The 41,291-nt window shown below is 69.4% G+C and carries 41 protein-coding genes and 5 pseudogenes; 23 read left to right on the top strand and 23 right to left on the bottom strand.

The window, feature by feature from the left end:
* The 7 genes from ACWD10_RS35325 to ACWD10_RS35295 form a co-directional block, all read right to left on the bottom strand.
* The coding region (locus tag ACWD10_RS35325) for an aromatic amino acid lyase (RefSeq protein WP_451097780.1) at nt 1-1,146 on the bottom strand (1,146 nt) is incomplete at its 3' end.
* Between the two features lie 10 nt (nt 1,147-1,156).
* Nucleotides 1,157-2,479 (bottom strand): MFS transporter, encoded by a 1,323-nt coding sequence (locus ACWD10_RS35320; protein WP_451097779.1) that lies wholly within the window; start codon nt 2,477-2,479, stop codon nt 1,157-1,159.
* Nucleotides 2,480-2,514: 35 nt separating this feature from the next.
* A complete protein-coding gene (locus tag ACWD10_RS35315) occupies nt 2,515-3,786 on the bottom strand; it encodes a M20 family metallo-hydrolase (RefSeq protein ID WP_451097778.1) in 1,272 nt (423 codons plus the stop codon).
* On the bottom strand, nt 3,783-4,889 hold the full coding sequence (locus ACWD10_RS35310) for an S-methyl thiohydantoin desulfurase domain-containing protein (RefSeq protein WP_451097777.1): 1,107 nt from the start codon (nt 4,887-4,889) through the stop codon (nt 3,783-3,785). Before ACWD10_RS35310 ends, ACWD10_RS35315 begins: the two co-directional genes overlap by 4 nt.
* Complete coding sequence (locus ACWD10_RS35305; RefSeq protein WP_451097776.1) at nt 4,889-6,610, bottom strand: urocanate hydratase; 1,722 nt, start codon at nt 6,608-6,610, stop codon at nt 4,889-4,891. The genes ACWD10_RS35310 and ACWD10_RS35305 overlap by 1 nt, the downstream gene beginning before the upstream one ends.
* Nucleotides 6,607-7,434, bottom strand: a complete 828-nt coding sequence (locus tag ACWD10_RS35300; RefSeq protein ID WP_451097775.1) for an IclR family transcriptional regulator — start codon at nt 7,432-7,434, stop codon at nt 6,607-6,609. The genes ACWD10_RS35305 and ACWD10_RS35300 overlap by 4 nt, the downstream gene beginning before the upstream one ends.
* The gene (locus tag ACWD10_RS35295) at nt 7,431-8,714 is read right to left on the bottom strand and encodes a dihydroorotase (protein ID WP_451097783.1); all 1,284 of its coding nucleotides are present in this window, start codon (nt 8,712-8,714) and stop codon (nt 7,431-7,433) included. Before ACWD10_RS35295 ends, ACWD10_RS35300 begins: the two co-directional genes overlap by 4 nt.
* Before the next feature lie 917 nt (nt 8,715-9,631).
* Here ACWD10_RS35295 and ACWD10_RS35290 point away from each other — a divergent pair.
* From ACWD10_RS35290 to ACWD10_RS35265, 6 genes and pseudogenes are all read left to right on the top strand, one after another.
* Nucleotides 9,632-9,745: pseudogene (locus tag ACWD10_RS35290) on the top strand (hypothetical protein); the annotation flags it as partial.
* A gap of 35 nt (nt 9,746-9,780) precedes the next feature.
* Nucleotides 9,781-9,975 (top strand): hypothetical protein, encoded by a 195-nt coding sequence (locus tag ACWD10_RS35285; protein ID WP_451097784.1) that lies wholly within the window; start codon nt 9,781-9,783, stop codon nt 9,973-9,975.
* A gap of 703 nt (nt 9,976-10,678) precedes the next feature.
* Nucleotides 10,679-10,834 (top strand): annotated as a pseudogene (locus tag ACWD10_RS35280) (MFS transporter); the annotation flags it as partial.
* Nucleotides 10,835-11,112: 278 nt separating this feature from the next.
* Nucleotides 11,113-12,591 carry an alkaline phosphatase family protein gene (locus ACWD10_RS35275; protein WP_451097782.1) on the top strand — a complete coding sequence of 493 codons (1,479 nt, stop codon included), beginning with the start codon at nt 11,113-11,115 and terminating at the stop codon, nt 12,589-12,591.
* Nucleotides 12,592-12,892: 301 nt separating this feature from the next.
* Entirely contained in the window at nt 12,893-13,309 is a 417-nt protein-coding gene (locus ACWD10_RS35270) for a hypothetical protein (protein WP_451097774.1), read from the top strand.
* 112 nt (nt 13,310-13,421) lie between these two features.
* The gene (locus ACWD10_RS35265) at nt 13,422-14,777 is read left to right on the top strand and encodes an FGGY family carbohydrate kinase (RefSeq protein ID WP_451097773.1); all 1,356 of its coding nucleotides are present in this window, start codon (nt 13,422-13,424) and stop codon (nt 14,775-14,777) included.
* On the opposite strand, the gene ACWD10_RS35260 is transcribed toward ACWD10_RS35265, so the two are convergent.
* From ACWD10_RS35260 to ACWD10_RS35250, 3 genes are all read right to left on the bottom strand, one after another.
* Nucleotides 14,708-15,061, bottom strand: a complete 354-nt coding sequence (locus ACWD10_RS35260) for a helix-turn-helix domain-containing protein (protein WP_451097772.1) — start codon at nt 15,059-15,061, stop codon at nt 14,708-14,710. The genes ACWD10_RS35265 and ACWD10_RS35260 overlap by 70 nt on opposite strands.
* Nucleotides 15,062-15,933: 872 nt before the next feature.
* On the bottom strand, nt 15,934-16,497 hold the full coding sequence (locus tag ACWD10_RS35255) for a S1 RNA-binding domain-containing protein (protein WP_451097771.1): 564 nt from the start codon (nt 16,495-16,497) through the stop codon (nt 15,934-15,936).
* A 51-nt stretch (nt 16,498-16,548) separates the two neighbouring features.
* Entirely contained in the window at nt 16,549-17,628 is a 1,080-nt protein-coding gene (locus ACWD10_RS35250; protein WP_451097770.1) for an IS630 family transposase, read from the bottom strand.
* Nucleotides 17,629-17,715: 87 nt separating this feature from the next.
* On the opposite strand from ACWD10_RS35250, the gene ACWD10_RS35245 reads away from it, so the two are divergent.
* Nucleotides 17,716-18,102: a hypothetical protein gene (locus ACWD10_RS35245; RefSeq protein WP_451097769.1), complete on the top strand. Its 387-nt coding sequence runs from the start codon at nt 17,716-17,718 to the stop codon at nt 18,100-18,102.
* 623 nt (nt 18,103-18,725) lie between these two features.
* Nucleotides 18,726-19,103 (top strand): hypothetical protein, encoded by a 378-nt coding sequence (locus ACWD10_RS35240; RefSeq protein ID WP_451097768.1) that lies wholly within the window; start codon nt 18,726-18,728, stop codon nt 19,101-19,103.
* 61 nt (nt 19,104-19,164) lie between these two features.
* Here ACWD10_RS35240 and ACWD10_RS35235 read toward each other — a convergent pair whose 3' ends face one another.
* Nucleotides 19,165-19,704, bottom strand: a complete 540-nt coding sequence (locus ACWD10_RS35235) for an N-acetyltransferase family protein (RefSeq protein WP_451097767.1) — start codon at nt 19,702-19,704, stop codon at nt 19,165-19,167.
* A complete protein-coding gene (locus ACWD10_RS35230; RefSeq protein WP_451097766.1) occupies nt 19,701-20,984 on the bottom strand; it encodes an XRE family transcriptional regulator in 1,284 nt (427 codons plus the stop codon). The genes ACWD10_RS35235 and ACWD10_RS35230 overlap by 4 nt, the downstream gene beginning before the upstream one ends.
* 189 nt (nt 20,985-21,173) lie before the next feature.
* On the opposite strand from ACWD10_RS35230, the gene ACWD10_RS35225 reads away from it, so the two are divergent.
* The 5 genes from ACWD10_RS35225 to ACWD10_RS35205 all read left to right on the top strand — a co-directional run bounded on the left by ACWD10_RS35225 (nt 21,174) and on the right by ACWD10_RS35205 (nt 24,371).
* Nucleotides 21,174-21,416 carry a hypothetical protein gene (locus tag ACWD10_RS35225; RefSeq protein WP_451097765.1) on the top strand — a complete coding sequence of 81 codons (243 nt, stop codon included), beginning with the start codon at nt 21,174-21,176 and terminating at the stop codon, nt 21,414-21,416.
* Complete coding sequence (locus tag ACWD10_RS35220; RefSeq protein ID WP_451097764.1) at nt 21,413-21,628, top strand: hypothetical protein; 216 nt, start codon at nt 21,413-21,415, stop codon at nt 21,626-21,628. Before ACWD10_RS35225 ends, ACWD10_RS35220 begins: the two co-directional genes overlap by 4 nt.
* Entirely contained in the window at nt 21,625-21,837 is a 213-nt protein-coding gene (locus ACWD10_RS35215; RefSeq protein ID WP_451097763.1) for a hypothetical protein, read from the top strand. Before ACWD10_RS35220 ends, ACWD10_RS35215 begins: the two co-directional genes overlap by 4 nt.
* Nucleotides 21,838-22,237: 400 nt before the next feature.
* Nucleotides 22,238-23,248 (top strand): radical SAM protein, encoded by a 1,011-nt coding sequence (locus tag ACWD10_RS35210; protein ID WP_451097762.1) that lies wholly within the window; start codon nt 22,238-22,240, stop codon nt 23,246-23,248.
* Nucleotides 23,211-24,371: a methyltransferase domain-containing protein gene (locus tag ACWD10_RS35205; RefSeq protein WP_451097761.1), complete on the top strand. Its 1,161-nt coding sequence runs from the start codon at nt 23,211-23,213 to the stop codon at nt 24,369-24,371. The genes ACWD10_RS35210 and ACWD10_RS35205 overlap by 38 nt, the downstream gene beginning before the upstream one ends.
* 446 nt (nt 24,372-24,817) lie before the next feature.
* Here ACWD10_RS35205 and ACWD10_RS35200 read toward each other — a convergent pair whose 3' ends face one another.
* Nucleotides 24,818-25,120: a hypothetical protein gene (locus ACWD10_RS35200; RefSeq protein ID WP_451097760.1), complete on the bottom strand. Its 303-nt coding sequence runs from the start codon at nt 25,118-25,120 to the stop codon at nt 24,818-24,820.
* 109 nt (nt 25,121-25,229) lie between these two features.
* Between ACWD10_RS35200 and ACWD10_RS35195 the strand changes: the two are divergent.
* The 3 genes and pseudogenes from ACWD10_RS35195 to ACWD10_RS35185 form a co-directional block, all read left to right on the top strand.
* Nucleotides 25,230-25,340, top strand: a pseudogene (locus ACWD10_RS35195) (IS630 family transposase); the annotation flags it as partial.
* 1,088 nt (nt 25,341-26,428) lie between these two features.
* Entirely contained in the window at nt 26,429-27,097 is a 669-nt protein-coding gene (locus tag ACWD10_RS35190) for a recombinase family protein (RefSeq protein ID WP_451097759.1), read from the top strand.
* A 155-nt stretch (nt 27,098-27,252) separates the two neighbouring features.
* Nucleotides 27,253-27,675 (top strand): endonuclease domain-containing protein, encoded by a 423-nt coding sequence (locus ACWD10_RS35185; RefSeq protein ID WP_451097758.1) that lies wholly within the window; start codon nt 27,253-27,255, stop codon nt 27,673-27,675.
* 137 nt (nt 27,676-27,812) lie between these two features.
* Here the strand turns inward: ACWD10_RS35185 and ACWD10_RS35180 are convergent, their stop codons facing one another.
* The 6 genes from ACWD10_RS35180 to ACWD10_RS35155 form a co-directional block, all read right to left on the bottom strand.
* Nucleotides 27,813-28,136, bottom strand: a complete 324-nt coding sequence (locus ACWD10_RS35180; RefSeq protein ID WP_451097757.1) for a hypothetical protein — start codon at nt 28,134-28,136, stop codon at nt 27,813-27,815.
* Between the two features lie 34 nt (nt 28,137-28,170).
* Nucleotides 28,171-29,046 carry a hypothetical protein gene (locus ACWD10_RS35175; protein WP_451097756.1) on the bottom strand — a complete coding sequence of 292 codons (876 nt, stop codon included), beginning with the start codon at nt 29,044-29,046 and terminating at the stop codon, nt 28,171-28,173.
* 1 nt (nt 29,047) lies between these two features.
* Nucleotides 29,048-29,491: a hypothetical protein gene (locus ACWD10_RS35170; RefSeq protein WP_451097755.1), complete on the bottom strand. Its 444-nt coding sequence runs from the start codon at nt 29,489-29,491 to the stop codon at nt 29,048-29,050.
* 2 nt (nt 29,492-29,493) lie between these two features.
* The gene (locus tag ACWD10_RS35165) at nt 29,494-29,811 is read right to left on the bottom strand and encodes a hypothetical protein (protein WP_451097754.1); all 318 of its coding nucleotides are present in this window, start codon (nt 29,809-29,811) and stop codon (nt 29,494-29,496) included.
* 516 nt (nt 29,812-30,327) lie between these two features.
* Complete coding sequence (locus ACWD10_RS35160) at nt 30,328-31,065, bottom strand: hypothetical protein (protein WP_451097753.1); 738 nt, start codon at nt 31,063-31,065, stop codon at nt 30,328-30,330.
* Nucleotides 31,066-31,466: 401 nt separating this feature from the next.
* Nucleotides 31,467-32,114 carry a hypothetical protein gene (locus tag ACWD10_RS35155; RefSeq protein WP_451097752.1) on the bottom strand — a complete coding sequence of 216 codons (648 nt, stop codon included), beginning with the start codon at nt 32,112-32,114 and terminating at the stop codon, nt 31,467-31,469.
* 921 nt (nt 32,115-33,035) lie between these two features.
* On the opposite strand from ACWD10_RS35155, the gene ACWD10_RS35150 reads away from it, so the two are divergent.
* Complete coding sequence (locus ACWD10_RS35150) at nt 33,036-33,296, top strand: FGGY-family carbohydrate kinase (protein ID WP_451097781.1); 261 nt, start codon at nt 33,036-33,038, stop codon at nt 33,294-33,296.
* 105 nt (nt 33,297-33,401) lie between these two features.
* On the opposite strand, the gene ACWD10_RS35145 is transcribed toward ACWD10_RS35150, so the two are convergent.
* Nucleotides 33,402-33,623, bottom strand: coding sequence for a hypothetical protein (locus ACWD10_RS35145; protein WP_451097751.1), 222 nt, complete (start codon nt 33,621-33,623; stop codon nt 33,402-33,404).
* On the opposite strand from ACWD10_RS35145, the pseudogene ACWD10_RS35140 reads away from it, so the two are divergent.
* The 3 genes and pseudogenes from ACWD10_RS35140 to ACWD10_RS35130 all read left to right on the top strand — a co-directional run.
* Nucleotides 33,566-34,120, top strand: a pseudogene (locus tag ACWD10_RS35140) (serine/threonine-protein kinase); the annotation flags it as partial. The gene ACWD10_RS35145 and the pseudogene ACWD10_RS35140 overlap by 58 nt on opposite strands.
* A gap of 380 nt (nt 34,121-34,500) precedes the next feature.
* The gene (locus ACWD10_RS35135; protein ID WP_451097750.1) at nt 34,501-35,025 is read left to right on the top strand and encodes a hypothetical protein; all 525 of its coding nucleotides are present in this window, start codon (nt 34,501-34,503) and stop codon (nt 35,023-35,025) included.
* A gap of 111 nt (nt 35,026-35,136) precedes the next feature.
* A complete protein-coding gene (locus tag ACWD10_RS35130; protein WP_451097749.1) occupies nt 35,137-35,337 on the top strand; it encodes a hypothetical protein in 201 nt (66 codons plus the stop codon).
* A 223-nt stretch (nt 35,338-35,560) separates the two neighbouring features.
* On the opposite strand, the gene ACWD10_RS35125 is transcribed toward ACWD10_RS35130, so the two are convergent.
* Nucleotides 35,561-35,974, bottom strand: coding sequence for an ATP-binding protein (locus ACWD10_RS35125; protein ID WP_451097748.1), 414 nt, complete (start codon nt 35,972-35,974; stop codon nt 35,561-35,563).
* Nucleotides 35,975-36,074: 100 nt separating this feature from the next.
* Nucleotides 36,075-37,370 (bottom strand): DUF2254 domain-containing protein, encoded by a 1,296-nt coding sequence (locus ACWD10_RS35120; RefSeq protein ID WP_451097747.1) that lies wholly within the window; start codon nt 37,368-37,370, stop codon nt 36,075-36,077.
* Nucleotides 37,371-37,999: 629 nt separating this feature from the next.
* Between ACWD10_RS35120 and ACWD10_RS35115 the strand changes: the two genes are divergently transcribed.
* The 3 genes and pseudogenes from ACWD10_RS35115 to ACWD10_RS35105 all read left to right on the top strand — a co-directional run bounded on the left by ACWD10_RS35115 (nt 38,000) and on the right by ACWD10_RS35105 (nt 40,743).
* Nucleotides 38,000-38,842 carry a S1 family serine peptidase gene (locus ACWD10_RS35115; protein WP_451097746.1) on the top strand — a complete coding sequence of 281 codons (843 nt, stop codon included), beginning with the start codon at nt 38,000-38,002 and terminating at the stop codon, nt 38,840-38,842.
* 551 nt (nt 38,843-39,393) lie between these two features.
* Nucleotides 39,394-40,157: pseudogene (locus ACWD10_RS35110) on the top strand (serine/threonine-protein kinase); the annotation flags it as partial.
* Between the two features lie 406 nt (nt 40,158-40,563).
* Entirely contained in the window at nt 40,564-40,743 is a 180-nt protein-coding gene (locus tag ACWD10_RS35105) for a hypothetical protein (RefSeq protein ID WP_451097745.1), read from the top strand.
* A 191-nt stretch (nt 40,744-40,934) separates the two neighbouring features.
* Here the strand turns inward: ACWD10_RS35105 and ACWD10_RS35100 are convergent.
* Nucleotides 40,935-41,291, bottom strand: a 357-nt coding sequence (locus tag ACWD10_RS35100) for a transposase (protein ID WP_451097744.1), incomplete at its 5' end; no start/stop codon positions are given.

Genomic DNA, 41,291 nt, shown 5'->3' with positions numbered 1-41,291 from the left:
CTTGCGGAAGAGCAGCGGGTTGGAGGTGGAGGCGTTGGCTTCCCGCACGACCGTCCTGCGGGCCTTGCCCAGGGTCTGCAGCAGGGCGCCGATGATGTGCGGGGTAGCCCGTACGGACGTCGAATCCTGGATCCTCGGCTCTGCCTCCCCGCTCTGCTTACGCCCCTTGTCGGTCATCCAGCCGGTGCCGCACACCAGCGCGCGGATCTGCCGGGCCGCATCGACCTCTTCGGGGATACCGCGCTCGTCGTGCGTGCGCGCGTCGAAAGCACCCTGCTCGGCCCGGGTGGCCTCAAGGAACAAGGCGAACGCCCCTTGGAAGGTGGCGACTTGGCGCTCGGCCCGGTCGATGGCGTCGATATAGCGTGCGGTGAGGACGCTGCTACCGCTGACCAGGGGCAGTGCTTCACCGGATTCCAGGGTGAAGCGCTCACGCAGCCCTGCCGCGCGCAACGCCACACGTGCGGATGCCGTCTTACCTCGGTAGGTCACCTTGTTGTCCTCACCGGTCATGCTCAGACCTGCCGCGGCCATCGGCTGCAGGTCGCCGGTGCCGAGGGAGCCGATCTCCGGCATCTGCGGGATCACCCCGGCGTTGACCAACGCCAGCATCCGGTCGACGAGTTCAGGGCGTACGCCCATCGCGCCGCGGGCCATGGAGTTGGCCCGCAGGACGAGGGCGAGGCGGGCGATGCGGGGCGGCAGCGGGTCACCGACGCCGGCGGCGTGCGAGCGCAGCACCCGGCGCTGGAATTCCCGCTGTTCGGCAGCGGTGAGCGGTTTGTCTTTGAGCGGGCCGAGCGCCTGGTTCCAGCCGTACACACGCTGGCCGTCGCCGACGGTCTCGAGTGCGCCACGGCGGGTCCTCGCCATCTCCTTGCGGGATCGGTCGGCGAGTTCGATCTTCACCGAGTTGGCGTGCAGCACGCGGGTCAGCGTCGGCCAGTCGAGCGAGTCGCCGTCCAAAGTGACTGACAGAGCACGGGACTTGTGATCTCCGGCCGTCGCGGCAGCGGGGCTGTCGCGTGTTCGGTCGTCGGCGCTGTCGAGAGTCCGGGCACTCGCAGCGGCCGTGGCAAGCGTGACCACCAGCGCGACCACGAGGGTCAGTACGCGCCCCGGTACTGATGTCTGTGTCGTACGCAACTCAGCTCCCCTACAGGCGGGTTGGTGAACAGAGGGCCGTGCTCTCTTGATCGGCGACGTGCTGGATCTGCCGGAACAGTGCGGGCACCGCGCACAGACAGGCCAGTGAGCCGATGGCGACCCACAGCGCCGGGGCGTACACGGTGATGCGGGCGGTCGCCCAGGTCATCAGCGCGGGGGTGAAGCCGGCGAAGAAGATGGCGGCAATGTTGTAGCTGAGCGACAGGCCGGTGGAGCGCACCGCCACCGGGAACGCCCGCGGCAGCGTGGACGGCGCGACCCCGACGAACGCCGCGACGGTGGCGCACAGCAGGGCGTGCACCATCACCAGAACCGGCATGGTCGGCTGTGCGTGCAGCAACATCAGGCACGGCAGCGGCAGGACGAGCAGCGCCAGCGAGCTGCAGGCGATCACGGCTTTCCCACCGAGCCGGTCGGCGACGCGTCCGGCGACCAGGCAGCCGATGACCAGCACGATGTTGCCCACCAGGGAAGCCGTGAAGGACTGCTGCGCGGTGAAGCCGAGCCCGACGGCCCTGTCCTTGTAGTACGTCGGCGCGTAGATGACCAAGGCGTATACGCACACCGTCCAGAGCACGGAGAACAGGAACCCGGTGAGGATCGCCTTGGGGTGCTCGGTGAGGAGCCGTTTCAACGGGTTGCGCTTCGTGGTCTGTTCGGCGCGGTGGCGTTCGAAGGTGTCCGTCTCGGGCAGCCGACGTCTGATGTACACGCCGACCGGAATGATCAACAGCCCGATCAGGAACGGAATGCGCCAGGCCCATGCGTCAAGGGCCGAGTCGGAGAACAGTGTGGTGATGGTGACGCCGACGATTGCGGCGATGAGGTTGGACATCCCCATGGATGCCTGGAGCCACGCGGCGTAGCGGGCACGCCGGTCCGGCGGGGCCTGCTCGATCAGGTAGGCGGCCGCACTGCCGATCTCGCCGCCGGCGGAGAACCCTTGTAGCAGTCGGCCGACAAGCAGCAGGACCGGCGCGGCGATGCCGATGAACGCTGCCGGTGGGGTGAGCGCGAGGACCAGGGTGCCGAGTCCCATGGTGGCCATGGACAGCATCAGCGCTGCCTTGCGGCCGTGCCGGTCGCCGTATATGCCGACCACGACGGCGCCGAGGGGGCGTGCCACGAATCCCGCGCCGAACACCACGAAGGTGCTGATCAACGCCGAGGTCGGGTCATTGTTGCGGAAGAAGTTGTGGGCGATGTAGCTGGCGAAGAACGCGTAGACGGTGAAGTCGTACCACTCAAGGGCGTTGCCGACCGATGCTGCGGCGACCGAGCGCCGGGCCACTGAGTCCGTTGTGGCTGTCATGATTTCCGGGGTGGTTGTTGTCATGGGCCCGCCTTCTATTCGCCGCGCAGTCCCTCGCGCTCGTCCAGAGTGATCAGGGTGCTCGCGAGGACGTGGGCGCCCTGCGCGATGTGTTCGACCGAAGTGAATTCCTCGGGGCAGTGACTACGGCCGCCCACCGAGGGGACGAAGATCATGCCCATCGGGCCGAGCCGTGCCAGGTGTGCGGCGTCGTGCCCGGCCCCGGACGGCACTGCCTGCCAGGACAGGCCGAGCCCGCCGGCTGCTTCGGCGACGACGTCCTGGACCAGGTCCGAAGTAGGCACCGGGTCCTGGTCGGTGAGCCACTCGACGTCGATCTCGACGCCGCGGCTGCGGGTCTCGGCGGCGATCTCGTCGACGATCTGCTTGCGCGCACCGTGCAGCCAGGACGTGTCCACGCTGCGGATCTCCGACCACAGCCGCGCCTGGTTGCTGATCACGCCCATCGACTGGGGGGTGGACTCGATGCAGCCGGGGGTGGCGACGCCGTGCACGGGGGCGCCGCAGCCGACGCGTTCCACGGTCAGAACCGCCGCCGCGGCCGAGACCAGAGCGTCGTGCCGGTCCGTCATCGGTGTGGTGCCCGCATGTCCGGACTGGCCCGCGAAGTGCACCAGGAGCCGGTCGATCCCTGCGATCGCGGTGACCACGCCGATGCCCGTGCCCGAGCGTTCCAGGAGCGGCCCCTGCTCCACATGCAGCTCCACGTAAGCGTGCACGTCCGCGGGCGACCATGCCTGACGCAGCGCTGCCTGCGGGTCGAGGCCGAAGTCGGCCATGGCGTCGCCGAGTCGGAGCCCGGTGCCGTCGACGCGGTCAAGGTGCTCAGGTCGCAAGACTCCGGCGAGGGCTCGCGAGCCCATGCACGAGATGCCGAACTCGTTGGCCTCCTCGCCGAGGAAGTCGACCACCACGAGGTCGTGCTCCAGGCGGGTGCCGGTCTCCCGGAGCCGTTGGGCCACTTCGATGCCGGTCAGCACGCCGACGATGCCGTCGAAGCGGCCGCCCTGGCGCACGGTGTCGGTGTGCGAGCCGGTGACCACGGCCGGTCCGCCACCGCGGCGGCCGGGCAGCCGGCCGACTATGTTGCCCGCGGCGTCGGTCACCGGATGGAGGCCGGCGTCGGCCATCTGCTTACGTATCCAGTCCCGCGATGCGCGATACGGCTCGGAGAACACCTCGCGGCTCCACCCCGGCAGCGTCGAGTCGTGGAACGCGGCGAGTTCATCGAGGCGGGCGGACAGCCGCTCGGCATCCGGGAGCAGAAGATCCAGGTCGATGCTCATGCGGCGGCCGTCCGCGCGGCGGGCAGGTGGCGCAGGAAGTCCAGGCCCATGATCTGTTCACACTCGCCGACGGCGACGGGGTCGACGGCCGAGCTGGACAACGGCAGCGCGGTGCTGTCGGCGACCAGGAGCACGACCTCCTGCCCCTCGTGCGCATCCTCAACGGCGACGGGGAAGCCGTCCTCGGCACGCAGAATGGCGATGGTGTCGGGGTAACTCGCCACCCGCTCCCCGCCGCGCTCCACGGCCATGTACTCGTTGAGGTAGGGCACCGTGCAGTCGCCGATGCGGAACGTGCCGTGGTCCCAGCCGCCCTTGGTAACAAGTTCCACCTCGTGGTGCAGCGGTCCGCGGGCGAGCTCCTCCGCGCCGATCGTGTCGCACACCGCCCGCACCACGGCCTCTCCGCGTGCGCCGTTGCTCGCCTTGTCGGCGGCGCTCTCCATCGCGTGCCCGAGGTCGAGGGCGAGGGAGATCGCGCCGAGTGCGGCGTGCTCCTTGACCCAGGACAGCTCCACCGGGTTACGCGCCGAAGCGATGAAGCCGCCGGTGCGCACCGAGATGTCGCGCAGTACGTCGTCGCAGGTCTGTACGGAGCCCTGGTTGACGGAGAGGAAGTGGCCGTGCAGTTCCCGGTTGCCGCCGGACACGACCTGGGTGGACACATAGCCGGGCCGCCCGGTCAGGCCCAACGAGCCGAGTTTTCCCGTCGGATGGGCGCGTACGTCACCGGACGCGTCAAGGACCGGGATGCCGAGAACCGCGGACTGGATCCAGCCGTTGTGGGTGGTGGAGTAGCCGTTCTGCGCGGTCATCACGGCAGCGATCGGATGCGGGCACACCTCGATGAGCTTCTGCAGCGCGTGCACATAATCGACCGGCCGGATCTCCCAATTCTGGGCGGCGGGCGCGCCGATCGCGGTCACGGTGGCCACCCAGGTGTCGGCGGGCAGTTCGTCGACGCGGGCGAGGACGGGGCGGCCCACCGAGGTGGCGAGCTGTCCCATGAGTTCGCCGTGGTGACGCCAGCCGCCTCCGCCGCAGGCGAAGACTCCTCCGCCGAGTACTCCGCGGCGGGCGTCGTCGGCGTTCAGTTCGCGCATCAGGGTGTCTCCTCGTCTGCTACGTGTGCTTCGTGTGCTACGTCGAGCCAGGTGAGGGCCGGGGCGTCGGCGCCCGGCGCGGCGGAGGCTGTAACCGCTGCGGCGGCCTCCGGATAGCCGGCTTCGGCATGCCGCAGCACGCCGAGACCGGAGTCGAGATTCAGGGCGAGGCGCAGCCGGGAGGCCGCCGCCTCGGTGCCGTCGGCGACCACGGAGACCCCGGCGGACTGCATCCAGCCGGAGTAGCCCCCGCCGCCCGAGTGCACGGCGACCAGGTCGGCGCCGCCCGCGGACAGCAGCATCGCGTCGAGCAGCGGCCAGTCGGTCACGCCGTCCGAGCCGTCGCGCATGCCCTCGGTGCCGATCCGCGGGTGCGTCATCCCGGCGGAGTCCAGGTGGTCGCGGCTGAACAGGACGGGGGCGCTGATCTCTCCGGCGCGTACGGCGTCGTTCACCGCGACGGCCAGGCGGGACCGTTCGCCGTAACCCAGCCAGCAGGACCGGGCGGGCAGCCCCTGCGCGGGAACGTGCTGCCGGGCGAGGCGGATCCATTCGGCGACCTCGGGCCGCTCGGGGAACAGCGTGGCCGCGAGCCGGTCGATCACCGCGAGATCGGCGTCGTACCCGGAGAGTGCCACCCAGCGGAACGGGCCGATGCCGCGGCAGAACAGCGGCCGCAGATAGCCCTCCATGAACCCGGGGATGGTGAACACCTGCTCGGCCTGCGCCGCGTCCAGGACGGACGCGGCCTGCACCCGCAGGTTATTGCCGTTCTCGAAGACGACCGCGCCACGGCGCGCCATCGCCAGCATGGCCAGGACCTGCTTGGCCATGCCGTGCCGCGCCTCCTGCTCGATCCGCTCGGGCTCCGCCGCGCGCCGCGCCTGCCACGTCGCCAGGTCGAGACCTTCGGGTACGTAGCCGTAGCGGGCGTCGTGCGCGGCCGTCTGGTCGGTGACGATGTCCGGCCGAGTGTCATCGGGACGTGCGGCGATCTCGGCGAACACGGTGGCCGCGTTGCCCAACAGGCCGACGGCGACGGGCCGTTGACCGCCCTTGGTGACCAGGCCCAGGGCCTCATCCAGGTCATCGGTGACGTGATCGAGCCCGCCCACCCGGCGCAGCTTCTCGATCTTCTCCGGGTCGATCTCCACGACCAGCGAACTCAGGCCGAGCATCCGCGCGCTGATGGGCTGCGCCGATCCCATGCCGCCCATCCCCGCGGTGAGCAGCCAGCCCGGCCTGCGGTCGGCGAAGTGGCGCAGGAGCACCGCCCGCAGGAGTTCATACGTGCCCTGGAGTACGCCCTGGCGGCCGATGTACTGCCAGGCCGCGGCGGTCAACCCGCCCCAGATGGTGCTGCCTTCGCACATCCGGCGGTAAAAGGTCTCCTCGGTCGCCCAGTTGCCGACAGTGTTGTTCACCGCGGAGACGACCAGCGGCGCCGCGGGGTGCGTACGCATCACGCCCACCGGGCGCCCGGACTGCAGGATCAGAGTCTGGTCCTCGCCAAGCTCCGTCAGCGCCCGGACGATCGCCCGGTACGACGGCCAGTCCCGTGCGGCCTTGCCCAGGGCGGCGTACACGACGAGATCGCGCGGCCGTTCGCCGACCTCCAGGACGTTCTCCAGCATCCGCAGCAACGCCTCCGCCCGCCAGGTGCGGCAACGCAGCGCGGTGCCGCGGGCGGCGGTGACCTTGCGGTCGAGGTCAGTGGTCATGCAGGGGCTCCGTTGGTGTCGTGGCCGGCTGGGTCGGGGAGACCGGGAGGCTCGGAGGGATCGGGTGGGATCCAGGCGGAGGACAGGGCTTGCGGCAGCCGCGCGGTGAGCTCCCCCACCGCGTCGCGCAGCAGCTCCAGCGGTGCGGCGATATCGGTCATCTCCTCGTCGCGGCCCACCAGGGACAGCGCGCACAGGCACGACCCGGCGACGACCACCGGAACGCCGACCGCCGTCATGCCGGGAGCGAGCCAGCCGTGGGAGACGTGGTAGCCCTGGGCGCGGATGGTGGCGAGCTCGGCGCGCAGCGCGGCCGCGCCCGGGGTGGCGGCGGTGAATCGCTGCAACCGGCCCCGCAACACCTGGCGTTGGACGGCTCCCGGCGCCAGGGCGAGCAGCGGGATCGCACTGGCACCGGCGTACAGGGACAGGATCTGGCCGGCGTGGAAGGACACGCTGCCGGTGCCGCTGCGCCGGGTGTCCAGGCACAGCGCCGCGGTGTGCACCCGCACCGCGAGCACCACGTTGAGTCCGGAACGCCGGTACAGGTCGGTAAGGACCAGGCGGGCCAGGTCGACCAGATGCCCGGACCCGTCGGCGGGCCGGTCCGTCAGGCGCTCGCTGGGCAGCAGCCGGCCGTCGATCTCGGCGAGGAACCCGGCGTTCTTCAGCTGCCGCACATAGCGGTAGGTGGCCGAGGACGGGATGCCGAGCCCGGCGATGATCTCGGCGACCTCGGCCTGCCCGCGGTCCTGGATGAACGCGAGGATCCGCAGTCCGCGATCGAGCGAGGACAGCTCGCCCGCGTCCTTCTTCATCATCATGGTTGCCTCCGGCACACCGGCTGTCCGCGCCCCGGCGTGCCGACCAGGCCCTGATCGACGCTCCAAACGACCGCACCGCGGCTGAGGGTCAGGGTGACCCGCGCGCCGGGCACGTACTTGTCGTACGGGCTCCAGCCGGCGTTGGAGTGCAGCGCGCCCTCATCGATCTGCCAGTCGTCGGCCGCTTCAAGGACCATGATGTCCGCGTCGTAGCCGGGCTCCAAGCGGCCCTTGCGATGCCCTATGCCGTAACGATCCGCAGGATTGGCGGTGAGCGCCTCGACGGTCTTGATGAATTCTGGCCCGGCTCCGTGGCGTCTCAGGCACGCGCCAAGGGTGGTGGCCACCAGGGTTTCGGTGCCGGGAACACCAGAGTGGTTGGCCAGAATACGATCGTGTTCTTTCAACCGCACCGGCCAAGGGGCATGGTCGGACGAGATCACCGATGCCAGTCCGGCGCCGACCGCGTTCCACATGGCTGTCCGCTCGGCGTCACCCCTCAGCGGCGGGTTGATCTTCAACCGACCCCGCTGGGCGAGCATGTCGTCCTCGGTGAACAGCAGGTAGTGCGGGCAGGTCTCAAAGGTGATGTCCACACCCTGGCCCTGGTACCAGGACACCAGGTCCGCAGAGCGGCCGAGCGACAGATGGCACAGGTGCAACGCGTTGCCCTGGTGCGCGGCGATCTCCATCGCAGTGAGCACGCCGAGCGTCTCCGTCACCGGCGGCCGGGTACGGCCGTGCACCCGCGGATCCGTCGAGCTCTGACGGGCCTCATCGGCGAGCAACGCCTTGATGATCTCGTTGTTCTCCGCATGCGTGCACAGCGTGGACCCGGCCTCGCCCACCGCCCGCATCACATCGAGCAGCTCGGCGTCGCCGATGCGCGGAAACCGGACCGGATCGGTGTCGAACAGCGAGACCTTGAACCCGACCACACCCGCCTCGACCAGTTCCCAGGCCCGGCGCCACCCTCCGCCGGGCTCCAACGTGCCGAGCAGCGCGACATCCACCAACGCCTCGTCGTCGACCAACTCCAGCTTCGCGTCGACCCGTTCAGCACTGTTGATGGGCCCGGTCGCGTCGAACGGCATCTCCACGATGGTGGTCACGCCACCCGCGGCCGCCGCCGAAGTCGAGGCGCGCAGGCCCTCCCCGGCATGTGAGTACGAGTGCACATGCGCGTCCACCGCACCAGGCAGCACGAAAGCGTCACCGACATCGATGAACCGCACGGCGGTCCCCGGGTCCGGGTCCCCGGTCCTGACCTCCCGGATCACGCCATCCGTGATCGCGACCTGACCTCGTACGAAAGTTCCGTCCGGCGCCTGCACCACACCAGCGATTACGGTGTCCGTTGCCTGCCGGGCATCTGCCGTATCCATGGGCGTCAACGTAAGGAACCGGCCACATGGCTGAACAGAGGATTCCCGTAGAACGGGAATCGGATCGCCTGGTGGCCGAATTCCCACATCGGAGGGTGCCCGAACGGGCACGCCTGGGGCCCCATTCCGGTGGAGCCCGGCACCCTGGACGAGCTGCGGCACGTGAAGGGGTTCTCGTCGGCCGGGGACGTGGTGGCCGCCGTCATCCGAGACAGCCGCCGCGCGCCGGCCAGGTACTTTCCCTCGACGTTTGGCCACTTCTTCCTCAAGTGCTTGCCGCAAGCCTCGGTCGAGAGCTTCGAAGCCGGGGGCCACCATTCCCGGCCCCGTCGGCACCTCGCTCAAGTGGAAGGCCCCGTGCACGATCTGAAGGCTGGCACCTCGCAGGTGGGCCTCGGCCTAGAGGAACATCGGTACAGCCGTTGGCGCTGAGATTGATCATGGTCGGGGGCTGGGTGCCGCAACCCCCGCAGTGGCTTCTCCTCAAGGCCCCGGACTCCCAGCCCTGTCCCCAGGAGCAAAGTGACTGGCGGGTAGCTTTCGGATAGTCAGATGACCCGTTTCCTCGCTCTCAGGCGCCTCGTCGGGCCGTCCGAATGAAGCCCGGGGGCAGGCGAGGGAAGGGGCGGCTGTGCGGCAAGAGTGGTCGCCGGAAGAGCTGTTGGCGAGCTGGACGCTGGTGGACGGCGACTGGGACCTGGTGGCGAACAAGACCGGGGCGACGCGGCTCGGCTTCGGTCTGCTGCTGAAGTTCTTCGAGCTGGAGGGCCGGTTCCCGAAAGGACCTTCTGGAGGAGGTTCCGCAGCCCGCGGTGGAGTACGTCGCTGGGCTGGTGAAGGTGCCGGCAGCCGAGTTCGCGAAGTACGACCTGACGAGCCGGTCGGCGAAGAACCACCGCAAGCAGATCCGCGACGCTGAGTTCCGGCCCGCCACCCGGGCCGACGAGGAGAAGCTGATCGCGTGGCTAGCCGCGGAGGTGGCCCGGTCGAGCTGGTGGAGGACCGGCTGCGCGAGGCCCTGCTGGTGGAGTGCCGGGCCAGGACGATCGAGCCGCCGGGCCGCATCGTCACCGCGGCCCAGACCCGGGCGGAGAAGACGTTCTGCGCACGGTGTGTCGGCATGTACCGCCGAGCGATCGAGGTACCGGAAAGCTAGGCGGCGGTTATTGCGGCACCCCCGCGGGGCTGTAACGGAAACCGTTCAGAAGACGCTCAACGTCCACGGCCCTCGTCCGACGCGTCGACACCCCGCCCCAAGGGCTGGCATGTCTGCTGAACGGAATCTGTTACACACCAGCCGAATGACTGTACGGCCGGGCGCCCCATCGTTCCTGAACCCGGCCTCCGTCGCCCACACAGACGTACCGAGGCCCGAGTCCGCACGAGTTGATCGCAAGCATCGGCGATTGCCCATTTCTTGCCGCCCCATGTCGGCCCCGGAGCAAAGCCCCGAGGAAACGAAGAACCGTAAGACCGCGCTCCTGGGTGCCGGTGGCTTGCTGGCGCTAGCCGATGTCCGTGTGTGCTGGTGGCTTGGGAGGGCGGGTCCAGCCTGCCCGCCCCGGAGCGCGCCGAGTATGGCCAGGGACTTACGAAGCGTGATTATTCTTCTTCGTTTGGCCCACTTGAGGATGTCGCGTCCTCCCGCAGTCGGCGGTTCTCCCACCAGAGCGCGGCCAACTCGCGCTCACTGCCGGTCAGGCCGCCCCTCTCGACCGCGTATTTCGGGAAGCCCTGTTTACGGGCTAGGACGATTTACACCCTGACCCGTTCAACGGTTCGCCGAAGTTGCATGTCACATGCGAATGTTCGGTCATGCGTCTTCCCGACTGGCCCAGGCCTTCCTAGAGCTTGCGGCCATGAGCCCGCCCTTCGCACCTGTCGACTGGAGCCGCTGGCTGGTGCCGCCCGCCGCGCTCTCAGTCCATCTCCCCATCGGCCAACGCCTGGAGCGTCTTCAAAGCCGCCGCCCCATGTCAGTACTTGGGCTCTCCGGTGCGCAGCGCCACCGTCCCCACATCCGTGGTGGCAGCTACGGCAGCAGGCACCCTCCTGGCCGGATACGTGCTGCTCCTCGACCGGTGAGCCCGTGTCAGCAGAGGCCAACTCGACGTACAAGGATTGCCGACTGGCCATGGAGAGTTAACGGCAAGATCCTGGCCGCCCCTCTTCAGTTACGAGAGGGTAACGGGTCTAGTCCTACGGTGGGCGGCATCTCGGCACACCGTGGGGCGTCCTTACCCCCACTCTCTTGGAGGACAAGGTGTCTTCGGGCATATCCAGGCGTGGCCTGATGGTGAGCGCGGCGGCGGGTGCCGCCGGTGCGGTTCTCGCCGGCGGTCCGCTGTCGGCCCTCGCGAGGGCCGCAGGCCGCACTCCCAAAGTCCTGGTCATCGGCCTCGACGGGGCCGGCCTTCTCAGCCGTGTCAAGGAAGCCGACGCGCCGCACCTGCATGCGCTGATGGCTGGCGGCCTGACCGCGCCGAGCAGCCTGTACGCCGCTCCTATGGCGCGTACGGAGTCGGGTCCCGGCTGGTCCACGATCCTCACGGGCGTCTGGCCGGACAAGCACGGTGTACGGGACAACAGCTTCTCCGGCAGCGACTACGCCACGTACCCCGACTTCCTGACCCGCGTCGAAACTGCCAAGCCGGACCTGAACACTTACGCCGTCGCCTCCTGGGCACCGATCACCGACACCATCTGCTCCGCGAAGGTGGACACCCGGGTCTCCACGCCCGGCGCGGAGTATGACGTAGGCACGACCTCGCGGGCCGTCGCGCAGCTCAAGGACCACGAACCCGATGCGCTGTTCGTTCAGCTCGACAACATCGACGGTGCGGGCCACTCCTCAGGGGGCGCGAGCCAGGCGTATCTCGACGCGATCCACACCGCTGACGCCCAGGTCGGCGAGATCCTCGCGGCCGTCAAGTCCCGCCCCTCGTACGACGACGAGGAGTGGCTGGTCCTGGTCACCGCCGATCATGGGCACACCGACGCGGGCGGACACGGCGGCTCCAGCTGGGGCGAGCGGCAGACCTTCATCATCGCCAACGGCGGTGGCATCACCGCAGGTTCAGTACGTCAGGATGTAAAGCTGGTCGACATCGCCGCCTCCGCCCTCGCCCACCTCGGCATCGCCCTCGATCCGACCTGGCGCCTCGACGGGCGCCCTGTGCAGTCTCCCGCCGCCGACGCATTCGACGTGCTGTGGCCCGAGTTGGGTACGGCGGTGGACGAGACCGGCGTCGGCTCCGGCGTCCTCGGCTTCACCCACACCCCGCCGCGGGGCTGGAGCATCGACAATTCCCGCATGGGCAAGGGCGGCGTTACAGAGTGGCGCGGCTGGTCCTTCACCACCGACGAGTTCTGGACCAAGACCCAGCGCGACCAGCACAGGGAGAGCAACGTCCGCGCACGCGGCGTGTTCGCGGTCGCGGACGGCGACGAATGGTCCGACCTCGACCCCACCGGCACCTTTGACTCCACGCTGACCAGCCCTGCCTGGCCGGTCACCGGAGGATCCACCGCGACACTCGCCTACACCTCTCACTACCGTCAGGCAGGGGACCAGAAAGGCGAGGTGCTGGTCTCCTACGATGACGCCGCCCCGGTCGCGGTGCGAACGCACACGGCCGACGCGCTTGCCGCCGAGGAGCGGATCGATCTGCGGGTGCCTCAGGGCGTGCGCACCGTGCGGGTCCACTTCCGCTACACGGGCAGCAACGACTGGTACTGGGCGATCGACGCAGTGAGGATCGTCGGCGCCTGACCCCGGAGGACAGATCCGGCTCCAGTGCCCGGACCGGGCACTGGAGCCGGGTTCGAGCACAGCCCTTGGCGGGCTCCTCCGCCAAGGTCCGGTCCCCTCGCGGACTGGCGGCGGCACCTCCGCTCGAAGCAACTGGCCTGGAACAGGCGGCATCAGCTATCGCACAGGACCCCTCACGTGGGCACGCCCGGACTGCCGGCAGACGCATATTGAACGGTTCACGCAGCCGAAGACGTGGCGTCACAGTGATCGCTAAGAGGCAGCCCCGGCCGCCCAGGAGATCGCCGATAGCTTGCACTTGTTGCACAGCCAGTCCTGCGCCGTGGAGACGACCTGCCATCAGGACCGCTCCTGCCTGCGCAAACAGCGGTTGGACCCGCCAGTGAACTCGCGCGCTTCTGCTCGGTCGGAAGCCAAGGCGACCGGCGGAGAGGAGCGCCCGCAGGGCTGGGAGACGGTCATCGACTGCACCCGTGCGGTCCGCGCCATCGAGGACGGCCTCGCGCGCGTACGACGGGGCGGCGCCTTCCAGCAGTTCGATGTGGCGCCCTCGGATGCGACGGCGTCCTTCTCGCCGTTCCGCGTCTACAACGACGAGATCACCATCGCCGGATCCATGGCCGTGGTCCACAGCTTCGGGCTCGACGAGTTCGCCGACGCGCTCCAGACGTTCCGCGAGGGCTCCGGCCGCAAGATCCAGATCCGTCCGGCTGCCTGAGTCCGACCCGACCAGCACCAGTGAGACCAGGCGGACCCCCGTCGGGCCAGTCAGACCCGGCCGGGCCAGTCAGAGAAGAAGCGCAGGCAGCTCCATGGCGACAGTCGCGGGCGTGGACACTTCCACCCAGTCCTGCAAGGTCATGGCCTGCGACGCGGACACGGGCGAAGTACTCGACCGAGGCCGCGCCGCGCATCCCGAGGGCACCGAAGCACCGCCGCAAGCCTGGTGGGAAGCGCTGTGCGCGGTGGGCGAAGGGCTGCTCGACCAAGTCGACGCTGTCGCCGTCGCGGGCCAGCCGGACGGACTGGTCGCACTCGACGTGAAGGGCCGCCCGGTGCGCGACGCGCTGCTCTGGAACGACACCGGGTCAGCACGGTCGGCCGCGGACCTGATCACCGAACTCGGCGGCGCCAACGCCTGGGCCGAGGCCGCCGGCACCGTGCCACTGGCGGCTGTTACCGCCGCCAAACTGCGCTGGTTGGCCGACCATGAGCCGCACCACGCCGACCGCACCGCCACAGTCCTGCTGCCCCACGACTACCTCACCTGGCGCCTGCGTGGAGGCATCGAGGTCGTCGCCGAAACGTTCACCGACCAGGGCGACGCCTCCGGCACCGCCTACTGGTCACCCGCCGAGGGCCGCTACCGCGAGGACCTGCTGAGCCTCGCCTTGTGCGGCCGTACGCCCCGACTCCCGCGCATCCTGGGCCCGTCCGAGCCCGCCGGACTCACCCCGGGCGGCGCCCTGGTCGCGGCCGGTACCAGCGACAACGCCGACGCGGCGCTGGGGCTCGGCATCGAACCCGGCGATGTCGTCATCTCTCTCGGCACCAGCGGCACCGCCTTCGCCAGTGCCCCGCACCCGAGCGCCGACCCCAGCGGCGCGGTCGCCGGATTCGCCGACGCCACGGGGAGGTTCCTGCCCCTGGTGTGCACCCTGAACGCCGCCCGCGTCCTGAGCTCCACCGCCCGCATGCTCGGCACCGACCTCACCGCCATCGACACAATCGCCCGACAGTCCACCCCCGGAGCCGAAGGCCTCGCCCGCCTGCCCTACCTGGGCGGCGAACGCACCCCCAACCTCCCCGACGCCGCAGGCAGCCTGCACGGAAGGCGCAAAACCAACATGTACCCGCACCACATCGCCCGCGCCGCCGTCGAAGGCATGCTCTGCAGCATGGCCGACGCCCTCGACCGGCTGCGCGACCAGGGCGTCGCAGTCCGCCGGGTACAGCCCACCCAAGGTCACGCCGCGGCTCTGACCTGCGGCGGAGTCCATACCGTCCCAGCGCAGTACACACCGCGTACCCATGGCGGGTGCGGTGTGTACGTGACCGGCGATGCCGGTGGGAAACCCCTTGGACACGCAGAGGACACTAGGGCATTGACGGGGCGTCACGCCACCCGCCGCAGCCTGCCCGACGTCGAACGTCCTGCCTGGTCAGCCTCACGCAGGGCGCAGTGAACGAAGTTGTGACCCTTCCCTATCTGCGCGGCGACCTTCCGAATCGACCGCAGGGACGCATACAGCTCTACGGCGCGGGCCTTCAGGGGGTCCGGCTCGGTGCGCGGCACACTCCGAGGCCGGGCAATCTCAGCCTCATCGATGACGCGGCCCACCCAACCCGTAGAGCGGCCCACCTCTGCGGCCACACTGCGGACCGTTCCCCCGGCGTTGTAGAGCTTGATGGCTCGCTGCTTCTCTTCCTCGGTGGCCGGACCCCGACGCTTCTGCGGCTGCGTGAACATGAATCGGACGTTACCCATCTCGTGCTCCGATCACGAGACCGGCCCCGCGTTCGGCGGCGGGAACGAGCGGCCGGTGGCAGGCCGGGGGGCGTGGGGATGCCGTACAGCTCCTCAAAACTCGCCGGCGCGTTCTCCCAGTCGATCGACCACAGCAAGTACCCGTACGTGTTCATCGTCTCGTCAATGCGGCCATGCCTCATCCGGGCTTGGACCTTGCGGGGCTCCAGCCCGGAGGCCATCAGGATGGCGTCAGCAAAGTGCCGCAGATCCTTGAATGTGGCCTCTTCCGGGACGTCCACGCCGCGGGCGCGTGCCCGTGCCTTCGCCTCGTCGAACGCCTTGCACAGGTTCGATTCCCGGACCGGCGTCCTTGTCCGGCTCAGGGTGACCAGCTCCTCGTACTCCGCGGGCGTCGGCGGGGTGCCGCGCCGCTCGCGCTTGCGCAACGCCGCGTCCGACAGCGGCGCACGCCATGTCGCCAGATGTGCCCGGTACTTGCCCACCATGAAGGACCCCAGAGCCAGCGGGGCCTTGCTCGCGTCCGTCTTCAGCGGTGCGGCCTGCCCCCGTCGGCGCTGCTCTTCTACGAGCTGCTGGGGCTCGCCCAGGTCGCATAGCATGTCGGCTTTCCGCACTCCGGTCGCCTCCATGCTGCGCAGGGCTTGAAGGGCGCCATACCAGATCAGGATTTCGTACCTGGGGGTGATCTCCTCGGCCAGGGCGACGACGTGAGCCCACGTCAGCCGGACTTCGCGGCCCTCGCCCTGGGGCAGGCGCAGGCCCGCAACGGGGTTGCCGTCTAGTGCTGTGACCGCATAAGTTCGCCCGGTTGGGCAGGGCCATGCCTTTCTCCAGCCTGGGGTGCTCGGAGGCTAGAGCTGACTTGGGATCCGTCGGGAGAGGGACAGTCGACGTCCTTCTCGGTCGACTTGGGTGACGATGACTGTGATGTCGTCACCGGCCTGGACGACATCCTCTGGAGCCGCCACGGGCGTCGAGGTGAGATCTCGAAGATGGACCAACCCTTCGATCCCGTCAGCGACTTGGACGAAGACGCCGAACGGAACCAGCTTGGTGACGTGTCCGTGCAGTTCCTGGCCCACGGCAGTGCACTCGGCGAAGGTTTGGAAGGGGTCGGGCTGCGTTGCCCGCAAGGACAGCCTGGCCTCTGCATTCCAGGTGTCGAACTGGAGGAACTCACCTGAAATGCGCTGTCCAACCTGAACGACATCCGAAGCCGCTTCGAAGCGTCGCCAGGACAGTTCGGGGATGGTGATGAACCCGACGCCGGGGAAGAGCGGATGCTCGGGACCTTCGTCCAGGGCTACGAAGACGCCGAACCGCTCAATCGCCGCGACAGTGCCGGAGAGAATCTCGCCGCGCTGCAATGATCCCAGGAACGCCCAGAGTTCCGGGCTCTCGGCCTGCCAGTCCATACTGTCCAGCGTTTCATGACGCGCTGTGAGCTCTCTACTGCCCCGCAGTATTCACGCTGCAGGCTTGAGGGGGCGCCCGCCCCAGCGGATGCCTCTCTCACAGCGGACGCGGGCCCGCTCACGCCGCTCGGCGGCCAGGACGTCACGATGGCGGGCGTTGGCGTTTCGCCAGCGCAGGTAGGCGTGCAGTGCCCGAGTCTGCACGGTGTGGTTGGGGTGGTTGGAGTTGGCGATGGTGAACTGCCGTAGCGGTCCGAAGTGGGCTTCGATGGGGTTGGCCCAGGACGCGTAGGTCGGGGTGAAGCACAGATCGACCTTGTTCTTCTTTGCCCAGCGGCGGATGTCGACGCCTCTGTGGGCGGACAGGTTGTCCAGGATCACGTAGATCGGGGCGCCGTCGGGCAGTGCGGCGCGGATCGACTTCAGCGCGGCCAACGTGTTGGCACAGCCCTTCTTGCGGCGGTTGATGCCCCACAGGGTGTCGTCGCCGATCGAGTAGCAGCCGTGGAAGTACCGCACGCCGTGGGTGCGGTGGTAGGTGGCCGGCAGTCGGTCGGGGCGTGTGCGCCCGGCCCAGCCCGAGCCCGCAGTGGGCCGGATCCCCAGCGGGCCGAACTCGTCGAAGGCGAAGACCCGGTCCGGGAAGCGGTCGAGGACCTCCTCGATCCGGTCCAGTTTCGCCTCGCGGTCGGGGTCCGGGGATTCCTTCCATGTCTTGGTGCGTTGGAAGGTGATGCCGCGGCGGGCGAGCAGGCCACGTAACAGGTAGGCCACGAGCTTGCGGAGGGACCAGCGGGTGAAGGGCTGGCCGAGCTTGGTCGGGCGGGTGGTGGCCGTCTGGATGACGAAGTCCTCGTCGTCAGGACTGAGCAGGCGGGGACGGCCTCCCGCCCACCGAGGGGCCAGGCAGGCCAGACCGATCTCGTTGAACCGGTGGATCACGTCCCGGACGGTGTCCTCATCCGCCTGCACCAGCTGGGCGATCACCGGCACCCGGTTCCCGCCGGCCGAGGCCAGCAGCATCATCGCGCGCCGATAGCGGACGGAGCTGGTGCTGCCACGGCGCACTATCTGCTGCAGCTTCTGCCCCTCCGGGTCGGTCAGTCTGCGCACACGGACAGGATCGGCCACCGCGCCTCCAGCGATCGGATCGGACGTCACCGCACATCCAACCGTCACAACCACCAACCCGGCGAACCTATGCGGTCACGGCACTAGGTGCTCGTCCTCAACGGCCATGCCGTACAGGGCGGATACGGCTTTCTTGATCCCGGACCGCGTGCTGTCCGGCATCCCGCCGCGCTTCAGCCCGGCGAAGTACGCCCGCCATTCGCGGAGTTTGATGCTGTCCAGCGGGCGACGTCCGAAGGTTGGAACGACGTGCGGGCGCAGCCGGTAGGCGTACGTCTCGACCGTGCCGTCACGGCCTTCGTGCGCCGCGAGGAAGGTTTCGACGTAGTCACCGAAAGAGGAACCCCGAGGCTCTTCGTCGCGCGCCCCCTGTGGGTGAAGGGTTCGCGCCCTTCTGCGACCGCGGCGCGCTGGCTGCGCTGGTACGCTGCCGCGGCCTGCTTGCGGTTCTTCGGGAAGTTCTTGTACCGCTGAGTGCCGGTCTCGTCCCTCCAGCGGGCTTGCCACCGTTTCTCGCACCCGTGGTCGGCGGCCGGAAGTAATCCGCCGGGCTTGCATCCGCAGGGTTCCGGTACCGGCTCGCCCTGCGCTCGTAGCTTCTCGGCGTACTTATCCGGCCGCGACGTGCCACCGGTCGTATGGTTCTTCAGACACAGATCACCCCACCTTAATCACTCGGGGGTGAGTGGTTCTTTTCCAGCGAGCGTGTCGCGCACGATGCGGTTGACCTCGTCTTCGTCGTACCGCACCCACCCCTACCAGGGCGAAGACGATACGGGCGCGGGCCGATCCCCCGCAGGTCATCCGTCCACGTCGACACCCAGTTCTGCAAGGTCTTGAGGGGGGTACCTAGCCGGTCGGCGGCCTCTTGAGGGTTGATCAGGCGCAGGGGTCGGGGGCGTCCGCAGCGGCAGCACAGGACGTCGTCGGGTTCCTCGTCGAGGATGACCAGGCGGCGGCCACGCATGACGACGGCACTCCACATCTGCGCCTTGCCCCTGGCGCGTATGGGGTGCCGTGGTCGCGTCCTGCAGGAGAGGTCCGCCGGGCATCCTATCGGGCTGCGTGGTCTCCGACTCCGGTGCATGGTGATACGTATGACGACCATTCAGGCCGAGTCCGTCCCGGCAGCCGCGTCTTCCCGGCCAGTGCTGCGGCTGGTCGACCCCGCGCCGGTCGAGCCGGGCTCCGTGGTCCTGGTGCCGGTCGTGCCCGTGCTGCCGCCACACGCCGGGGCCGGTCCCGCTGTGCCGCTGCGACTGCCCGGCGAGCCGCTGATGACGTGGCGGACGTTCTGCGAGTACGCGCGAGTGCACGCGTGGACGGCCGAGCCTTTCGAGTGGATCGCGGCGCTGCCCCAGTTCGCGGGGGCGGGGGTGACCCCGGCCGCGGTGGCGACGGCGGCCGGGGTCACCGCGGCCGCGGTGGCGACGGCGGCGAGCACCTGGAGGTGGACGGCCCGCGCGGGCGAGTGAACGGCCCCATGCACGCCGACGGCCCACCCCTTGCGAGGGAAGCGGGCCGTGGTGGTGCCGGTCAGTGGTTAGGGCGGATCATCACAGTGAGTACCGGCGAGGCCGCGGACGGCTGGCTCTGCCCGATGTCCTCGTACCCCCACGACTTGTAGAGAGCGTGGACCTTCCCGTCACCGGCCGCGGGGTTGACCATGAGCGTCACGTACGGCTCGTCGCGGGCGGCGAGGAGAGCGTCATGGATACGCCGGGCGGTCCCCGTACCCCGCCATGCCGGGCGTACGCCGATTTCCTTCAGCGCCAGGGCCGACCGCTCGGTGTACTCCTCCGCTGGCGTGGGGCTGGTGCGCTGCCAGTACCGGTCACCGTGTTCGATCCGGTTGCCGTAGGCGTAGCCCACTGGGTGCCCGTCCGCGTACGCGAGGACGGCCACGAACCCCGGCTCGGCGCCGTGCCGGTCCAGGCGCTCGCCGAACGCGGTGACCGCGTAGTTCGGCAGGTGCAGCAGTGGGGCGCGCACCTCCGCGTACACGTCGAGAAGATCGCCGCGGACGGCGTCGAGCGCGGTGAACGTGCGGAGTTCGATGGTGGGTGCCGTGGTCATGCGGTGGCCCTCCAGGCGTCAGTGTGCTCGGTCCAGGTGCGTACGCTGGAGCTACGCGGCGCGGTGGCGCGCAGTGCAGCCCCGAATTCCTGAAGCATGCGGGAGACGCGGGCATGTCGGGTAGCCGCGTCGGCGGGAACCGTCATCGCCGTGAGCGTGGCGGCGTCGGCGTAACCCTGTGCGAGCTGGGCGTGTGCGAGGCGGCTGGTGGTGATCGACCGCGACCGGCGCATGTGCGGCCGCAGGGCGGCTAGGCAGCGGTGCGCGTGATACTCGGCGGCGGGGTAGTCGCCGACGGCGAGGTGGGCCGTGAGCGCGAGGGAATGTAATTCGGCCTGGTCATAGAAGGCGAGCAGCCACACGGGGCGGTAGGCGTCCGGGTCGGCGCGGTCCATGGCGTCCTGTGCCTGGTCGCATGTGCGGCGTAGGCTGCTGCGGTCCTGGGCGACACCGTGAATGGCCATCTGCCGGGCCATGCCGAGAGAGGCGAACATCGGGTCACGCCGGGTGATGTGCAGGTTCCGGGCAACGTCGTTCGCGGCGAAGGCATCGGCGGGGCGCCCCATGTGCCGGTACAGGGTGCCCGCATGCGACCAGATGCGGAACTTGATGGCCTGATCGCCGGACAGCTCGGCAAGGGCCTGGGCCTCGCGCATGTGCCCGGTTGCATCGTTGTAGCGGCGGCCGTCGATGGCGGCCCACATCGCGGAGGAGCGGAACGAGGCGGCGCACGCGTACAGGTGGCTGCGCACCCGCTGGGTCGCGCTGCCGGAGTTCTGAAGGTTCAGGGCCTCGTCGGCGAGGGCGGCAGCGCGCTGCTCGATGGTGACCTGGCCGCCGTGGCGGTGGTCGCTGGCGATGATCTCAGCGAATCGGCGCTGTAGTTGGTCGACGTCGCTCATGCCGATACGGCGGGGTGCTGCGGTGCCGGGGGCGGCTGTGGCTGTGGCTGCCGCGGCGGCGATGCCGCCGACGAGGGTGCGGCGCTTCATGTCGGGGTCCTCCTGCGGTGGGGCCGGGGTGGACGGAGTCCGGCCCCGTGGCACGAACCCTAAAGCGGTCGCGGGCAGGCCGGTGACGTCCTCAAGGGCCTTGCGGGTAGCCGACTTGGGCCACCTGACCCGCCCCGCCTTCCAGTCCCGAACCGACGATCCATCCAGGCCGCCGGTCTTCCCAGTCACCCGCTCAAGGGCCTTATTCACTGCGTCAGCCAGGGTGTTGGAGCTGTGGCCGTGCTCGTCCATCCACGCCGCTAGAGCGGTGTTGCGCGTGGTGTCCATCCACGCACCGTAGCCGCGCGACCGCCGACCGCCAGGTAAACGGAGGGTCAAATCCCCCTAGGACGTTCCATCGGATGCTCACCTGATCGCCCTAACCAGCCCGCTGCGTACGGGAGTTGCCTAGTTACAAGCCGCCCGGTCTCCCCCGGCTGGGCGGCCCCCTACACACGACCACCCGAGGCGATGGCGATGACCGCGACCACGCAGCACCAGGAGCAGCAGCACGAGAAATGGACGCCCGGCACGATCGTCCGGGACATCTGCGCGCAGGCCACGGGCCGGATCGCTGACCCCGAGGCGTACCCGCACGAGCGCCTGGGCGCGGCCGTCGCCCTCGTCGTCCCCCTCACCGGATCCGACCCCGCATGGCAAGCCGAGCCGGACTGCCTGCGCCTGGCGACGGCCGACGAGATCGCGGCGGTCACCCGGTGAGCCGCCAGGTCCGCTCGTACCGGCTGCCGTCGCCGTGGGTCGGCGACCGAGTACGGGACGAGGCGGAGGGCCGGGTCGGGCGCGTGCAGTACGTACAGGGAGAAGCGGGCGGCGCCGTCGAGTACACGCTTACATCACTGCTCGGCGAGGGGGCGTGGACGACAACCGACCCAGCGCAGCTCCGGCTCCTACAGAACGGAGACGCCTGGTGATCGGCCGTCACGCGCTGCGGCGCCCGGAGCCGGACGGCGCGTTCGCTGGGTCCGCGCTGCTCGCCTCGGTGCTGGCCGGTATCGGCCTGGCCGTCTGGTCCGGCACGACCGCCCACGCGCACACCGCCCCGCCACCCGTGTCTGTGTCCCGCCCGGACGTCGCCCTCGACCTTGAGGACACCGACGACCGTGGTGTGCCCCACACCTGACGCTGCGACACCCGCTGATCTCCGGCGGTACGCGGTGAACCCGTGATCCCGCGTACCGGTCACCGTCCCCGTCCCGGTACCGGCCGCCACGCCACCGGGACGGCGCACAACCCCCGCGCGGTGATGTCCCGGCAAGACCGTCCGCGCGGGTTCGGGGCGGCGCCCCACCCCCGAGGGGAGCCGCCCCACCTTGCAGTGCACCACCGATCAGAAGGAACACCATGCCCGCAGTAGGAGCCGCATCGCGGCCGCCTCACCCCGGCCCGCGCCGACCTCTCCACGGTCGCCGTCCGCAGACGCACGCCGTCAACAAACTCGGCTGCCCGCTGTCCGGCTGCCCCTGCAACCGCTACATGAGGGCGGCTGGGTCCACCGAAGAACCGACGAAGGGAATGCAGCAATGACGATCGCTCCAGAGGCGCCCGCAACACCCGCCCCGCCGACGTTTCTTGAGCTGGAGATCACCGGCCGCTGCCAACTCACCTGTACCCACTGCTACGCAGAGTCGGGGCCTGCCAAGGGGCACGGCACCATGACCACCGGAGAGTGGCAGCGCATCATCACCGAAGCCGCCGCCATGGGCGTGCAGACGGTCCAGCTCATCGGCGGCGAACCGACCATGCACCCCGATTTCGCCGCCCTCGTCGAGCACGCCCTCTCGTGCGGGCTGCGCGTGCAGGTTTACTCGAACCTGTACCGGATCGGGTTGAAGGAGTGGGCGGTGCTGGGCCGTCCCGGCGTGGACGTGGCCACCTCGTACTACAGCGACGACGCGGCCGAGCACGACGTCATCACCGGACGGAAGGGCTCCCACGACGCCACCCGCGCGAACATCCCGGAGGCCATCCGGCGGGGCATCGACGTGAAGGTGGGCATCATCCACATGCGCGAGGGGCAGCGCAGCGAACAGGCCCGCACCGAGGTGGAAGCGCTGGGGGTGAAGGAGGTGAGCGTCGACCGGGTCCGGGAAGTCGGCAACGCCGCCACCTCCCTCCCGTCCACCTCCGCGCTGTGCGGCCGGTGCGCCCACGGCATCGCCGCGATCCTCCCGGACGGCACTGTCACCCCCTGCGTGATGGGCCGCTTCCTGCCCGCAGGGAACGTCCAAGGGGCGTCGCTGGAGGGGGTATTCGCCTCCGACCGATGGCAGCATGTCGCCACGAGCATTCCCCAGCCCAGGCCGACGGCTTGCCACCCCGACTGTAATCCCGCGCATAGCGACTCCTGCGCGCCCGACAAGGGGACGCCCTGTCAGCCTATGGGATTCTCCCCGGACCGCCCCCTGCGGCTACGGCGTGCGTTCCACAGGACTCCGCGTGCCAGCCGGGACAGCCCGCTTGCCTGCCCAAGTACCAGTGTAGGGAGACGCGTTCGTGGACTGGAAGCATCATGCCGTCCGGATGGCCGATGAGACCGTACGGCCCGAATCGCGCTGGCACCGTCCCCTGGCCACCGTGCCGCGGCATCTGTTCGTACCCCACTGGTGGGTGCCGGGCGAGCGAGACGGTGGGTGGGTGTACGAGCTGCACGACGGGGCCAGCGACTCCGACGGATGGATGGAGGCCGCCTACGACAGCAGCCGCACACTGATCACCCGCGTCGGCCCGCACCACGCCGACCAGACGGAGCCCGGAACCGTGATTCCGGAAACGTGGCCGACCTCGTCCTCCACGCTGCCGTCCCTGGTCGTGCTCATGTACCGGCACGCACACATCGCCGACGACTCCCGCATCCTGGTCACCACCGGCAGCGGCTACGGCACCGCCCTGGCCTGCAAGCGGCTCGGCGACGAACAGGTCATGAGCGTGGACGTCGACCCGTACCTCGTCCAGGCCGCCCGCGAGCGGCTGGAGACGGCCGGGCACCACCCGAGGATGGAGGTCTGCGATCTGACAGGCGACCTTCCCGACGAGCGTGACCGCATCATCTCCACCGTCTCGCTGAAAACCGTCCCTGTCTCCTGGCTCAAGGCCCTCGCGCCCGGCGGCCGACTGGTGACCACACTGTCCGGTACGGGGCTGATCGTGGTGGCGGACAAGACCGACGACGGCGGCGCCATCGGGAAGGTCGCTCCGGAATCCGCAGGGTTCATGCGCACCCGGCACGGCGACGACTACGAACCCGCGCCGGACGACGCCGCTCTGTGGGAGACCGCGCAGCACGCCGAGGGCGAGAGCGTCACCACAGGCCGCTATCCGGTGATGCGCGTGAACAGCACTTGGGATGTACGCTCCACCCTCGAACTCCGCGTCCCTGGCATCGAGCACCGGATGACCGTGGATGCTGACGGCACCCGGACCGCCTACATGCTGCACGCGGACGGCTCCTGGGCCCGCGCCGCAGCATCTGGAGCCCGGGAGTTGCCCACCGTCCACCAGGGCGGCCCCCGCCGCCTGTGGGATGAACTGGACCGTATTCGCACCTGGCTCGTCATCGACGGCGACCTCCCCGTACACGGCGCCCAGGTCCGCATCACTCCGGACGGTGTACTCACGCTCTCGCGCAGCGGCTGGGAGGCCACCATCCCAGCGTGATCCCGACTTCATCACCGCGGCGCCTCGTCCCCCGAGCTGGGACGAGGCGCCGTCGCGTGCGGGCGGTCAGGATCCGAGAAGGAACACGGCCGCCTGTTCGGAGGCCCCGGAGGCGACACCGCCGAGGATCGCCGCGAGGAGGACCCACAGCAGCGGCGCCCCTCCGGAACCCACGGGTCTCCGCTCATCGCCTCCGAAGGGCCGCTGAAGACGTTGACAGTCACTCTCGGGCGGCGGCCGAGGTAGTGAATCCAGGTATGCATGCGCAATTCCCCCTGAGGGCTTGGTCGTTGACGGTCGGCGTGTCGCACACCGGAACCGTAGACACCATGCGATCCCCTACCGAGAAACCGGCAATACGGACACTTGGGGGCCTTATCTCTCTTGAAGAGAGATACGCGCGCGCCCGCGCGCGAGGAAACCGTGTGGCGTGCTCAACACGAGATCTATCCCCTGTGCCTGCGCCGTGCCCTCTGCCGGGCCTTCTTCGCCCACTTCCGCCGCGCCTTGCGCGCCTTCTTCGCATCCCGCCCCGGCTTTGCCCACTCGTCCCGCCACGGCCCCCGCGCCTCCGGCCACCGCCGCTCACGCTCCCGTATGAAGGCACGCGACCGGACTTCGCCCGCCTTCAACCGGAACTCCGTCAGCTCCGCGTTACGGGCCGCCTGGTGTGCAACCTTCCGCGCCGTGTCGTACCAGCCTTCAACGACGCGCACCGTGTAGCCGGTCGCCGCTGCGAACTCCGCCACCGGAACCTTCCGACGGCGCGCGGTCGCGGCAACGTCCGCGGCGAACTGGGCTACTGAGGTTTTCGGCCTAGGGTGACGGTGATCTGGCTGGTGGGTGTATCCCGGTGTCATGCGGTATCCCGATGGAGGTGGCCTGACCGCGAAGCAGCGGGAGCAAGTACGGTTCAAGGCCGCCGAGTTATTCGCGCAAGGGGTGGTGCCTTCGCAGGTCGCGCGGCGACCCTGGGATCTCCCGCGTGCTCGTCCGTGATCAGGCATCCTGCCACCGCAAGAGAACGGGCGGGAAGTGGGGTCGGCATCCACGGCTCTGGCCTGGGGCTGGTCGGTGCACGCCCACACCGGTCTTACCCGGCCAGCCCAGCCGAAACGGGCCGCCCTCCACCCCACGGCTGACGAACCACCAGGCGAACAACCCCAGACGCCCGTCCCACACCCCACCGAAGATCCGCAACCCGATGGCAGCCCCGGCTGCCCTCCACCCCCAGCCCCGCCTCACGGACCAACGCACACCGCCCCACATGCACTGCCGGCCCCGAACAACGGACTCGAACGGCCTGCCCAACGACAAAATCCCGCCCGATCAGACCGATCGGACGAGAACTCGTCAACCGCTCCCGAGCCAACTTGAGAACAGTCGGTCACCCCGAACTGAAAACCTCAGTAGTCACACCGCGGGACACCGGGAAAGCCAACGGCCCCGCACCGAAGCGCGGGGCCGAAGGGTCGGAGATCAGCGGCGACGTCCGAGACCAGGAAGTCCACCAGGAAGAGCGCGGACACTGCTGGACTTGTCGCCGTCCGGATCACGCTCCTCGGGCGCGGCCAGGGGCGCAGCCTCGCGCAGCGGGGGGCTGAGGCGCCACACCGCCCTCCCGCCTCAGTACCCGTCGGCCGCCCATGCCACAAGCCCGCGTTTCTCCGGGCGGCTGATGCGAGTACAACAGTCCAGTCCGCCGGTTCGCCTTCGTCCCGGCCCCGCAGTCCGGGCACTCATACGGAACAGCGTCAGGATTCCGCATCACGCCTCACCCTCCCCGTTGCCACCTGAGGAACAGTCACATCATTCCGGACCATGCCGGATCGGCACCAGGGCTCTCGTACACCAGCGACCCGCGAAGGTCGTGGGCACCCCAACGGCCCCGGCAAACCCGCAGATGAGGGGATATCCCCAAAACGATCATCTTGGGCCCATGGGGACACCCGTCCGGGGAATCGGGCATTACGGGCCCGAAAGTGTCCCAAAAACATGTGCGTAAAGATGCCGTGTAGAACAACTGGAAACACAACCCTTTTGGGTACAGTCAGCCCATGACTGACGTCTCCCTCACCCCCGCAGCGCTCAAGCCGGGCGGCGACTTGATCGGGTACGCCCGAGTGAGCACCAAAGATCAGAACTTGGACCGATACCTTGCCGACCTTCGCGCCGTCGGCTGCGTCGCCATCTACACCGACAAGCTCAGCGGCAAGAACATGAAGCGTCCCGGCCTGATCGAAGCATTCGAACGGGTCGGAGCGAATGACGTCCTCGTGGTGCCCCAGCTCGACCGCGCCGGGCGGTCCCTCCAGGACCTCATCAAGATCGTGGGCGGACTCGGCGAGCAGGGATCGGGCTTTCGCTCCCTAAAAGAGGCGATCGACACGAGCACCCCGCAAGGGCGCTTCCAGATGCACGTGTTCGCCGCGCTCGCTGAGTTCATCCGAGAGCTCATCGTGCAGGGGACGAACGAAGGGCTTGATGCCGCGGTTGAACGTGGCGTCAAGCTCGGTCGACCGGCGACCCTGACTCCCGAGCGTTTCGCGTACGCCCGCGAACTCCTCGATCGACCGGACGAGTCCATTGCGTCCATTGCGCGCATCCTCGGCGTCAGCCGCAAAACGATCTACCGAGCGTTGCCCGAGTTGAAGCCCGACCATCCGGCCGCCCTCGGCCGCACCGCCCAGGAGCGCCGCGAACTGAAGAAGGGAGTCGCGTCATGACATCAGCCAAACGGGACGCTCTGTGGGCTGAACGTCGAGCAGAGGCAGTATGGCGCATGAATCTCCCACCCCTTCCGTCGGCATCAACACATGCGGAGCGGCTGCGCCGCATTGTTCCTGCCTGTCACGACTGGGCCATACCTGAACGTCCCCCATTGAGCGAGGAGTTCACGCCGCTGCACGCGGTGATCGCTTGGCAACGCGAGTTGTGCGCCATATGCGGCATTGAAGAGAAGCGCATGTTCACTGACCACTGTCACCGCACCGGCATGGTTCGCGGCAAGCTATGCCGCTCCTGCAACACCTTGGAGGGGTACAGCGGGGCTCCGCTGTTCTCCGCCTACCGGCTCCGGCCGCCCGTCGTGCTGCTCGGCGTCACCCAGCCATACCGAGACGCGCACGGCAACGAGGCAGCCCCCGCGCCTTCGCTCAATCCCGCTCCCACTGATCCAGCAGATGCAGCGTCCTGGGTCGCCACGGTGGCCGCCCGGGTCGAGGCCGGGGACGATCCGATGTTCGCTCACATCACCGACGAGGAACGACAGGGCGCGATGGACTCCCTGATGACCGACGCCTAAACGATCGCTGAACACGCGCCCCGCTGGTCTCCGGACCGGCGGGGCGTCGCCGTACCCACGCCCGCGTGGGGCGGACCCTTCGTGACCTGGTCTGGCGTGCGCGCCCGTACCGCTCCTGGTACTCGCCGCCGTCTTCGTCAGCACGTGTCATGGGCCCGGCACGACCGGTAGGGATCCCCGCCCCGGACGCCGTCCGGCTCCAGGTCCACCACAGCGGACAACCACACCACCAGCACCACCCCAGCGAGGGGCACTGCCAGGAGAAGCGCCAACCGCAACGCGTCCCGTACATCTGCCCGGCGCCTTTCGCGCTGCGCCTCCTCAAGCGCCTGCCGCGAGCGGCGCAGCTCTGCTTCCGCCTCCAAGCGCTTCGCGGTCGCCTGCTCCAGGCGGCGCCGATGCTCCGCCATCTGGCGCCGCTGCTCATCGCTGGGCTGCGGCCCGAAGGCACGCCTCGTCAAGGTGTTCTCCCGTTCGTTGTGGTCCTGGTCCTCATCATCCTCGCCGTGCCGTTCCCCCTACCCGCACGCCCGCGCCCGGGTCGAGTACGGCCCACGTTCCCGCGCATCCGTCCGGAAGGGTCACCCGGCCCGCACGGACCGCAGTATGCCTCCGTACTACCCGCAGAGTCCGCGCGGACCGTACCGCGCTGCGCGCGGCCTGCCGCACGGTGCGCACCACCGCGGCACCGACCTGCACCCACCGGTACAGGAAGCGGTGCATCCGGGCGTCCCAGCGCCGCTCTACCCGCACCGTGCCGTCGGTGCGGCCGATGCGCCCCGCGAGCACGTTGCGGCCCAGCCCGCGGTGCCCGATGTGCTTGTCAGCGTCCCTCGCGCTGCGGGGAATGAGGTCCTGACACACGGGATCGGACGTGATCTTGTGTGCTTCGTGCCAGCCGTCGCCAAGGCGGTCCAGGACCGCCAGCCCGAGGCGTTCGAAGTCGGCGGACTCGGTGTCCATCTCGGCCGTGACTGTGTCGTGGTCCTCCCACAGGCCCTCATATCCGGCCCAGTCGCAGAACCCGGCCATCGCGGTCAGCCAGCCCGTGAACTGCCGTTTGCGCACGTGCCGTTGGGGAGCGCCTGCGAGGATCCAGCCGCGCGCGAGGGTGAGGAGCGCCCAGGCCAACTCTGCGTTGTCGTAGGCGCGTTCTGCTGTCTCCGGGTCCCGCTCGTTCAGCCTGACCACGAGGAACCGGGAGGCGTTGTCACCTCCGAGGCTCACGGAGTTTCCGTTGATCCAAAGCTGTGGCTTGTCGGCCGCGGGCACCTCGACCTGTTGCGCGGTCATGACGGCACGGTCGGAGTAGTGCGCGGCGGTCAGGAATGCGGACACCCGGGGGTCGTCGAACGTCGACCCGTTCGGCACGTTATCCAGCGCAAGCACCGCGAGGTACCCGGACTTGGCGAGCGTCGTCGTCAGCTGCTTGCCGAGCTGATCGGAGTTCTTGGCGGGCCGAGTTGATCCGGCCGCCGAACATCTCCGCCAGACATTCGGCGCCGTACGTCTTGCCGCTCGCCATCGTCGGGGCGACTGCGAGTACGCCGGGTGCCATGCCGCCGACGTAGGCCCGTAGCGGGGCGTCCATGTGCGCGGCCAGCATCGCGGACCGGTCCGAGCGTGCCCGGAAGTTCCAGCCGCGGAAGTAGTCGCCCACCACGGCGCGAGCGTGACGCAGCTCGGCGCCGGTCGGGTCGTCGCTCACGGGCTTGTGCTCGAGGGCCGGTTCGATCCATATCCCGGTCTCGCGGTCGTAGCCGCGCCCCTGCGCCACCGTGCCCGACCAGGGCCGCAGGAACACATGCGTCCGCACCCTCAGGATCTCCGGGAACGCGGCGCCTCGGGCTCAAGCGCCATGGACGCGAGCGCCCCAGAGACGGCTGCCGGTCGCACCTCGCCCCTCGCGCTCACCTTGTACGGGGCCAGGTGCAGGCCGACCCAGACCTTCACGTCCTGCGCCGTCGCCTGCCGGGGCTGCCCGCTCCCCGGGTCCCGGCGCCACGCCCGGCCGTTTCTGCGGTACCAGTCACCGGAGTCGGCCATGTGGCGCCAGATCTCGCGCACCGCTTCGCCCGGGTCCGTGATGTCGACGGCGGGTCGGGGCAGGGAAGCGGCGAGCGTGAGCGTAGACATGTGGTCCTCCGTAGGGAGTGAAGGTGAAGGCGGCCGGGGCGCCCTAGCGACGAGGCGGCCCGGCAACAGCCAGGCGAGGGTGAGCGCATCCCAGCGGGCATCAATCTCGGCCTCGGCCTAGTCGAGGCCCGACAGCAGCGAATCCAGCTCCGCGAACGCGTCCGCCACGCCGTCCAGCGGCCGCTCGGCCCCGGCCGGGCGCGGGGCAGGGACCACCATCCGCACCGGCACCGGCACCGCGGCGCCCTCGGGCGCGGGGGCAGACTCCGGCTCGGGCCGGGCAGGGCACCACCAAGTCGACGGCCCCGCCCGCACCGCACACGACCAGCCGGGGCACCTCCGGCACGACGTAGCCCTCCAGAGCCTCACACACCGGCAGCTCGGGCAGCTCGACTGACGCGGCCGGACGGGGCACTGTCAGGGACACCGGAGTGCCGCAGATCACCGGCAACCCCAGGTCCACCCCGGACACGGCGGCCGTCCTCCCGTCACTCGAGTGCGACCCGGACCACGCCTTTAAGGTCGACGGAGCGCACCGTGCCGAGCCCCCCCAACCCGGGACGACCACGCGCGTGCCCGGCTGCCACAGCGTGGGCTGTACCTGCGCGGCGGCCTCCGGCTCCGGCTCGGCGGCTTCCAGCTTGCGGACGGGGCCCGGTGGTCCTGCCAGTCACCCGCCAGCTCGTACCCCCAGCCGCGCAGGATGTGCGCCACCACTCCAGCGCGCCGTCCTACGCGTGGCTCGTCTACGGCCTTCGCCCAATGGACGCTGCCGCAGGTGCACACGTCGTCCAGGGAGTTGCCGCGCAGCGCGGTCGCCGGGACCGCGACCGGCGCCGCCGGGGCCGCGGTCGGCTGCGGACCCTCCGCAGCGATCCGCCACGCCGCTGCGCGGGCCTTCGCCGAGACCTGACCGACCCCAGCACCCGCGGCCGCCGTACGCGGGCGGCACACCACCGAGTGGCCGCACACCGGACCGCAGGTCGGCACAAAGTCCGGCCGCTCCTCGATACGGGCCCGCTTGGTCGTCTCGTCCACCACGGTCCAGCGGCCCATACGGTCGTATCCCGCCCTGTCCACGAACGCGTCGCCGAGCGACGTCGACGCGTCCGCGACCGTGAGCGGCTTACGCATCGTGCCCGTGGACATCGACCGCTGCTGACCGGTGAACATTCCGACAACCTCGCCGCACTCGCAGTCGAGCCGGTATGTCGTACCCGCGAAGTCGGAGGCATCCATCACGATCCAGTACACGGCGTGCTCGTGCTCCGGGGTCGGCTCGACGGCCGCGGGTGCCGGGGCGTCGACGGCCGCCGCCTTTCCGCGCCCGTGCCTCGGCCTGACGCTCCCGCTGCAACTCCCGGCGCGTCTTGGGTTGCTTGGCCTTCCACGCTTCCAGATCTCGGCCACACGGCCACGCTTGCGAGCACAACGCGGTCTCGTGGCAGATGCCGGGGCGCCGCTCCGCGTACGCCTCGGCCGTCACCGGAGTCGCGTACAGCTCCCGCAGGCACCTCAGCGAACCGGCCGTCGTCCTTCACGAACTCCCAGTGGGCGCCATGCTCGCCCGGGGTGGCCGTCCAGTGCAGTCCCCACCGCTCCCCGCCGGTGCGCCCGTCCGTGCACACCGCTACCGCGTCCCGGCGGGGCAGCCACTACAGAACCCGCAGTTTCGTGGGCGCGTGCCCGGCGGAGGCCAGGAACACGGCCACCATGTCGCCGTACGCCCGCGGGTCGCGCTCGTCGGCCAGGGCCACCTCGTCGGCCGCACGGTCGCGCTCGTCGGCCAGGGCCACCGCGTCGTTCGACTCGGCCTCCCTTCTCGGCTCAAGATCACCAAAGCCGACGGGGCCGGGGGCCTCGCCGTCCGGCCCCCCGTCGCCCCGGTCGCCTCCCTCCGGGCCGTCGTCGTGCGGACCGTCGTCGCCCGGGCCCTCGTCGTGCGCGCCTTGGACCAACGCGTGGAAACTGTCCGCCCACTGGCCCAGCACCACAGCCTCATCCATCGCAGCCTCAGCGCGAGCCCGGAAGCCAGCCGCAGACGCCTCGGGATCCTCCCACCACGGCTCACCCGCCACACGCTCAGCAACGGCACGCTCCTCAGCCGAGAACGTCGCACGCTCCGCGGCAAGCTCACACAGCCACTCGGCCACCACGCCAGCGTCCAGCCGATCCACCTCCCGGCGCATACTCCGCCGCGCCGCCTCCGCCATGACCGCAGCATCCACGCCCAGCACCTTGGCCGCGCACAGATCGCAGTCCATCCACGCGTACGGCTCATCCGGACCGTCGATGACCAGCATGGGCCGCGGCTCACACGTGCAGTCCTCAACCTCACCCCACGACCCCGCACACTCATCCGGGCACTGAGACCAGCACTGCATACCGGTCCCGTCCCACTGGACATCAACCGGCGCACCCCCATCCCGCTGTACGCGGATCACGCTCCCGAGAACGGGGGGATCCTGAACCCCGTGCGCCACGTTCCACGCGTCCCGTACAGCGTCGCCCGCCGCACTGCGTTCCTGCCGCTCCGCACGCTCCACGGCCACCTGATCCCGCTGCTCCCTGGCATCAACCGGCGCCCACAGCCCTCACCCTCCTGCGCCCAGGACTCGGCCGCTTTCGCCTCGGCCGCCTCCCACATCCCGGCCACAGCAATCTCACCAGCCTCACGCAACAGCTCGTCGTCCGAGTCGAGCCACCGCCCCGCACGCACCTCGTCCACGTCCTGATGCACACTCCCCACCGCAGCCAGACGCGCAGCCAACAGCACACGGCACCCGCACAACCAATGGCCCTCCTCGCCCCGCAACAGACACTCGCACTTGAAGCACACCTTCACGCCCGAAGCCTCTTCAACCCACTCATACGCTTCGTCAGACGCCGCCTCGATCTCGCCCACAGCCTCACGCGCATGCGCCTCGGCCTTGACCACCACCGCATGCCAGTGATCACAAACAGCCCCAATGCTCGGGTCACCGGCCGCGTTACGGACCGCGCTCTCGACGGCCTTACGACACCCCAAGATCTCCCTTAGCACCCCGTTAGCTTCCGCGACGCTCCCCGTAGCCGAACGCCCCCCTCGCTACTGTGAGAGCCCTTACGGACCTGGGTGCGCCCGATCAGCTCGGCCCACTCGTACGCCTCCCCGGCGCACCGCTCCACCTCAGTTGACGACACCGCACCTGCGCCTGCCCCGCCCAGTACTCCGCGTCCCGTAGATCGGCGGCGCGGCCAAGGCCCTCGTGGTCGGCGAGGTCGCCGCGCAGATCTTCAACACGGCGGTGACTGCTCCCCGCCCCGACGAGTACGTCGCCCTCGGCGCCGCCCTCCAGGCAGCATGGGCCCTGCGCGGCACCCCTCGGCCTCCCGAGTGGACTGCGGCCCACGGCGGTGCGTCTCGCCTCGATGCGGCTGTGTCTGTGCGGCGTTGCGGCTCGACAGCTTCGAGCATCCGGCTGGGGTCGCGCACGCCCTGGTGATCCGCCGGGCACGCCGGCTCGCTATCGTCGGGGGCTGGTTGCCATGCCAGGCGGGGCGCAGCATGTGCTTACCCCGTCCGCCACCGCATCGAGAGGACTGTTGTGTCAGGTACGCCCCTCACCGACGCTGATCCCGAGTCCTTCCACGGATATGTGCTGTTGCAGCGACTCGGCGCAGGCGGCATGGGAGTGGTCTACCTTGCCGAGGACCCGCAGGGGCGTCGCGTCACTGTGAAGGTCATGCGCCGTGAACTTGCTGACAATCGCGGATTCCGGGCCCGGTTCGAGCGCGAAGTCCAGGCAGTCCTCTCGGTTCAGGGCCGCCACACCGTCACGGTCCTGGAGGCCGGCACCGGGCGGAGCAGCCGTACCTGGTCACCGAATTCATAGACGCTCCGTCCCTGGCCGAGCAGATCACCGACCATGGGCCGATGGCGTCGGAGGCCGCGCTGCGTCTGGCAGAGTCCCTGGCGGCGGCGCTTGCGGACATCCACCGTGCCGGCGTCGTCCACCGCGATCTCAAGCCGTCCAACGTGCTCCTTGGCCCGGATGGCGTGAAGGTGATCGACTTCGGGATCGCGCACATCGCAGAGGCGACCGCGCTCACCCGTACGGGCACCACGATCGGCACGCCCGGCTACCTCGCCCCAGAACAGATCGAGGGCACTGCAGGACCGGCGGCCGACGTCTTTCTGTGGGCCCTCACCGTGGCCTACGCCGTGACCGGACGCCCGCCCTTCGGCACCGGCCCCACCGAAGCGGTGCTCTACCGCGTCCTGCACGGGCACCCGGACTTCGACGGCGTACCCGCCTGGCTGCGCCCGGCACTCGAAGCCGCCGTCCACAAGAATCCCGATCTACGCCCACAAGCCAACCAGCTCCCGCAGCTGATCAATCGTGCTGCCCCTCCGACGCTCCCCTACACGCCGGCGTCACCAGCCGTCAACCTCGCCCAACCGGACCTCACCCCAACTCGCCGTGCGGGAAGGAGGATTGCCGCCGTCATCGCGGCCGCCGCCGTGCTGGCCACAGCCATGCTGGTCGGCTACCGGCTCCTCCAACCGCGAGAGCAGGGCGCTTCCGGCCCGTCCTCGACGACCAGCAGTCCCGGCATCCGGCCGACGGCGTCCCCGTCCCGTCTGGGGAGCAACCTTCGGCTGCACCTCCCACCGCGGACAAGACGGACCCGGTGCAGGCGACCCGGGTGGTGCAGAGCACTCCGTGGGACGAGATCAGCGGGGAGGTCGCCGACCGGATCAAGGTCATGGGGCATGCGTTCGGAAGCTGTGACACACCCTCCAGCACCTTGGCACGCCCGGACGCCTGGCGGTGTTTCGCCGACGATGGCGAGGTCATGGACCCCTGCTTTACCGGGGGCCCGATGACGGAAGAACAGCACGATGTCCTGTGCCTGGTTGGTGGATCACTGAGTAAGGTGATCCGGTTCGAGCTGAATCAGCCCCTTCCGGAAGAGGATGTCTCCGAGGAGGACCCGCAGACCGAAACGTTTGCGGGCGCCTTGAAGATCGTCCTCTCCGATGGCCAGGAGTGCTTCCCCATGGGCGGGGCCACCTCTGTCGTCGGCGGCAAACGCATGAACTTCTCTTGCCCCAAGGGGTACTTGTACGGCGACCCAAGCACCGATAGCCCTGTCTGGTCCATTTCGTACCGGGCCGGCACCGGAACCTCCACGCTGGACCAGGTGGACATCGCCAAGGTCTTTCAGTGAGCGGTATGGGGCAGTGAAACTCTGGGAAACCCACGGCGGCGAGGTGATGGTTGCTGTTCTGCGAGTGTGGGCGGGGCCTGTGAGTTGAGGTAGAGCTTGCCGGAGTCCTTCTTGGGCATCTTGGGCTGCCTGGTCGAGCGGCATGGTCGTCCCGCGGCCTGCGGCTACCCCATCTACGAACTGCTCCTGCACGCCTACCTGTTGATCGGGGCATGGTTCGTGACCGCCTTCACGGTGTACGTCCTCGACAGCCGCAGGAACTCCCGGCTCGAACTCACGACCGTGATCAACGCGGAACGAGCCGGTGTCTGACGGAGCGATGAACCAGATACCTGGCGTCGAGGGTGAGCGGCGGACGCCCCAACTCACCGGCCACACCGGCAACCTGACAATGCCCCGTCGACTCCTGGCAGCGATACCGCTCCACCCCAGCTCCCGCATCCTGCCGTGCGAATCGTCCGTGCCAACAGTGCGGCCGCGGACGGCTCGTGGCGACCTCCGCCCACTCGCCACCGCTCCCTGGAGGGGCCGTGTGTCAGCCGTGCCCGTCGCTCCGATAACGGACCTGGTGGGGGTCGAGCGGCAGGGTCAGGATGGCGCGCCCCGCCCTTCGAGGGACTGGCGAGAGTGAGGTGGGCGTGGCCGGTGGCGATGGTCGGGCCCAGGCCGGTGTCCTTACCGCGTTCGGGGGCGCTGGTGCTGGAAGGGACGGGGCCCGTCGGTGAGCAGGTCGGCGGGGGAAGCCGGGGCCGTGGTCTTGGATGGTGACGGTGCCGTTGTCGAGGGTGAGGGCGATGGGTGCGGTGCCGTGATGGTGGGCATTGGCCAGGAGGTTGGTGACGTTGGTGTCAACGAAGGCCGCATCACTGACGTCATTCTCCGGAAGCACCTGATGGCCGGACGCGCCAGCGTCCCGCTCCTCCGCCACCGGGTCATTCTGATCGCCCATCTAGCGCCGCCGTTACGCGGACCGGCCGTCTCCCGCACCGAGATGATCTCCACCTACGAAAATCTTGCCAGAGCCTCTAAAGATGAACAGTCCCCCCCGGTCAGCCGATGCCTTGCCGGTCGGTGTGCATGGCGAACTCCTGTCGAGAGTACGGCAGTTGGGTCGCGGTGACCGCTTCGGCGAGCAGGGCGCGCTGGGCGGCCACTGCCGGGCGGCGTTCAGCGGGGGCGAGCTGTTCGAGACTGTCGAGCAGGGCCGTGAGGCGGCGGGTGACCTGGGTGGAGTCGGCGCCGTAGTCGCGGATCTCGGTCAGGGCGAGTGCCAGGACTTCGGGCCAGTCGGGGGCGGGTTCGACCAGACGGACGGTGCCGTTGGAGTCGCGGTGGCGGAGGGTGCCGAGGGGGTGGCGGGCGAGGGCGGTGAGCAGAACCTGGATGCGGTCCAGGGCCTGGACGGCGGTGGTGGGGTCGTTGACGGCCGGCGAGAGGGCACGCAAGGCGATGTCGGCGAGTTGCCGCAGACCCAGGCCCAGGTCCTGTTCGGTGGTGCGTTCCACGCCGAAGTCGACAGCCGAGCGCGGTAGGCGCGGTGGCGGGGCGCCGCCGCTGCAGGCGAGGAACAGGGGTTCACCGGGGCACACATAGTCGCCGATCTTCGGCACCAGGTGCAGGACGAGGTCGTCGCGCTGGGCCGAGCGCAGGAGCTTGTCCACATGGACCGCCTGAAGCACTCCGGCATCGGCAGTGTGTCGAAGGACTGTCGCCTGCGAGATGTCGCACGCGTGGGCCGGCGCCCCCTCGGAGGAATCATGGCCCCGGGCCGCCGTGTCGGTGATGACGTGCAGGCTTTCCTTGGTGACCCACTCCATGACATGCGTGACACGCATCAGGCGCACCGTCGAGTTCACGTAGAAGACGAAGAGCACCAGGCTGGCGACCATGAGCCCCATGGCGAGCGAGGCGCCGAAGTAGGGCACCACCGCGTCTTTCCCGTCGCCCGCGGACGCGTATTCCTTCTGCGCGCGCAGCGTGTACAGGAACGTGCACAGGAAGACCGCGAGGGTCGTCTTGGTGACCCAGCTCTCGATGTAGATGCGCACCACACGGGGCGTGAACTGACCCGCCGCCATCTGCAGCGCCACCAGCGAGATGGAGAACACGACACCGATGAAGGTGAGCATCGCCGCGCTCATGGTGCCAAGGGCCGTCTTGGCCGCCGCCCCCAGGTCACGTGCGGTGCGCAGGAACCATAGGTCGCGCAGATCGACGTCTTTCCAGCGTTCGTCCAACGCGTAGATGAACTCATCGATCTGGATGGCGCCCGACGCCAGCAGCCAGCCGCTGAGCAGACCGATGAGCGGAACGATCAGCAGCGAATCTCGCAGACGCTTGCGCACCCTTGGAAACATTCCTCCAGCTCTGTGGGGCATTTGATGATTATGGGGCTCCGTCGGAATACTTGTGGAACGACATGCGTGATGGGCGGTGGATGCCAGCGGGTCCGTTGGATGCTTCACCGTGCGCGTCGGGACTCGGCCAACGCCCGGAGCATCCCCGCGGTCACCAGGCGGCGCATCATGCTCGGTCAGGGGGCCGCGTACTTCTTGAAGTAGCCCCGGCAAGAAAGAAGAGGGCGCCGACCAGGTCGGAGCAGGCGCACCGGCCAGACGGGCCTCCGACGGCAAAGGCAAGCCGTTCACGCTGCCCGGATTACCGATCCCCAAGCTGCCCGGCCTGAGCCTGCCAGCCCTGCAGCGGAGGTGAACGGTGCGCTCCGGGCGAGACCAGTGAGCGTGAGGGCGCACCGCACCCATGGAGGCATGGCCTTCTGCGGGGGTGTGACATGGAGGGGGCAGAGGGATCCGACCTGTGCGTTTCGATCGGCCAGCGACGGCTGCCGCCCAGGGGACTGTTACGTCGGCGTGGAGGAATCACCGGGGAAGTGTGATGTGGCTGTGCGTCGGCTGTCGTAGTGCGGCTGCGAGCGTAGGGGCTTCCTGCCCGCTCGTCAGTCGAAGGGACCACCATGCAGGGAACCCACAGGCGCTCCGCAGTCGTAAAGAAATCCGTGGCCGCCGGGGTCGGGGCGATCGCAGTCCTCGGCCTGCTGCCGCTGGCAGCTCACGCCGCCAAAGCAGACGACCCGTCGCCTTCTGCGTCTTCCGACTCCTCCTCGCCCGCACCGCTGGTCGTGGGCGGAACCCCGGCCGCCAAGGGGGAGTTCCCCTTCATGGTCCGTCTGTCCATGGGGTGCGGGGGCGCGCTGTACGCGAAGGACGTCGTGCTCACCGCTGCGCATTGCATCGACGGCAAGTCCGGCAAGAACACCAGCATCACCGCCACCGCGGGTGTCACGGACCTCAAGGACCCCAAGGCCATCAAGGTCAAGTCCACCAAGGTCTACAAGTCGCCCAAGTACGGGAAAGGCGGCGGACACGACTGGGCCCTGGTCAAGCTCGCCAAGCCCATCAATCTCCCCACCCTCCCCATAGCCCGCACCGGCGCCTTCGACAACGGAGACTTCACCGTTGCGGGCTGGGGAGACATCCGCGACGGCGCGGGCCAGGAACAGCGGAATCTACTCAAGGCCACGGTGCCGCACGTCGATGACGCCACCTGCAGGCGCGCCTACGGCAAGGACTTCGCCAAGGGGCAGGAAATCTGCGCCGGTTACATGGACGAGGGCGGCACCGACGCCTGCCAGGGCGACTCCGGCGGCCCGCTGTTCCGTAGAGCCGCCCGCAACGAATGGGTCCAGATCGGCGTGGTCAGCTGGGGCGAAGGCTGCGCACGGCCGGGCAAGCCGGGCGTCTACACCAAGATGTCGGCGGTCGCCGGGCAGATAGAGGCGGCAGCACGCACGCTGTGACCTCCGCGCATGCGAGGGCGGCCGGGGACGTGCCGGGGTGGCGGCTCCACAGCCGGGGGTGGTCGGTGGTTCGGCGATGCCGACGATGAAGTGTCCGGCCGCGGGCCGGATGTGGACCGGCCACTCCCGGCGCGGTGAGGTCGTCGGCGAGGGTGTCGGCGTCGTGGGGCGCCTTCACGATCCGGTACTCGCTGCCGCCATCGAGCCGCCGCAGCGCGGCGGGAACGGACTGCCTAGGGCGGCCTCGGCGGGGCAGTCGTCGATGAAGATTGCTCTGCTGGCCGGTGTGAGAGCCGCGGTCACGGGGCTCCAGAAGTCGGGCACCCGCGCCAGGCTGATTGAACGGTTCGCGAGTCCCGCTTCGATATGGGCGCGCGGTGCCGCGGGCTCGGCGCGGCGGCCAACCTGCGCACGTTGATGCGTCAGGCGCCGTGCCGAATCTCTCGGCGCACGAGGGACGGTTCGGGCCGGGGGCGAGTGAGGTGTGGTGATTGACATGGGTGAGGGCGGGTTCCTTCCTCTGCCGGCCCCGGTCCTGACCAGTTCTTCCGCTGCCCCTGGCCCTGGTCAGGTTCGCAGGCTGCGCCCGGTCGCCCGTATGGCGGGCCGAGGACGAGCTGCTCGGCCGTCAGGTCGCGGTGAAAAAGACTGCATGCCTCGCCCCACCTGGCCGACGACGAGCTGGCCACGCTGTACGAACGCATCCGCCGCGAGGCGCGTAGCGCCGCCCGGATCAGTCACCGCAATGTGGTGGTCCACGATGTCGTGGACGACGCGGGGCTCCCGTGCGTGGTCATGGAATACGTCCCCTCCTTGGCCCTCGGCCACGTGCTCAAGCAAGACGGTCCCCTGTCGCCGCAGGAGGCTGCCCGTATCGGACTCGGCATGATCGTGGCGCTGCGGGCGGCGCACGCGGCCGGGGTGGTGCACCGGGACGTCAAACCGGGCAACGTCCTGCTCGGCGCCGGAGCGGGTGCGGGGCGCGACCCCGGCACCCGCCCCCGACCTGTAGTCCCTGGGTGCCACGCTGTACCAGGCGGTCGAGGGCGAGCCGCCGTGCCGCAAGAGCACCGCGCTGGAGACGGCGTACGCGATCGCCGTTGACGAGCTGGAGCCGCCGCGCCGGGCCGCGTCGCTCACCCCGCTGATCGAAGCACTGTTGGCCAAGGACCCCGAGCAGCAACCGTCGGAACAGGCCGCGGAGCAGGCGCTGCGCGACTCGGCGGCGGAGGCGCAGACGACCGCGGCGGAACGTGCAGAGCTGCCGACGCCGAGCGGCGCCTCGAGCCCCGGCCCGGAAGACCCCTCGGCCACAGACACCGCCGTCGTCGCAGACACCAGAGCCCCGGGACCGAACTCCGTCCCGGCTCCCTCCACCTGGGCGATGCCGCCCGATGTGACCGCCGCGAGCGTCGGCGGTGCGCCCAGCCGTGGCGCACCGAGGCCGGGGCCGGACGAGCGTGTGGGTGGCCGGAGCGGCGAGCATCGTGGCCGCGGCCGTCGGCCATGTGATGGCGGGGATCCAGACGGCTCCGACGACGTGGGCGCACCCGGCTCGGACACCGCAACCCCGACCGCTTCGCCGTCGGCGGGCCCCTCCCGGCCGCCGGTGTCCAAGGGTATCGCCTGGTGAAGGAGAAGGTGCTCAACGTCGCCTTCCCGGTGCCGAAGGGCTGGACGCGCAAGTCTCCGGAGGGCACGGACGAGCGGAATGAAGTCGCGTGCGCCCCCCGAACGGACTGGTCGGCCTACGGTTCTCCGTGCTCAACTTCGCGAGTGCCGATCCTCTGCAGCGGTGGAAGGAGGACGAGGCCGAGTCCGTGAAGGAGGGGAAGCTGCCCGGCTACCGGAAGCTGCGGATGCAGCGCACCAGCTTCCGGCAACTGCCCGCCGCGATCTGAGAGTTCACCTTCCAGGGCTCGGCCCGCGAGTGGCGCGGCTGCGACCTCGCCTTCGGCCGCTCGGGCGGCACCGAGTACGTGATCTACCTGTCGGCCCCGAAGGCCGAGTGGCAGCGGCACCAGCACATCTTCGATGACGTCAAGGACGGTTTCCGGATGCCCAGCAGAATGGCTAGGTCGTTTCTCTCGGATCATGGTGCGGCCCAGAGGAAGATGGCGGCGATGTGGAGTCCGGCCTGGTAGATGGTGGCGGTCTTATCGAAGCGGGTGGCGATCCCGCGCCACTGCTTGAGCCGGTTGATGCACCGCTCGACCGTGTTGCGTTGCCGGTAGGCGTCGCGGTCGAACCCAGGTGGTCTGCCGCCCTGTTGACCTCGGCGTTTGCGTCTGGCGATCTGGTCGATGGGCTGCGGGATCACCGCACGGATATGGCGGCGGCGAAGGTGCCGGCGAATGGCGCGCGAGGAGTACGCCTTGTCCGCCAGCACCACCGCCGGGCGTACCCGTGGACGGCCGAGTGGCCGCGGCACCCGCAGTGCGGCCATGAC

The organism is Streptomyces sp. NPDC002851, from assembly GCF_053591935.1.
The sequence above is the reverse complement of the archived record's forward strand: the minus strand, read 5'-3'. Positions and strand labels throughout refer to the sequence as shown.

Bases quoted from the DNA above. Each gene is read 5' to 3' on its own strand.
- ACWD10_RS35230 (WP_451097766.1), bottom strand. From the start codon at position 20,984: ATGGACACCACGCGCAACACCGCTCTAGCGGCGTGGATGGACGAGCAC.
- ACWD10_RS35305 (WP_451097776.1), bottom strand. From the start codon at position 6,610: ATGACCACTGACCTCGACCGCAAGGTCACCGCCGCCCGCGGCACCGCG.
- ACWD10_RS35190 (WP_451097759.1), top strand. From the start codon at position 26,429: ATGACTGACGTCTCCCTCACCCCCGCAGCGCTCAAGCCGGGCGGCGAC.
- ACWD10_RS35300 (WP_451097775.1), bottom strand. From the start codon at position 7,434: ATGATGATGAAGAAGGACGCGGGCGAGCTGTCCTCGCTCGATCGCGGA.
- ACWD10_RS35315 (WP_451097778.1), bottom strand. From the start codon at position 3,786: ATGAGCATCGACCTGGATCTTCTGCTCCCGGATGCCGAGCGGCTGTCC.
- ACWD10_RS35115 (WP_451097746.1), top strand. From the start codon at position 38,000: ATGCAGGGAACCCACAGGCGCTCCGCAGTCGTAAAGAAATCCGTGGCC.
- ACWD10_RS35255 (WP_451097771.1), bottom strand. From the start codon at position 16,497: ATGGACTGGCAGGCCGAGAGCCCGGAACTCTGGGCGTTCCTGGGATCA.
- ACWD10_RS35275 (WP_451097782.1), top strand. From the start codon at position 11,113: ATGGTGAGCGCGGCGGCGGGTGCCGCCGGTGCGGTTCTCGCCGGCGGT.
- ACWD10_RS35240 (WP_451097768.1), top strand. From the start codon at position 18,726: ATGACGACCATTCAGGCCGAGTCCGTCCCGGCAGCCGCGTCTTCCCGG.
- ACWD10_RS35125 (WP_451097748.1), bottom strand. From the start codon at position 35,974: ATGGGCGATCAGAATGACCCGGTGGCGGAGGAGCGGGACGCTGGCGCG.
- ACWD10_RS35165 (WP_451097754.1), bottom strand. From the start codon at position 29,811: ATGTCTACGCTCACGCTCGCCGCTTCCCTGCCCCGACCCGCCGTCGAC.
- ACWD10_RS35225 (WP_451097765.1), top strand. From the start codon at position 21,174: ATGACCGCGACCACGCAGCACCAGGAGCAGCAGCACGAGAAATGGACG.
- ACWD10_RS35155 (WP_451097752.1), bottom strand. From the start codon at position 32,114: ATGCTGGTCATCGACGGTCCGGATGAGCCGTACGCGTGGATGGACTGC.
- ACWD10_RS35210 (WP_451097762.1), top strand. From the start codon at position 22,238: ATGACGATCGCTCCAGAGGCGCCCGCAACACCCGCCCCGCCGACGTTT.
- ACWD10_RS35310 (WP_451097777.1), bottom strand. From the start codon at position 4,889: ATGCGCGAACTGAACGCCGACGACGCCCGCCGCGGAGTACTCGGCGGA.
- ACWD10_RS35260 (WP_451097772.1), bottom strand. From the start codon at position 15,061: ATGTTCACGCAGCCGCAGAAGCGTCGGGGTCCGGCCACCGAGGAAGAG.
- ACWD10_RS35235 (WP_451097767.1), bottom strand. From the start codon at position 19,704: ATGACCACGGCACCCACCATCGAACTCCGCACGTTCACCGCGCTCGAC.
- ACWD10_RS35320 (WP_451097779.1), bottom strand. From the start codon at position 2,479: ATGACAGCCACAACGGACTCAGTGGCCCGGCGCTCGGTCGCCGCAGCA.